Source organism: Methanoregula sp., from assembly GCF_041663825.1.
Lineage (GTDB): Archaea > Halobacteriota > Methanomicrobia > Methanomicrobiales > Methanospirillaceae > Methanoregula.
This window is the reverse complement of sequence record NZ_JBAYLY010000004.1, coordinates 57,672-113,906: the sequence shown is the minus strand read 5'-3', so window position 1 is coordinate 113,906 and position 56,235 is coordinate 57,672. Positions and strand designations below refer to the sequence as shown.

At 50.3% G+C, this 56,235-nt stretch carries 63 protein-coding genes (1 of these 63 cut by a window edge); 42 read left to right on the top strand and 21 right to left on the bottom strand.

The window, feature by feature from the left end; all coding sequences use genetic code 11:
* Nucleotides 1–14 precede the first annotated feature (14 nt).
* Nucleotides 15–299, bottom strand: coding sequence for a hypothetical protein (locus tag WCX19_RS03315; protein WP_373004952.1), 285 nt, complete (start codon nt 297–299; stop codon nt 15–17).
* Nucleotides 300–439: 140 nt separating this feature from the next.
* Between WCX19_RS03315 and WCX19_RS03310 the strand changes: the two genes are divergently transcribed.
* From WCX19_RS03310 to WCX19_RS03285, 6 genes are all read left to right on the top strand, one after another.
* Nucleotides 440–901 (top strand): DUF2178 domain-containing protein, encoded by a 462-nt coding sequence (locus WCX19_RS03310; protein ID WP_373004949.1) that lies wholly within the window; start codon nt 440–442, stop codon nt 899–901.
* Nucleotides 891–1,109: a helix-turn-helix transcriptional regulator gene (locus WCX19_RS03305; protein ID WP_373004946.1), complete on the top strand. Its 219-nt coding sequence runs from the start codon at nt 891–893 to the stop codon at nt 1,107–1,109. Before WCX19_RS03310 ends, WCX19_RS03305 begins: the two co-directional genes overlap by 11 nt.
* Nucleotides 1,110–1,889: 780 nt before the next feature.
* Nucleotides 1,890–3,245, top strand: coding sequence for a COG1361 S-layer family protein (locus WCX19_RS03300; RefSeq protein ID WP_373004943.1), 1,356 nt, complete (start codon nt 1,890–1,892; stop codon nt 3,243–3,245).
* A gap of 11 nt (nt 3,246–3,256) precedes the next feature.
* Nucleotides 3,257–3,937 carry an ABC transporter ATP-binding protein gene (locus WCX19_RS03295; protein ID WP_373004939.1) on the top strand — a complete coding sequence of 227 codons (681 nt, stop codon included), beginning with the start codon at nt 3,257–3,259 and terminating at the stop codon, nt 3,935–3,937.
* Nucleotides 3,934–5,133: an ABC transporter permease gene (locus tag WCX19_RS03290; protein WP_373004936.1), complete on the top strand. Its 1,200-nt coding sequence runs from the start codon at nt 3,934–3,936 to the stop codon at nt 5,131–5,133. Before WCX19_RS03295 ends, WCX19_RS03290 begins: the two co-directional genes overlap by 4 nt.
* A 119-nt stretch (nt 5,134–5,252) precedes the next feature.
* On the top strand, nt 5,253–5,879 hold the full coding sequence (locus WCX19_RS03285; protein WP_373004933.1) for an FkbM family methyltransferase: 627 nt from the start codon (nt 5,253–5,255) through the stop codon (nt 5,877–5,879).
* A gap of 60 nt (nt 5,880–5,939) precedes the next feature.
* On the opposite strand, the gene WCX19_RS03280 is transcribed toward WCX19_RS03285, so the two are convergent.
* The 4 genes from WCX19_RS03280 to WCX19_RS03265 form a co-directional block, all read right to left on the bottom strand.
* Complete coding sequence (locus tag WCX19_RS03280; protein ID WP_373004931.1) at nt 5,940–8,276, bottom strand: RND family transporter; 2,337 nt, start codon at nt 8,274–8,276, stop codon at nt 5,940–5,942.
* A gap of 214 nt (nt 8,277–8,490) precedes the next feature.
* Entirely contained in the window at nt 8,491–8,913 is a 423-nt protein-coding gene (gene nikR, locus WCX19_RS03275) for a nickel-responsive transcriptional regulator NikR (protein ID WP_373004983.1), read from the bottom strand.
* A 168-nt stretch (nt 8,914–9,081) separates the two neighbouring features.
* Nucleotides 9,082–9,627 carry a type IV pilin N-terminal domain-containing protein gene (locus WCX19_RS03270; protein ID WP_373004928.1) on the bottom strand — a complete coding sequence of 182 codons (546 nt, stop codon included), beginning with the start codon at nt 9,625–9,627 and terminating at the stop codon, nt 9,082–9,084.
* Nucleotides 9,627–10,283 (bottom strand): type IV pilin N-terminal domain-containing protein, encoded by a 657-nt coding sequence (locus WCX19_RS03265; protein WP_373004925.1) that lies wholly within the window; start codon nt 10,281–10,283, stop codon nt 9,627–9,629. The genes WCX19_RS03270 and WCX19_RS03265 overlap by 1 nt, the downstream gene beginning before the upstream one ends.
* Nucleotides 10,284–10,596: 313 nt before the next feature.
* On the opposite strand from WCX19_RS03265, the gene WCX19_RS03260 reads away from it, so the two are divergent.
* The 3 genes from WCX19_RS03260 (at nt 10,597) to WCX19_RS03250 (ending at nt 12,286) form a co-directional block, all read left to right on the top strand.
* Nucleotides 10,597–11,022, top strand: coding sequence for a type IV pilin N-terminal domain-containing protein (locus tag WCX19_RS03260; RefSeq protein ID WP_373004922.1), 426 nt, complete (start codon nt 10,597–10,599; stop codon nt 11,020–11,022).
* Nucleotides 11,019–11,933 (top strand): hypothetical protein, encoded by a 915-nt coding sequence (locus WCX19_RS03255; protein ID WP_373004919.1) that lies wholly within the window; start codon nt 11,019–11,021, stop codon nt 11,931–11,933. Before WCX19_RS03260 ends, WCX19_RS03255 begins: the two co-directional genes overlap by 4 nt.
* A 143-nt stretch (nt 11,934–12,076) precedes the next feature.
* Nucleotides 12,077–12,286 carry a molybdopterin-binding protein gene (locus WCX19_RS03250; protein ID WP_373004917.1) on the top strand — a complete coding sequence of 70 codons (210 nt, stop codon included), beginning with the start codon at nt 12,077–12,079 and terminating at the stop codon, nt 12,284–12,286.
* Between the two features lie 732 nt (nt 12,287–13,018).
* On the opposite strand, the gene WCX19_RS03245 is transcribed toward WCX19_RS03250, so the two are convergent.
* The 5 genes from WCX19_RS03245 to WCX19_RS03225 form a co-directional block, all read right to left on the bottom strand.
* The gene (locus WCX19_RS03245; RefSeq protein ID WP_373004914.1) at nt 13,019–13,891 is read right to left on the bottom strand and encodes a class I SAM-dependent methyltransferase; all 873 of its coding nucleotides are present in this window, start codon (nt 13,889–13,891) and stop codon (nt 13,019–13,021) included.
* A 124-nt stretch (nt 13,892–14,015) separates the two neighbouring features.
* A complete protein-coding gene (locus WCX19_RS03240) occupies nt 14,016–14,282 on the bottom strand; it encodes a hypothetical protein (protein WP_373004911.1) in 267 nt (88 codons plus the stop codon).
* A gap of 380 nt (nt 14,283–14,662) precedes the next feature.
* On the bottom strand, nt 14,663–15,238 hold the full coding sequence (locus WCX19_RS03235; protein WP_373004908.1) for an FmdE family protein: 576 nt from the start codon (nt 15,236–15,238) through the stop codon (nt 14,663–14,665).
* Between the two features lie 62 nt (nt 15,239–15,300).
* Nucleotides 15,301–16,203 carry a class I SAM-dependent methyltransferase gene (locus WCX19_RS03230; protein WP_373004905.1) on the bottom strand — a complete coding sequence of 301 codons (903 nt, stop codon included), beginning with the start codon at nt 16,201–16,203 and terminating at the stop codon, nt 15,301–15,303.
* A 178-nt stretch (nt 16,204–16,381) separates the two neighbouring features.
* A complete protein-coding gene (locus WCX19_RS03225; RefSeq protein ID WP_373004902.1) occupies nt 16,382–16,711 on the bottom strand; it encodes a hypothetical protein in 330 nt (109 codons plus the stop codon).
* Between the two features lie 1,132 nt (nt 16,712–17,843).
* On the opposite strand from WCX19_RS03225, the gene WCX19_RS03220 reads away from it, so the two are divergent.
* Nucleotides 17,844–18,182, top strand: a complete 339-nt coding sequence (locus WCX19_RS03220; protein WP_373004899.1) for a hypothetical protein — start codon at nt 17,844–17,846, stop codon at nt 18,180–18,182.
* Nucleotides 18,183–18,186: 4 nt separating this feature from the next.
* On the opposite strand, the gene WCX19_RS03215 is transcribed toward WCX19_RS03220, so the two are convergent.
* Nucleotides 18,187–18,768: a carbonic anhydrase gene (locus WCX19_RS03215; RefSeq protein WP_373004896.1), complete on the bottom strand. Its 582-nt coding sequence runs from the start codon at nt 18,766–18,768 to the stop codon at nt 18,187–18,189.
* Nucleotides 18,769–19,152: 384 nt separating this feature from the next.
* On the opposite strand from WCX19_RS03215, the gene WCX19_RS03210 reads away from it, so the two are divergent.
* From WCX19_RS03210 to WCX19_RS03175, 8 genes are all read left to right on the top strand, one after another.
* Nucleotides 19,153–19,851, top strand: a complete 699-nt coding sequence (locus WCX19_RS03210) for a GNAT family N-acetyltransferase (protein ID WP_373004892.1) — start codon at nt 19,153–19,155, stop codon at nt 19,849–19,851.
* A gap of 113 nt (nt 19,852–19,964) precedes the next feature.
* On the top strand, nt 19,965–21,914 hold the full coding sequence (locus WCX19_RS03205; RefSeq protein WP_373004889.1) for a proton-conducting transporter membrane subunit: 1,950 nt from the start codon (nt 19,965–19,967) through the stop codon (nt 21,912–21,914).
* Entirely contained in the window at nt 21,911–22,852 is a 942-nt protein-coding gene (locus tag WCX19_RS03200) for a respiratory chain complex I subunit 1 family protein (RefSeq protein WP_373004886.1), read from the top strand. The genes WCX19_RS03205 and WCX19_RS03200 overlap by 4 nt, the downstream gene beginning before the upstream one ends.
* Nucleotides 22,849–23,550 (top strand): hydrogenase subunit, encoded by a 702-nt coding sequence (locus tag WCX19_RS03195; protein WP_373004883.1) that lies wholly within the window; start codon nt 22,849–22,851, stop codon nt 23,548–23,550. The genes WCX19_RS03200 and WCX19_RS03195 overlap by 4 nt, the downstream gene beginning before the upstream one ends.
* Nucleotides 23,547–25,028, top strand: coding sequence for a proton-conducting transporter membrane subunit (locus WCX19_RS03190; RefSeq protein WP_373004881.1), 1,482 nt, complete (start codon nt 23,547–23,549; stop codon nt 25,026–25,028). Before WCX19_RS03195 ends, WCX19_RS03190 begins: the two co-directional genes overlap by 4 nt.
* Nucleotides 25,029–26,624, top strand: coding sequence for an NADH-quinone oxidoreductase subunit C (locus tag WCX19_RS03185; protein WP_373004878.1), 1,596 nt, complete (start codon nt 25,029–25,031; stop codon nt 26,622–26,624).
* Nucleotides 26,625–26,635: 11 nt separating this feature from the next.
* Nucleotides 26,636–27,154 (top strand): NADH-quinone oxidoreductase subunit B family protein, encoded by a 519-nt coding sequence (locus WCX19_RS03180; RefSeq protein ID WP_373004875.1) that lies wholly within the window; start codon nt 26,636–26,638, stop codon nt 27,152–27,154.
* Between the two features lie 75 nt (nt 27,155–27,229).
* Nucleotides 27,230–28,018, top strand: a complete 789-nt coding sequence (locus WCX19_RS03175; protein ID WP_373004872.1) for an alpha/beta fold hydrolase — start codon at nt 27,230–27,232, stop codon at nt 28,016–28,018.
* Between the two features lie 96 nt (nt 28,019–28,114).
* On the opposite strand, the gene WCX19_RS03170 is transcribed toward WCX19_RS03175, so the two are convergent.
* The 4 genes from WCX19_RS03170 to WCX19_RS03155 form a co-directional block, all read right to left on the bottom strand.
* Nucleotides 28,115–29,440, bottom strand: a complete 1,326-nt coding sequence (locus WCX19_RS03170) for an AIR synthase-related protein (RefSeq protein WP_373004869.1) — start codon at nt 29,438–29,440, stop codon at nt 28,115–28,117.
* A 63-nt stretch (nt 29,441–29,503) separates the two neighbouring features.
* A complete protein-coding gene (locus tag WCX19_RS03165) occupies nt 29,504–30,466 on the bottom strand; it encodes a tetratricopeptide repeat protein (RefSeq protein ID WP_373004866.1) in 963 nt (320 codons plus the stop codon).
* 337 nt (nt 30,467–30,803) lie between these two features.
* Complete coding sequence (locus WCX19_RS03160) at nt 30,804–31,238, bottom strand: hypothetical protein (RefSeq protein ID WP_373004863.1); 435 nt, start codon at nt 31,236–31,238, stop codon at nt 30,804–30,806.
* A 123-nt stretch (nt 31,239–31,361) separates the two neighbouring features.
* Nucleotides 31,362–31,994 (bottom strand): hypothetical protein, encoded by a 633-nt coding sequence (locus tag WCX19_RS03155; protein ID WP_373004860.1) that lies wholly within the window; start codon nt 31,992–31,994, stop codon nt 31,362–31,364.
* 150 nt (nt 31,995–32,144) lie between these two features.
* Between WCX19_RS03155 and WCX19_RS03150 the strand changes: the two genes are divergently transcribed.
* The 6 genes from WCX19_RS03150 to WCX19_RS03125 all read left to right on the top strand — a co-directional run bounded on the left by WCX19_RS03150 (nt 32,145) and on the right by WCX19_RS03125 (nt 37,082).
* Nucleotides 32,145–32,396 (top strand): hypothetical protein, encoded by a 252-nt coding sequence (locus WCX19_RS03150; RefSeq protein WP_373004857.1) that lies wholly within the window; start codon nt 32,145–32,147, stop codon nt 32,394–32,396.
* Between the two features lie 11 nt (nt 32,397–32,407).
* Nucleotides 32,408–32,857 (top strand): hypothetical protein, encoded by a 450-nt coding sequence (locus tag WCX19_RS03145; RefSeq protein ID WP_373004854.1) that lies wholly within the window; start codon nt 32,408–32,410, stop codon nt 32,855–32,857.
* Between the two features lie 104 nt (nt 32,858–32,961).
* Entirely contained in the window at nt 32,962–34,545 is a 1,584-nt protein-coding gene (locus WCX19_RS03140; RefSeq protein WP_373004852.1) for a zinc-ribbon domain-containing protein, read from the top strand.
* Nucleotides 34,546–34,773: 228 nt separating this feature from the next.
* Nucleotides 34,774–35,328, top strand: coding sequence for an NAD-dependent epimerase/dehydratase family protein (locus tag WCX19_RS03135; RefSeq protein ID WP_373004979.1), 555 nt, complete (start codon nt 34,774–34,776; stop codon nt 35,326–35,328).
* Nucleotides 35,288–35,824, top strand: a complete 537-nt coding sequence (locus WCX19_RS03130; protein WP_373004850.1) for an NAD-dependent epimerase/dehydratase family protein — start codon at nt 35,288–35,290, stop codon at nt 35,822–35,824. The genes WCX19_RS03135 and WCX19_RS03130 overlap by 41 nt, the downstream gene beginning before the upstream one ends.
* A 409-nt stretch (nt 35,825–36,233) precedes the next feature.
* Complete coding sequence (locus tag WCX19_RS03125) at nt 36,234–37,082, top strand: ABC transporter permease (RefSeq protein ID WP_373004847.1); 849 nt, start codon at nt 36,234–36,236, stop codon at nt 37,080–37,082.
* Nucleotides 37,083–37,138: 56 nt separating this feature from the next.
* On the opposite strand, the gene WCX19_RS03120 is transcribed toward WCX19_RS03125, so the two are convergent.
* The 5 genes from WCX19_RS03120 to WCX19_RS03100 all read right to left on the bottom strand — a co-directional run bounded on the left by WCX19_RS03120 (nt 37,139) and on the right by WCX19_RS03100 (nt 39,840).
* On the bottom strand, nt 37,139–37,528 hold the full coding sequence (locus tag WCX19_RS03120) for a putative toxin-antitoxin system toxin component, PIN family (protein ID WP_373004977.1): 390 nt from the start codon (nt 37,526–37,528) through the stop codon (nt 37,139–37,141).
* A 16-nt stretch (nt 37,529–37,544) separates the two neighbouring features.
* On the bottom strand, nt 37,545–37,820 hold the full coding sequence (locus WCX19_RS03115; protein ID WP_373004844.1) for a hypothetical protein: 276 nt from the start codon (nt 37,818–37,820) through the stop codon (nt 37,545–37,547).
* 248 nt (nt 37,821–38,068) lie between these two features.
* Nucleotides 38,069–38,224, bottom strand: coding sequence for a hypothetical protein (locus tag WCX19_RS03110; RefSeq protein ID WP_373004842.1), 156 nt, complete (start codon nt 38,222–38,224; stop codon nt 38,069–38,071).
* 54 nt (nt 38,225–38,278) lie between these two features.
* A complete protein-coding gene (locus WCX19_RS03105) occupies nt 38,279–38,779 on the bottom strand; it encodes an ATP-binding protein (protein WP_373004839.1) in 501 nt (166 codons plus the stop codon).
* A 587-nt stretch (nt 38,780–39,366) separates the two neighbouring features.
* Entirely contained in the window at nt 39,367–39,840 is a 474-nt protein-coding gene (locus tag WCX19_RS03100) for a hypothetical protein (RefSeq protein ID WP_373004836.1), read from the bottom strand.
* An 840-nt stretch (nt 39,841–40,680) separates the two neighbouring features.
* Here WCX19_RS03100 and WCX19_RS03095 point away from each other — a divergent pair.
* The 4 genes from WCX19_RS03095 (at nt 40,681) to WCX19_RS03080 (ending at nt 44,152) form a co-directional block, all read left to right on the top strand.
* Nucleotides 40,681–40,938, top strand: a complete 258-nt coding sequence (locus WCX19_RS03095) for a hypothetical protein (RefSeq protein ID WP_373004833.1) — start codon at nt 40,681–40,683, stop codon at nt 40,936–40,938.
* A gap of 6 nt (nt 40,939–40,944) precedes the next feature.
* Entirely contained in the window at nt 40,945–42,216 is a 1,272-nt protein-coding gene (locus WCX19_RS03090; protein ID WP_373004830.1) for a UDP-glucose/GDP-mannose dehydrogenase family protein, read from the top strand.
* A gap of 40 nt (nt 42,217–42,256) precedes the next feature.
* Nucleotides 42,257–43,135, top strand: a complete 879-nt coding sequence (galU, locus tag WCX19_RS03085) for a UTP--glucose-1-phosphate uridylyltransferase GalU (RefSeq protein WP_373004827.1) — start codon at nt 42,257–42,259, stop codon at nt 43,133–43,135.
* Nucleotides 43,136–43,255: 120 nt separating this feature from the next.
* The gene (locus tag WCX19_RS03080) at nt 43,256–44,152 is read left to right on the top strand and encodes an NAD-dependent epimerase/dehydratase family protein (RefSeq protein WP_373004825.1); all 897 of its coding nucleotides are present in this window, start codon (nt 43,256–43,258) and stop codon (nt 44,150–44,152) included.
* 627 nt (nt 44,153–44,779) lie between these two features.
* On the opposite strand, the gene WCX19_RS03075 is transcribed toward WCX19_RS03080, so the two are convergent.
* Nucleotides 44,780–44,998, bottom strand: a complete 219-nt coding sequence (locus WCX19_RS03075) for a hypothetical protein (protein ID WP_373004822.1) — start codon at nt 44,996–44,998, stop codon at nt 44,780–44,782.
* A gap of 157 nt (nt 44,999–45,155) precedes the next feature.
* Between WCX19_RS03075 and WCX19_RS03070 the strand changes: the two genes are divergently transcribed.
* The 14 genes from WCX19_RS03070 to WCX19_RS03005 form a co-directional block, all read left to right on the top strand.
* On the top strand, nt 45,156–46,412 hold the full coding sequence (locus tag WCX19_RS03070; RefSeq protein WP_373004818.1) for a polysaccharide ABC transporter ATP-binding protein: 1,257 nt from the start codon (nt 45,156–45,158) through the stop codon (nt 46,410–46,412).
* A 131-nt stretch (nt 46,413–46,543) separates the two neighbouring features.
* Entirely contained in the window at nt 46,544–47,281 is a 738-nt protein-coding gene (locus tag WCX19_RS03065; RefSeq protein ID WP_373004815.1) for a class I SAM-dependent methyltransferase, read from the top strand.
* Between the two features lie 12 nt (nt 47,282–47,293).
* A complete protein-coding gene (locus WCX19_RS03060) occupies nt 47,294–48,112 on the top strand; it encodes a transketolase (RefSeq protein WP_373004812.1) in 819 nt (272 codons plus the stop codon).
* 11 nt (nt 48,113–48,123) lie between these two features.
* Nucleotides 48,124–49,074 (top strand): transketolase family protein, encoded by a 951-nt coding sequence (locus WCX19_RS03055; RefSeq protein ID WP_373004809.1) that lies wholly within the window; start codon nt 48,124–48,126, stop codon nt 49,072–49,074.
* A gap of 3 nt (nt 49,075–49,077) precedes the next feature.
* Nucleotides 49,078–49,740: a fructose-6-phosphate aldolase gene (gene fsa, locus WCX19_RS03050; protein WP_373004806.1), complete on the top strand. Its 663-nt coding sequence runs from the start codon at nt 49,078–49,080 to the stop codon at nt 49,738–49,740.
* Nucleotides 49,740–50,324, top strand: a complete 585-nt coding sequence (locus WCX19_RS03045) for an SIS domain-containing protein (RefSeq protein ID WP_373004803.1) — start codon at nt 49,740–49,742, stop codon at nt 50,322–50,324. The genes fsa and WCX19_RS03045 overlap by 1 nt, the downstream gene beginning before the upstream one ends.
* A complete protein-coding gene (locus WCX19_RS03040) occupies nt 50,317–50,811 on the top strand; it encodes a KdsC family phosphatase (RefSeq protein ID WP_373004800.1) in 495 nt (164 codons plus the stop codon). Before WCX19_RS03045 ends, WCX19_RS03040 begins: the two co-directional genes overlap by 8 nt.
* Nucleotides 50,812–50,826: 15 nt before the next feature.
* A complete protein-coding gene (locus WCX19_RS03035) occupies nt 50,827–51,657 on the top strand; it encodes an N-acetylneuraminate synthase family protein (protein ID WP_373004798.1) in 831 nt (276 codons plus the stop codon).
* 32 nt (nt 51,658–51,689) lie between these two features.
* A complete protein-coding gene (locus WCX19_RS03030; RefSeq protein WP_373004795.1) occupies nt 51,690–52,673 on the top strand; it encodes an aminotransferase class IV in 984 nt (327 codons plus the stop codon).
* Nucleotides 52,670–53,548, top strand: a complete 879-nt coding sequence (locus tag WCX19_RS03025; protein ID WP_373004792.1) for a sugar phosphate isomerase/epimerase family protein — start codon at nt 52,670–52,672, stop codon at nt 53,546–53,548. The genes WCX19_RS03030 and WCX19_RS03025 overlap by 4 nt, the downstream gene beginning before the upstream one ends.
* Before the next feature lie 15 nt (nt 53,549–53,563).
* Nucleotides 53,564–54,337: a methyltransferase domain-containing protein gene (locus WCX19_RS03020; RefSeq protein ID WP_373004789.1), complete on the top strand. Its 774-nt coding sequence runs from the start codon at nt 53,564–53,566 to the stop codon at nt 54,335–54,337.
* Nucleotides 54,338–54,448: 111 nt separating this feature from the next.
* Nucleotides 54,449–55,213, top strand: a complete 765-nt coding sequence (locus WCX19_RS03015) for an SDR family NAD(P)-dependent oxidoreductase (RefSeq protein ID WP_373004786.1) — start codon at nt 54,449–54,451, stop codon at nt 55,211–55,213.
* A gap of 23 nt (nt 55,214–55,236) precedes the next feature.
* Nucleotides 55,237–56,073 carry an SDR family oxidoreductase gene (locus WCX19_RS03010; RefSeq protein WP_373004783.1) on the top strand — a complete coding sequence of 279 codons (837 nt, stop codon included), beginning with the start codon at nt 55,237–55,239 and terminating at the stop codon, nt 56,071–56,073.
* 33 nt (nt 56,074–56,106) lie between these two features.
* A protein-coding gene (locus WCX19_RS03005) for a cytidylyltransferase domain-containing protein (protein WP_373004780.1) crosses the window boundary here: on the top strand, nt 56,107–56,235 show its 5' portion. 606 nt of this gene lie beyond the right edge of the window; only the first 129 of its 735 coding nucleotides appear in the window; the start codon lies at nt 56,107–56,109; its stop codon lies off the right edge, out of view.

Below are 56,235 nucleotides of genomic sequence, written 5' to 3'. Positions count from 1 at the left end.
ACTGACGTTTTGTTTTATTCTTCAGGGACTGATGATTTGTCTTCCTCTTCCGTGGCAGGGGTTGTCCAGACCTTCCAGCAGAATCCTGCGATACATCCCACGACAAATACAACCAGCAGGATAGCGCTGATAAGATTCTCTGCAATATCCATCCTGACAGGAATATTCATTCCCATCAGTTGGTTAATACTCCCGATGACCATTGCCGCGATAAAGAACAGGATGAATCCTACAATAAGGCCCAGGAATACTGCCGCTGCAAGCCTCAAAAGACTGGGTGTATTGGTTTTTTCATTCATAAAATGCATGGTAAATCTGCCGATATAAATCCTTGTAATACCTCTTTAAGTGGCAGAAATATACCCACACCGGGCCGCCCGACGCGGGAAGGCTCATATTTATATCACGGCATGTTTAAAATTCTTTACAAAGGGACGCCATGAAAAAAAATATTTTTTATCTGATTATCGGGTTTGTCGCACTTGCCCTTCTTGCGATCTTCTGGTACTCGGTTGAAACATTCACCCCGGTTCTCTCAATGATTGCGTTTGTGATCGGAGTTGTGGTTATTTACGTAGCATACCGCAGAGTGGATGATTTTATCGAGGATGAACGGAGTGCACGGATCACCGAGAAGGCGGCCCTGAGAACATTCCAGGTGTTCTGGGTGTGCTTCTGTGCATTTTCGATCATGGCAGTTATGAATCTGCTCTATATGCCCCATCTTTCCCGTGAACTCAGGTTTGACCGCCAGTCCATGCCGTTATCCGTGGAGATAATGTCGCCAAGAATGATTGGATACGTACAACTGGGGCTCCTCTGCCTGATGATCTTCCTGTATGTTGGGTTCAGGTTCTACTATGCCAGAAAGTACGGGGAATGGGAGACAGATGAAGAATAAGATCAAGGTATACCGGGCGATGTATGATCTCACGCAGGAGGATCTTGCAAAGGCGATCGGTGTGACCCGGCAGACCATCCTTGCCATTGAGAAGGGAAAATATGTTCCCTCCCTGGATCTTGCGTTTCGAATTTCACGCCACTTCAAAGTGAACATCGAAGAGGTATTCACGTATGAAGATGAAGTGCGGACCGTAGATAAAGACTGATTTTGTAAAAAACTGACGGATTTCAGTACTTCTCTGTTTTTCACGTTGAAAGAACAATCACCAAAAATTCGTATAAGCCAGCACGGGAAGCAGGAGTTTTTTTGGCAGCCTCCACCCTCCCTTTATGGCAGGAGGGGGATCCCTATTTGTACAAAGGTGGTACCCTGTGGCAAGTGAGATACCCCCTCATGGGGTATGGCGTGGAAGAGAGTACACCCCCGGTCGGGGTACCTCCTCATTTTGCGGAAGCATCGATCTGTAAATCACGACGAAGTTCCCGGAGAAACCGGGCCAAGCGTTTTTAAAAACGGGGAGGTACCTTCCCCAAGGGTACCTGGCTGTACAGGGGATACCCCCACGGGGGGTGGGTGGCACTGATGGATAGGTGGGACCGGGTGACCTTCGCAAGGTAACACACTCCCTTCAGAGGTATTCGTCATGAAAAACCCGGTAACCTACTACGTTGTGCTTGCCGCGTTCTGTATCCTGACGTTATTAATTGGTACCGTTGATTACCTGGTATAATTATATGCAGTCTGGTGTGCCAGCCCGGAGCCATCGGTTATTTGACTCGACTTTAACACGTTTTACCCAAAACGAAGTACTTGTCGGATAGATTGCTTTTTAGAAAATTATTTATAGTGTACAGTATTAAATAGATTACAATAAGTAAACTATAAGTTACAAAAATACCATTAAACGTCCGGGAATGACACAATCTCAAGTGTGCCATTTCCCGGTCACGTATGTTCCTGACTCTCGTAAACGAAAGGAGTGATTATGAAGATATTTACCGCCCTCATGGGAATACTGATGATTTGTCTGATGATGACCGCTGCGAGTGCAGCCGGGGTCTCGGCAAGTACCACCAGCAGTTCTTCTAGTACGAGTTCTGTAAGTGCATCAACGACGTTATCTGCCGAACAGGCCCTGTCTCAGGTCTATGTGAGTTCCGTCACAGTCGATCCGCAGGAATTCTACCCCTATGAAGAAGGAACAATTTCGGTACAGGTAACAAACTCCGGATCCCAGTCGGTTGCCTTTTCGGATGCAGATATCCTCGACAGCAATATTTACATGGAGGATGAAGCCCATAACCCGTACCGGAGTATGATCTATCTTGGGCCGGGGAACACAATGACGTATACATTCAAGGTGGTTGCAAAACCCCCTGAGGGAATGTATTTTCCGCTTTTTACCCTTGCGTCACAAGATGCCGGAAGCCTCCGCTATCCCATTATGGTTAAGATCGATTCAAAACCCATTGAAGCATCGTTTTCCCTGGTACCTGACAATTTTGCCCTTCACAGTACAGATAACGTCAACCTGACGATCTACAATCCCCGGGAAGGTGCCATAACGAACGTTGTAATTACCCCCGGGGGATCCGGCTTTGGCATAACCCCGGACAGGGTCTTTCTGGCATCTGTTCCCGCCCAAAGCTCGGTGAACGTTCCCTTTGCCATCACTCCCGATAAGGCGACTACGGTTAACTTCAGTATCCAGTACGACAATGGTCCCATGAACCAGCATTCGGACAGTGTATCCCTGCCACTGAACATCGGCCCGAGCAAGACCGCAGCAAACCCGGTCATCAATAATCTTGCACTCACCACTCCCGGCACGTACTACCAGCTGACGGGTGACGTGACCAATACGGGTATCACCGATGCAAACGGGATGACGTTATCCACCGGCGCTCCGGTGCAGCCTGTTGATCCCTATGCACAGTATGCGGTCGGTTCCCTTACGTCCAATGATTTTGCCAGTTTCACACTCACCTTTACCGGTCAGGACCTGTCCGCTGTACCCATCACGGTGCAGTGGAAGGACGCAAGTGGCAACAGCCTGAGCACGGTGCAAACTTTCAATCTCCGCTCTCTTGCATACTCTTCAGGTACAGGTAATACCCGTTCGGGAAGTTCCGTATCAGGATCTACGGGTAGTAGTGCCTCAACCGCAGCGTCCGGTGGAGCAGCTAACCGTGGGGGCGGCGGCATGTTTGGGATCGGCGGCAGCAAGGCCGGGGGCCTGAGTGCATTTTATCCGGTTATTGCCGGAGGAATTATTGTCATTGCCGCTATTGTCCTGTACATAAAACGGAAATGGATACTTGCCAGGTTCAGGAAACAGTAGGAGCAGATGTCATGGATGACATTCCGCTTATCCGGCTTGTGGACGTGACAAAAACATATCATCTGGAGAGCGGAGACTTTACCGCGCTCGATCACGTCTCCCTTGATATCATGGAAAACGATTTTGTCGCCATTATGGGACCTTCCGGTTCCGGTAAATCGACCATGATGAACCAGCTGGGGATTCTTGATGTTCCCACATCAGGTAAACTGTATATCGCGGGACGGGATGTGGCTGAAATGTCAAACCTTGAGCGGACGCATATGCGCAGGGACACGATTGGGTATATCTTCCAGAAATTCTACCTGATCCCTCTTCTCACGGCATACGAGAACGTGGAGTACCCGCTCATCCTGAAATACAAGAAACGGGACACGACGGGCAAGGCCCATATCCTGCTCGATGAGGTAGGAATTGACAGGGAAATGGCAGCCCACCGGCCCAACCAACTCTCTGGTGGACAACAGCAGAGAGTGGCCATTGCCCGGGCACTGGTCAACGATCCAAAGATCCTTCTCTGCGATGAACCGACCGGAAACCTCGACCGTAAGACCGGGTTCCAGATCATGGATATCATCTGTGGCCTGCATAGTGAGGGAAAGACGGTCATTCTCGTGACCCATGACCCGAAGATTGCAGAGTATGCACGCCGCATAATCCGGCTGGAAGACGGGAGGGTTGCAGAATCATGATTAAAGGAGATATCTTCTTTGATCTCTCTGTCAGGAGCGTCCGCCTGAATTTCCTGCGTTCGCTTCTTGCATCGATCGGGATCGTGATCGGTGTCGTTGCTATCTCGTCCATGGGGATGCTGGGAACCAACATGCAGCTCTCGGTCAAAGACCAGCTCTCATCCAATGTCAACACGATCATTATTACATCCGATACCGTCAAGGTAACCAGTGTGTCAGGGGCTACGACCACGCAGAGCGGGATCGATAAAAGCGAACTCAACGATATCAAATCAGCCGCAGGACAAAACGAGGTCGTCCCGATCCATCGTACCAGTACCCAGTTTACTATTGGCAACACGAACGGCAGGGGTTCGATCTATGGGCTGGATCCCAATGATGTCTCCAAGTTCCTGACCGTGGATCAGGGGACCAACCTTAAAGGGGGTAACGATGCGCTTGTCGGTGCGACGATAGCCCAGAATTTTAACATCGTCCCGGGCAGCAGTATCAAGATCGGGCAGAATTGCGCCACGGTAACCCGGCCTGTGGTCCGGATCTCCGGCATCCTCGTGGCCCGGGGCATCTCCTCAGATAATGTCAATGCCGATAATGCGATTATCGTTTCTGACGATTGGTATACCACTCACTACGGGGGCAAGGATCTGTACGATCAGGTTAACGTGATCGTAAATGATGTCGATACCATCAATCAAATAGAGGCAGCGATCGACAGGAAAGTGAACCGGAATTCACAGGTTGTCCGGATCAGCGATGCCAGTTCCCGCTTGTCCTCAATCTCAAGCACCCTTGGTACGATTACGACATTTATCATGGCGATTGGCGGCATCTCGCTCGTTGTCGCTGCGGTGAGTATCTTCAACGTGATGATGATGTCGGTGAAAGAACGAGTGCAGGAGATCGGGATCCTGCTCTCTATCGGGACTGAAAAAGGTGAAGTGCGCCGGATGTTCCTGTACGAGGCACTCATCCTCGGTATCATTGGTGCGGTGGTGGGCGGTATCATGAGTTTTATTATCGGCTACTCGGTCGTGAACGCCATGATCGGCAGCACCGCGTATTTCTTCCGCCCGGAAAGCCTGATCTACATCCCGTACGGCATGATCATTGGTGTCGTTGTCTGCGTGGTGTCGGGGCTGTACCCTGCGTGGGCGGCCTCGAACATGGACCCGATAGATGCGTTGAGAAGTGAATAAGACCACCGCATTTTTATTCGGCTTCAGGGGGAAGGGATCAGTTTTATCGCATGATCTGATCTACCGGGAAGAATACTCACGGTCCCCACTCCTGCGCAGGATACCCGGGGTTTTCCCTTATGAATACGCCACCACCCGATCTCTCCCGAAAAACTTCCTCGCAGCAGATTGTTACCTGTGACCTGGTACAGTTCCGGGTGACCGATGCACCTTACCGGCAGATCACAAAAGTTCCCGAGTACCAGATTTCGGATATCCTGCCGGATGACCGCGTACTCGATATCGGGGCAAATGTCGGTGCGTTCTGCCTGCGGGCGGCAAGGCTTTCGCCGCATGTGACCGCCGTTGAACCGGTGACTGCCGATCTCCTGGAAGAGAATGTCCGGCTCAACCATGCGGACGTGCGGATCATCCGGGGGGCGCTTGGCACCGGCATGCCGGCAGAGATAACATGGGACGAGTGCCGGCGTATGTCCCCCACGTACACGCTGGGAACCCTCATTCAGATGGCCGGGGGCTGCGATTTCCTGAAATGCGACTGCGAGGGAGCGGAGTGGCTGATAGAGCCCCGGGATCTCGACGGGATAAGGAGAATCGAGATGGAACTGCACATTCCGCCCATCAGCCCGGTTCCCAATCCGGCGCTGCTGGATTATATCGGGGATCGTTACACGTTCTCGATCGACCGTTCGCCGGTTTATTCCACTCTTGGCGTGATGGGGATCCTGCACGCAACACGGAAATGAAGCGTCAGGGCTGGCAGCGGGAGTATTGTCTAAAAAAGGTGTGCGGAGATCGGGGTCTGTTTATGACGGGGATTGCAAATCTTCCGGTTCCTGTGTTCCGCCGGCCATACTTCTGTTTTTCCTGCGGTCGGTCAGGGTTCCCATCAGCGAGAGCACTGCCGGCATAATGAAGATTGCACCGGCAAGCGAGAACCCGACCGCAATCAGTGTCGTGATCCCGAAATTGCTGATAATGGGGAAACTTGCGAGGAGCAGTGCAGAGAATCCAAAGAACGTGGCAAGTCCTGATACTGTGATGGCGGTCCCAATCTTTTTGACACTCTCCTGTATGGCACGATGCGTGTCCCCCACCCGCTCATACTCTTCGGTATAGCGTTCCATCACGAGAATCGTATACTCAGCGGCAATGCCGATCGTCATGGAGCCCAGCGTCACGGTCAGCGGGGTATACTGGAGGTCGAGCAGGTACATGGCCACTGCATTCCACCCGATGACGATGATGATCGGGACAAGCGGGGTGACTGCATGGAGGTGCCGGTAGACAAGGGCGAGGAACGCGAAGATGAGTACAAACCCTAACAGGGTCATGTTCTCCTTTGACGAAGAGAGATCGGTCATAAGCGATGTATAGAGATCGAAGTCCCCGGTGGGTTTTGCGGTGATGCCGGGCGGCGGCTGGATAAATTCTGCATCCTTTATCATCGCCTCTTTTAACGTTGCCCGCTGCTGCATCTCCATCTGCCGTGTCCCGAACTGGATTACGGTCACCATCGAGCCGTCGAGATACTGTTCTTTTATATCGTTGGGGATGAGGCCCAGCGCGTGGTTTGCCTGGCTCTGGGTTTTCGGCATGATGCCACCGTTGTAGGCAACAATGTAATCAGCGATACTTGTCGCGCTGGTGATCTGGTCGTGGTGGGCGAGCTCATAGGCTTCGTACTGCCGTATCCATGTGAGGGTATCCAGATCGGTGACACGTTCCCCTTCGACAATAATGGGCCGGGTATCCGTCGATCCGATGACCCGGGTCACGAGATCGCGCTGTACTTTTGCCGGCATATCCGGGGGGACAAACGTGTTCTCGTTTGTCTGGACCGGGATATAGGCATCGACCTGGAACCCGATCACCGCGATGAGTACGGCGATGAGAAGTACCGGCACCGGGTTCTTTGCAATCTTCACGGACACGTCGGTCAGGAACCGGCCATACGACCACGGTTCTTTTGCCGGCCGGGCGGAACCTGTTGAATGGGCCTTTGAAAGTGAACTGCAGGCATCGGTACCTACGGCATAACAGGTGGTTGTTTGTGCCGGTTTGGGTTTGTATTTGAGCAGGAGCCCTGCCGTCGGGATCCCAAAAAGCGAGATACAGTAACAACTCATGACGCCGATGATGGAAACAAGACCGAACGACCGGATCATCGGAACCGGGGAGATGAACATGGCAAAAAAGCCCATGCAGGTCGCAAGCATGGCGTAGAGAACCGCCGGCCCGGTGCGGGTGACGGTCATGAAGACGGCATCTTCGAGAGAACCTTTCCGGGCCTCCTCGTCAAACCGGGCGTGGAACTGGATCGCATAGTCGATCCCGAGGCCGATGAGTACCGGGAAGGCGCCGACCACGGCAAGGTTTAAGGATATCCCGGCAAGTCCCATCAGGCCCATGGAGATAATAAGCCCGATACCAACGATCAGGACCGGCAGGAACCGGTGGCTGACGTAGGAGAAGAGAAGGCCCATCATCAGCACCATCAGGATCATCGCAGCGGCGATAAGCACGACCATGGACTGGGTCAGTTCATCGGACATCTGATCGACAAACGGGGTCGTCCCGGTAATATCGACCGTGATGTCCGGGGGCGGACCGGATGCCTTCAGGGTTGCTTCGATCGTGTTGAGTGTTGCAGTCTTATCCGCATCTGAAAGACCTTCGCTTACCTGGATCTGGACAAGCGAGAAGATATTTGAGGGTACCGCTTTGGCTTTAAGGGAGGCCGGGATCTGATCCATGATCCGGTCGATCTCTGCCTGTGACTGCGGGAGGGTACCCTTGTTGTAGGCCTTGAGAATATCAACAATCCCGGTCACGGACTGGATGTTTCTCTGCTGGCGGATGTCTCCTTCGAGCCGGTCGACATAGGAGAGCACTTCGGGCGAGACCGGGTTTCCGGATTTGACGATCAGCACAAGAGCATCTGACTGGAACGTGGTGCTGTACTTGTTGTAGAGGATGCCCTTTGCCGAGTCCTTGTCAAGGTAGGTTTTCCAGCCGGTCTGCATGGTCAGGTGGGTCATCCCGTACAGACCGACACAGACAATGAATGCAATAAGTACTGCGATGAGCACCGGGCGGCGGGTGATCACATGTGCGATTTTTTCAAAGAGCCGATCGATCATCTGGTTTCCTCACGGTACCTCCGGTCACCGGAGACCCTTGCAGATATTTCAGATATATTCTTGAAGATTTTTTACTTCAGAACCGGCACTGACCTGTCGGATTCTGCCGTACTGACAGAAGGTTAGTAAAAATCCTCCCTAAAGGTTGCGGTTTATGCGGATGATTGGATATCCCTGGAACAAAAGTAAAAAAACGAAGAATGACCGATCCGGTTTAGTCTTCAATCTGGATCGTGGTAAGTTTCACCGATTCGACCCCTTTCTGCGACATCAGCCGCTCTGCAAGGGTTTTTAACTGCGAGCCGTCTCCGTGGACAAGGATCACTTCAAGACACCGGTTATGGGTCACATGGGAGTGGAGGGAGGCCTTGATAATCTCGTGGTACTCGTGCTGGATATCAGTGATGGTGGTGAGAAGACCGCGCTGGTCATGATCGTAGACCATCGTGATAACTCCTTCGCGTTCTCCCTTGACGTCGGCCATCCATTTGTAGTAGGTGATGTAGGTGCGGATGGCGTCGCGGATGCCTTCAGACCGGGAGGAATATCCCCGTGCATTGATAATTTCGTCAAACCGGTCGAGCAGGTTTTTCGGGAGGGATATCCCGATACGGGAGAGATCGTTTTCGAGGGTCATATCATCAATCATGTGAATATCATTGCTGCTTGTTTTTTAAGGTTTGGAAAAAATGGGGGATTGGGTAATACTTAGTGTGAGGATCATGACAAACGTGTGCTCACTATCAAACACTTTACAAAAGAAGTTTCGGGAAATGCCTGCCACAGGTAAGGACTGTCACTTCACTTATTGCGGGAACAGCGATCCCATCGCAATGGTTTTACTTGTCCGGGTATCGATCACCATCCAGGTGAGTTCTTTGTTTTTCCAGAACACAACATTCCCGAATTGAATTCCCGTATCCCCGTCAGTGTTAACCTGCCCGTCAATGAAGAACCGGTCCCCGGCCCGGACCGTGGTGTCATTATACGCAGGACCCGTCGAACCCATAAGGGTAAAATTTTGACAGAGGGTACCCCTATCCTGTCGGGTCAGTTGGGTCTTGTTCTCTGTCTCATCGGATCTGAACACCACCTTTACCGAACTAAGCGAGAATGGATCACCACCGGTATGATCGAAATAGATTCGGTAATAATCACCGTTACTATTGGTATGGATTTTATCATGAAAATTTGCCGTTACACTCAGGGAACTCTGGGGGGATTTTTCCGTTGTATCGCTAAAACCCCCGGCAAATGCACTGGCAATCGCCGCGAGCATGACCGTTATGGCCAGCATGAGCATGACTCCGACAACCGGTGATACAGCCTGATCGCGCCCCGGATATACCATCAGCTGATCACCACATCCTTGTCAAAGATGATCTGACCGCTAGGGGTATGAATAATTTTTACTGTCACCACTCCGCCAGCACTGAACTCATTCGCATCAGTTGCGGAACTCCTGATAAACTGTACATTGGGGAACAGCTGTTCCATGCCAGGATTACGGTGCAGTTCCGCGTTTACGGCATCAGTCTTCTCTTTCACGCAGTACTGGGCCGGTGTTACCAGAATATCACCAGGTCCGAATGTGGCCGAGGCGTTCCCGAACCATCTATCAGGGCTACCGTGCCTCTCATCGCTGATGAACAGGGCCCCGTACTGCTCTGTCCCGGAAGACCCCTCTACATCAACAGTTTTCTCACCGATAAGAGAACCCCGGCTGATATTGCCGGATCCAGGAACGGTATAGTATGTCACGATCTGAAGATCCTTTGTCTGGAGGACATTTCCTGACACATGCCTGATGGTCATTGTAGGGGCAGAAAAATTGCCATAGACCTTTGCCGCATAGATGCTGACATCAAGGATCGCGCTGGGTGCTTTTTTTTCCGTGTTGGAAAAACTTCCTGCCGTGGCGCTGACAATCGCGGCGATCATAATGGTCACTGCCAGCATGAGCATGACACCGACTACCGGGGAAACCGCAGCATCCTTCCGGGTCACCAGTTCACGCTCCTGTTTTTTTTCATAAATTTGTTCCTGAAATCGTTTCAATTATTAAATCAGCCTTCAAAAGTTATATCTTTTGTTTAACTCTCGTTAATAATTTAAAAATAAAGGTTAATAAGATGGTGTATCGCAGTTATCCTGTCACTGGATTACAAAAGCAGGATGCCGGGATTGCTGGTGAGTATAGGGATTGCAGAGAGACAAAGTGAGATTGTACGCTGCAGGGACACGACCCTGTAATTTCTGTCCTGACAGGAAGCGACCGGTCTCTTTTGTATCCGGACAACGTAACGGGAAGGCAGGATTGATGACCGGTAGGGCAGACAGTGAACGCGGAGTATCAGAGGTTGTCGGCGAAATGCTGATGATCGGCCTTGTCATTCTCCTTATAGGGGTATTTGCTGCAGCGCTGGGTAATTTTCTCCCCACGACCCGTGACCCAAGCGTTACGATCCTGCTGAGTAACGACACGTCCGGGAACATCACGCTGTGGCACAAAGGTGGCGACTGGGTGAAGAAGGCAGACCTGACCGTTGTAATCACTTATCCCAATGACACACAGCAAAAGATTAACAGTGCGGATTCTATCCGTTTTGTCATGGTCCCCAACAAAACGGTTTTCGATCTGGGGAGTAATATCACGGTGAAGACCGGTGGCATCCTTATGGGGAATGAAACGATCTCCCTTGTCACACCTCACGCACGGATCTTTACCGGGAGGATACCCTTATGAGGCGGGATGCAGCAGTTGCCCCGGTCATCGCAGCGATGCTTGTCCTTGCAGTTATTGTGACGTTTTTTGCCGTCTGGAATGCAACTGCCATTCCTGCCATGAAGGAACAGGCAGAAGTCTCGCATCTGCACGAGGTCGAATCCGGCATCCTCCGATTTTCTTCGGATATTGAGTCTGCCGCATCCACCCCGAACAATATGAAACTGTCAGAACGCATACCTCTGGGAGGGGGAGATGTTCTCTTTAGTTCAACCAGGTCCGGGGGGACGCTTGCAATTCAGGATGAGGATAAAAATCGTCCCTATATGGTGATGGAAATTAGTAGTACGGAATCAGGTTCAGATCATCTCAACGGGGCAAATTTTAGACTGGTTAATTATTCATATCGACCGTTTGGTAATTTTTGGCAGGATCAGGGATACATCTGGTCACATGGCAATGTAAATGTGACAAAAGGAACACTTATGACACCCTTTAAACGTGCTGTGGAGTATAATTTAACAGACGCACTTTTCAGTGCCGGTTCATATCCTAATCCCGCAGATCCTTACAACTGCTCGGTAGTTGACATAAAAGGGGTAAACATTATACGAGCAAATTCCGATGGATCCGTGAGTGGAAATGGGATGGGTACTCTCGCCCTTGAAAGTACCCGGAGAACAAAAAATATTCCTAACGTTACCCATATTAATATAACTGTCAGCTCTCCGCTGCCTGATTTTAAGAAAGCCCTGCGTGAATCCATAAACACCAGTCTCAATAATAGTGTCGTGGAATCACCGCACTGTGGGAACATTCATTTTAACCGCATGCTGTCAAATGACAATTCCATTTGGCTGACTATTGATCCGGGTCCGACCAACGTGACCGTGAGCAGACAGATTACGGACATTTCCCTTAGTGCATATTGATAGCAGGGAAACTAAACCTGAATATTTCAACTGTGAATTATCGAAGGTAGTGCCTTAATTATCAGCGAGATGCTCCGGCGCTTTGTTTGGGCGCATAGTAAACTACTTATACTTACCACCACCAGTTCCCATTGGTGAGAACAATGAAGATCAGTGCACGAAACATTCTGAAAGGCAAGGTAAAAGCGATCACCCCCGGCAGCGTCAACTCCGAAGTTGTTATCGAGCTGCCGAATGGACAGGAGATTACGTCCATTATCACCAAGAAATCGGTTGCAACGCTTGGCCTTGCAGTCGGCAAGGCGGCATATGCCGTGATCAAGTCCAGCGAAGTCATGATCGCTGTCGACTAACCTTCTTTTATTTTTGCCATTCATCAGGGTCTCGTGGCATGCGAGTCTGTTTTGCCAGGGGTCAGTCTCCAAACACCGGGTATACCCTGAAAGACCGCCGTTTTTTTATCCAGTATGCCTGATTCGGGACTCACGTGGGTTTCCAAAAACAGATATAAAATCGCCCTGCCCCATCGTGCCTCTAAAGATACCTCATGAAGGGGAGCCTTCCCATAAGGTTCTATTAATGATTTTCATAGTTTCGGAGTGTCCTCGATCGGTTTATGTCATTTTCTCATAAGGGGATCCATCTGCTATGCAGTCCAGGATTATTTTCGCGGGTTTGGTTAATTATTAAGTATTAACTTAATTTCAAAGTTAAAAGAAAAATATTATAATGTTGTAAGGGAAATATGTGTATTGTCCCTTTGGGATAGCACGCACCAAGTGGACAACATGCACGCAAACACAGATCATTAGGAAGAAACATCAGTGCCTCGCTTGAAACGGCAGGTTTGTTTACCAGAAATAATCCTCGACACCCTCCATCGGCCGCGATTACGACCCTAATCCCAGGAGTACGGTCTCATCAACCTCCATTGCGGCCCGGTGTCAGTATCTGCCAGGTAAAGCCAAAGGCAGATAACCTTTTTTGGGATATATTTACGATTTTTGTAAGAATACCTGCATACCCCGCCGGAATTTTCTCTTAAGAAAGTGTTGGGAGAAATCTCTCACGCGGGAGGATTCGCGCTAGATCTCCCATCGGATATGTGCGCCCAGTGAATCCCCGGGAAGCCGGTAACCCCCTGCCGAATGCAGCATATTACTGCGGAAATAATCGTACAGGATCGTCTCTTGGGTCGGGGTTGAGCAGTTCAGCCGCTGGTAGTATTCACTGACAGCGTCTTCAATTTTCGGATAGATCGTCGGCTGCTTTCTTTGTTCAACGCCGATGTCTGCATAGATCCCCATCTCACAGAGCACCTGCCAGAGACAGTCTGCCAGCGGTTCACCGGTATATTCAGTACCGTGGAGTTGCGGCCAGAGGTCATGACTGACCCGTACCCACGACGGTGGTGTTAAAAACCAGAAGAGGTGAATCGTTCCGGTACAGCAGGCCTGCATCTTAAGAAGTGCCGCACCAATGTCAGTCATCGTAAGAGAGTACGATGCGATCACTACGTCAAACGGTACATCCAATTCTTCCAGGGGGATATCTTCCCATCGCCGGGGAATAACCGTAATATCCGGTACACCTGCGAGCCGCTGGTTCTGTGCGAGTCCTTCCCGCATCAAATCAGATGGTTCGATTACCGTAACCCGGCAGCCTTTGGCGGCGAGGGGAACGGCAAGGGTGCCCGTTCCTGCGCCGATGTCGAGCACCCGTGATCCCGTAGGGATATTCATATCCGCTAGCTGGGTCTCAACTTTGCGGTTCCATGATACAGATTGCCGGCTTTTCCCGTAAATTTCCTGCACGTTTTTCGAACAGCTCCAGTAACCCCGGGAACCGGGGGAATTCCCTGTGGCAGCGGAACGGGCACATTTCTGCTGCTGCCAGCGGTCCCGCCAGTAACGGGGATTTTTCTTCGGGAGTAATCTCTGTGGATTATACGGAGTCATACTTTAATCGTTCCTTGTCTGCGGGGAATATACCGTCCTGACCCGCCATCCGGGAAACCTTGTAACCTGATCGCATTTCATAAACAAACCCTGCATGAAACGCTCCCTTGTACTCCACTCCCCATCAGATATCCCGTTTCCGGCTGTGCAGGTACATCATCTGTCTGAACTGGAGCGAACAGGGATTAATCGCGGCCTTCCGGAGTTGTGCAGACTCAATAAATGTATTGGCATCGAATTCATCGACCAGCCGGAAATCGGTTTCGGTTTCAAGAAGGACGCTGACAAATTCATTATCCACTTCCCACTCATCAAGGATCGGTACATACCTTTCATATGTCCCGTCACAGGTAACCCGAAAAAGGCACTCCACCGGCCGGTCTGCTGTCATGAAATATGCGGGATATGTAACCAGTTTCCCGAACTGTATGCCACGATCCCCGGAACAGGGAATAACATGACGTATGTTCCCGGAAAGAATATCCCCGGGAATACCGTCAGGGTATGCAGCGCATGACGGTGTCGTTCCGGAATGGTAATGTCTGCAGGCTTGACAGAGTGGCGGGGGGTGAAGCATCACGGGCGTTCCTTCGTTATGTATCCTGTGATGTGCGTGCCAGAGAAAAATGTTGGCATCCGTAACAATGCGACCCTCACTGTCGTGAGAATGATACGGCAACCGCAAATCTTCTGACAATCCCTCATACACAAACCAGCCGTCCATTTTTTTATTTCCTGACCTTCTGCAGATTCCCGGAGGTCATATCTTACTCACTCAATAACCGAATAGTAGGATTCTCCGGCACAGTTCCTGCACAGCACCCTCCCGTTTACTACCATATGCCGGTTATCCGAGATCTGCTCGCCGCATTTGCTGCAATTGGCTTTTTCTACCGGAAATCCCGGGAGGTCTTCTTTTTTGATCGTAATCCTGACGTGCTCAATTTTCAGGATCTCATCTTCCGGGACTTCGGAAAGTAATTTGAGGAGGTCTTTTGGACCGAGCTTGTCATGTTCAGCACGGTTCTTCTCATTAACCGCTACCCGGATGGCGTTTCCGTTCCGGGTATCGACAAATGTGGCGGCAAACTTCCCGAAGTCCTTGTGCTTGAGAGTGCGGTGACCAAGCGAGCAGCCGGTGATTGCCTGTACCGCATCGGTACCGCATCGGTCGATTTCCATATACACGATCAGGTTGCGAGCCGGTTCTGTGGGGGTCATCCCCAGCTCGCGCAGACCGGCAATGGTCAGCCGTGTCCCAAGAACAATACCCGGACAGACATGCCCGTGAAATTCTTTTGCTTTATTAAACAGTATATCGTAATCGCTCATTTCAGTCATCTTCATCGAATCCTGTAGTGTGGTGCATCGGGGCTGCAAGGATTTTTGCAAAGGGAGAATCTCTCCGGTTATTCCTTACGGCCGCTGTTTGTCCACCAGATATGTGCTCCAAGGGTTTCCTCTCCGAGGACCAGTCCCTGCGCATCCTGCCGCAGGACCGACTGGAAATAATTCCTGACCGTTTCCTCATGGGCAGCGGTGGTGCAGTTCAGCCGTCGGGTGAATTCTTTAACTGCATCATCTACGTTCGCATAAACCGGCGCCGGGAACTTTACCTCAACCTGCACGTTCGCATAGATACCCATCTCGCACAGAACCTGCCAGAGCCAGTCGGCCGTGGGTTCCCCGGGGAATTTACCGCCGTGAAGCAGCGGCCATAGATCTTTGTTCACCTGAACCCATGCGGGAGAAGTCATGAACCAGAAAAGGTGAACTGTCCCGGTACAGCAGGTCTGCATTTTTGCCAAAGCCTTGCCGATGTCCATCATTGTAAGAGAATACGATGCAATAATCACATCAAACGGCCCGCCGAGTTCCTTTACTGTAACATCCTCCCAGCGGTTGGGGAAAATCCTGATGGTATCAACCCCGTTCCCGCGCATGTTTTCTGATAGTGCTTCCCGCATGACCGGTGAGGGTTCGACAACCGTGACCTTGCAGCCCCGGACTGCAAGCGGTACCGCGTAGGTCCCCGGGCCGGCGCCGATATCAAGGACGCGTGAACCGTCAGGAATGTCCATTGCGATTAACCGTGCATCCTCGGTTTTCCTGTGCGTTTTTCTGCCTTTCATGTAGACAGTATGGATCATTTTTTTGTTCGCCCAGAACTCCCGTGGATTGCCATAGTTTGGCACGGCGCAGTGGGCAAGTTTCAGCTGTCGCCACTGTTCCCTCCAGAAGAATGGATCGTTGATGGGGGCCGTAAGGGATACACCTTCGGATGGTTTAGGGGATAGGGATCGCGGTTTCATGTATACTCTATATCTTGAACTTCATCTGTTTAATAACTACAAGTTTTAATTCCGGGACCAGAACCCGCCCAAAATGTCAGTGCAAGTACCAATCTTGTCTTTGAAGATATGCGGCGATACAAAAAAGAAAATTCGCTTTTCATTTTGTGTACTGCTTGCGAGATATGAGCAGGATTCATTATTCCCAATCCTCCTCGTACGCATCCTGCGTGGATGCGGTTCCTGCAGCATTTTCCGGGCTCTTCAGTAGATCCTGTGAGGTGCCGGTAATTATTTCCACGGTAACGTCGAGATAATTCCCTTCAATTGTTATCTGGAACTGGCCTTCTTTGTATACCGGGATATACCGGGGTCCTGGTTCTGAAGTGTATGGCTCGGTGACTGAGCTGTCATCATGGGTGGTTGTGCCGGTAAATGTATACTTGCCGGTATCAGAACTGTACTCGCGGCCATACCCGTCCTGTACAACAATCTGCTGGGTCTGGTTGTCCCTTACGGTAATAGTCATATACACGGAAAGAATCGCTAAAGAAAGCAGTTGACCGGGTCTGAAAGGATCCAAAAAGGTCTGTACAAGATCTGAAGATTCCGGAATAAGCTCGCCAAAGTTCCCGGACTTTTTAAAAATTGTCCGGCAACGTTATCGAACTTTTCTAAAAATCTCACCAAAGTTATCGGACTTTTTGAAAATAGTCCCACAAGGTTACCGGACTTTTCAAAAAAAGTTTGCGAGAGTTAGGGAACTTTCCGAAAAAAGGCCGGCAAGGTTATCCAACTTTCCGAAAAAAACTCACCAGAGTTATCGGACATTCCAAAAAAAGTTCGTTGAAGTTCGCGGACTTTTTAGAGAATATGAGGGGTCAAAACACACCTCCCCACGTCAGATCATTCAGGAGCCTTTGCCGGACTTTCTAAAAGAAGGCCGGCAAAGTCACCGGACTTTTTAAAAATAGTTCGCCAAAGTCATCCAACTTTTCAAAAATTGTCTGGCAAAGTTACCGGACTTTTTAAAAATAGTTCGCCAAAGTCATCCAACTTTTCAAAAATTGTCTGGCAAAGTTACCGGACTTTTAAAAATAGTTCGTCAAAGTCATCCAACTTTTCAAAAATTGTCTGGCAAAGTTACCGGACTTTTTAAAAATAGTTCGCCAAGGTCATCCAACTTAAAAAAAAAGTCCGGCAACGTTATCGAACTTTCCGGGAAAAAAACCGGGAGGCGACCCCGACCTCCAAAAAAATCGGTAACCCCCCTCCCCCCTGCCACCCGCACCGCAGAAAAACAGATCGGACCGATCAATTTCAAAATCGGTCGGGGTGGCCTCCATCGTTCCAGTTTCGTGACCTGTATTTCCACTGAAATTTCAGACGAGAAGGGGTGGTCGCCCCGACCGTACTCACGGATCGGTCGGTCCGACCGATCGTACACATTGGTCGGGGCGACCTGTGATCCACGCGTATCTGAGGTCGCCCCCCTCCCCCCTACCTCCCGCACCGCAAAAAAACCGGTCGGTCCGGCCGATCCTTAAAAGAGGTCGCCTCCACCCCCCATACACCATTTTTAGAACCCGGCAAAAGACCGGGCCGTATCGCTCTGCCCCAATCCCAATACTAAAAATACCGTTCGCGCCAACCTATCGTACATGAGTGACACCATTCTTGTCGAGATCGTCGGGCTGAAATATTCTGAGTGTTCACCGTTTCCCTGTGACGAGAACCGGACCTGCGGCCTTTCTGAATGCCACCCGTCAGGAAAACTCACAAAAGCGTTTGAGGCGTTAGAAAAAGTTCTAAAAGAGACCTATGGCGATCGGGTGAACGTCAGACTCACCCTCATTGATGACCAGGTTCCCGATCATATCCGCACAATACTCGAAAAAGAGTATCCCCCTGTCCCGATGGTTCTCGTGAACGGAAAACTCATCCGGATCGGGAGGATCGCCCTTGACCGGATAAAAAATGAAATTACTGCATACCTGTAATTTTTCAGGTAACCCGTGTCAGGGCACCGGTGCCGAGATCATAATAAAGCCCGTGAACCTGCACCTTCTTCTCATCCACCGCCTTTTTTAAGAGAGGATAGGTATGCAGGTGTTCAATCTGGAGCCGGACATTTTCCTGTTCGATGAGCTTGTAACGCTCTTCCTGTTCGAGCGGTGTCTTCGGCGGGGAGATCGTTTTATCGACCCGGACTTTTGCATCACGGGCATTGTTCAGCCAGAGAGGAATATAAGAATCCGTGCTCTCATGATCCAGTGCCCGGATCGCCCCGCAGTTTGAATGTCCGCAGATCACTACATCGTTCACGTGAAGATGGGATACCGCATATTCAAGCACCGTTGCGAAGTTCCAGTCGTGGATCGGCACAATGTTCCCGATATTACGCTGGATAAAAAGTTCTCCTGCCTTGGCCTGCGTGATATGCCCGGTCTGTAACCGCGAATCCGAACAGCCAATCCAGAGCACAGTCGGGTGCTGCGCGTTTACCAGTTTGCGGTAGTGATCGATATTCGGCGTAAAATCAGATTCCCGGAATTTGTAATTCCCCAGTAACAGATTATCAATCATACATATGTCCTCTATGGTAAACCTGCACGCATTGCACATCCATAGTAATTTTTACTCCAATGGGAAGGGTCTTAAATATTGTTATTTTCTCCAACTGTGAAATCTGCAGCAAAATTTCAGTTTTTTCTGCGTTTAGACCAGCAAAATCGCTTTTTTTATGCATTACTACCTATTCTGTTCCCGGACGCGCATAATTGCAATTTGGTAATTAACAAGCCCGAATTCAGAAAAAATCGTAAATTCTGGCATCATTATCGATTTCAGGATACTGTTGCCGGAACCGGATATCCTTCCGATAAGGTTATTTTCTCACAAAACGGCACAACCTATAAATTAAAACAAATGTAATAATAGAAGACTTTCATCCTCGTGATGCCGGGGCAGATGCATCCTCGCTCATCACGACATTTAAACGCAAATAATCGGGAGAACCGCAGTACGCCAGCACTGTCGACAGGAATTAAAACGGAGCCCTCCGGAGAAGATACGACACTGCTCGTACTTTATGCGCTTGCAGGAGAGGAGGCAGGGAGTTTTGTCACATTCCGCCCTCATCTTATTCACCGGATCCAGCGGCACTTCTTCACACCGGGAAGCGCCGCGGCAGCTCACCAGGTTCCCGGTACCGTAAATGTTCGGGAACTCTCCCCTCACGAAATGGTCCGTGCTGAAGAAGAACTCTGGATCCACTACCACCAGCAGAAAGCAAACACCGCAACAGACCGGCTTTTTGCGGCGTTTGCCGGAACGCAGCTTGTCGGGGTCGCACGCTGCTCCCGGCACCCGGACGGTTTCGAAGTGGACGGGGTGTACGTGCTCGATGAATACCGGCGCCGGGGTTTTGCCCGGTCAGTCATGAAACAGTTGATCGAAGAGTGCGGCCGGCACGATACCCTGTACATGCATGCAAAGACGGAACTCATGGACTTTTACGGGGACATGGGGTTTTACCCGATTCCTGAGCCAGACCTCCCAAAGACGATCCGGGACCGGTTCGGGTTCTGCATGGGCAACCTTGCGGGAATCGATGTGTGTCCCATGAAACGCGATCCGTCTGCCGGGAACGGAGAACAGAATACCTAGGAATGTATGATGACACCCCGAACAAGGTCCCGGAATATATGCGCGGTTGACAAGCTGCCGCGTCCGTTGCGTATGCGGAGATTCCCGAGACGAAGGACCATCCGGAGGATCTGATGCTGAACCTGCTTTTTTACGTCGTCATCGTCCTCTTCCTTGCCGGCACGCTCGTCTCCCTGCTGGGCGCCGCACGCGATCTCCGGATCGTCCGTATCCTCTCGCTTGCCTGCACCACCCTGGCCTCGATACTCCTTGCCGCACTTTCGCTCCTTATCCTTGTCACCGGTGTGCCCTTCACACCTGCGGCATGGCAGTTGTTCCCCGGCTTTTCCGTTGAGTTTTTCATCGACCGGCTCGCCGCGTTCTTCCTCTTCCTGATCGGAATGGTCTCCTCCTGCGTGGCGGTCTATACTGCGGGGTACGTCGAGCACATGGAAGGCGGAAACCGCCGGAACCTGCTCTGCGGCTGCATCAGCCTTTTTGTTCTCTCCATGGCGCTAATCGTCGCCTCTGAAAACACGATCTCGTTTCTGCTCTTCTGGGAACTGATGGCAGCGGTCTCCTTCTTCCTTGTCATGTATGAGTATTCACAAGAAGAGACGAGAAAAGCCGGGATCTTCTATTTCGTCATGACCCACCTCTCCACGCTCTTTGTGATGCTGGGGTTCATCGCACTCTACTATGCATCCGGGTCGTTTGCAATCGCCCCGCTGCACACCACTCCCGCGTCGCTGCCCCTCGTTACCGCCGCGTTCCTCTCGCTCTTTGTGGGTTTTTCCATCAAGGCAGGGATCATCCCGTTCCACAAGTGGCTCCCCTATGCCCACCCGGCAAGCCCGTCACCGGTGTCGGCACTGATGTCGGGCGTGATGCTCAAGGTCGCCGTCTACGGCCTTATCAGGATCATCATCACGGTCTTCTCACCGGATCTCTGGTGGGGTGTGCTGATCCTCATCGCTGGCATTGCGTCCGCGGTGCTCGGCGTGATTTACGCGCTCAAGGAACACGACATAAAAGGGATGCTGGCGTACTCAAGTATCGAGAATATCGGCATCATCTTTGTCGGCATCGGCCTCTTTGTGATCTTCTCCTGCTCGGGACTCGCGATGCTCGCCACCCTCAGCCTGATTGCGGCACTCTTCCACTCCCTCAACCATGCGCTCTTCAAAAGCCTCCTCTTCCTCACGGCGGGATCGGTGGTGCATGCCACGCACACCCGGGACATCGAGAAGATGGGAGGTCTCTCCGGCAAAATGCCCTGTACCTCGGTACTTTTCTTTACCGGCGCGATCGCAATTGCCGCTCTGCCCCCCCTGAACGGTTTTGCAAGCGAACTTTTGATGTACATCGCGTTCTTCCAGTCCGTAACCGTGGTCGATCCCCTCATCAAAGTGCTCCTTTTCATCTGCCTTGCCCTCTTTGCCCTCACGAGCGCACTATCGGCGGCCTGTTTTGTGAAAGCGTTTGGCTCCATCTTCCTTGCACAGCCGCGTTCAAAGGAGAGCGAAGCTGCCCGTGAGGTAAGCCTCCCGATGCTTGTCGGCCCTGCCATTCTTGCCACCGCATGTGTCATCCTCGGCGTCTTTGCGTTCCAGATCCTCACCGCTTTTGGCTATGCGCTTCCCATCCCCGACCTGTTCCTCGTGAGCATGCTCCTCCTCATCATGGCAGCACTCACGTATGTTGTCCTGTATTTCACGGCTTCCCGCGAGGTCCGGATCAGCGAGACCTGGGGATGCGGTGCGAAATCGCAGCCCTCGTCAACAGAGTATACCGGGCACGGGTTTTCGGAGCCGATTGTCACCATTTTCTCCTCGATTTACCGGACAAAAAAGGCCGGTACAAAGAAGTACTACGACCAGCACGACTGCATCTTTGCAGAAGGGACCGCGGAGATCCGGCTCCTGAAGTTCTTCGAGGAATACCTGTATCTCCCCATTGCACGGGGGGCGACCCGGGCCACCCGGGGGATCGCCCGGATACAGAATGGCTGCCTTGACACCTATCTCCTGTACGTGTTCATCGCCGTGGTTGCGATTATCCTCTTTCTGGGGTGGTCGGCATGACCCCGGATTTCCTCGTGTACGGCGTTATAAACACGCTCTGCGTCGTGCTGCTCTCTCCCCTCTTTGTGAGCCTTATAAAAAAGGTCAAAGCATGGTCGCAGGGACGGGAGGGCCCGTCGATCTTCCAGACCTATTACACGCTTGCAAAACTGCTCAGAAAAGAGGTGATCTATTCCCCGAAATCTTCGTGGATCATGAGGATCACACCGTGGGCATGCATCTCCGCCATCCTTGTGGCCTCCCTCTTTGTCCCGCTCGTTTATGTCACGGAACCTGTCGGGGGTATCGGGAACATTATTCTCTTCCTGTACCTGCTGGTGCTCGCCCGGTTCTTCATGGCCTTAAGCGGCCTTGACGCGGGCAGCTCGTTTGGCGGCATGGGCAGCTCCCGGGAGATGAGCATATCGGCGGTCATTGAACCTACGACTATCATCGTCTTTGCCGCACTCGCGTTTGTCTTTAAATCCCTCAACATCATCGACATGGTCACGGTCGCCTCCGTTGCAGGAATCCCCGTGAGCCCGACACTGATCCTGATCGGGATATCGCTTTTTATCATCCTGATCGTCGAGACCTCGCGCCTTCCGGTCGACAACCCGGAGACCCATCTTGAACTGACCATGATCCACGAGGGGATGATCCTCGAACAGTCAGGCAGGAACCTCGCGCTCATGGAACTTTCGGCAGCCATCAAACAGACCCTCCTCATGGCACTTCTCATCAACCTCCTCGTACCCTGGGGCCTTGCAACCACGCTCTCCGTCGCCGCCATAGCGGTTGCAGTCTGCCTCTTTGCGGTAAAATGTGCGATCCTCGCCCTCATCATCGGGCTCTTTGAGGCTTCCACGGCAAAGATGCGGTTCTTCCGGTTGCCCGGCCTCTTTATGATGGCTTTCTTCTTCTCGACCCTCACCATCATCATCGAGGTGTTTGCATGACTGACCCTGCGTTTTTTGAAGGCATTATCAAGATCCTGTTTGTCGGCGTCATCATCACGGCCGCGTATATCATCACGACTAAAAACCTCATCACTCTCGTTCGGGTCTACGCGCTCCAGTCGCTCATGCTCGTCGCCATCGCGCTTGCACTCTACTGGTATGAGGGGACAACCATCCTCCTTGAAATTGCGCTCATCACGCTGATCTTCAAGGTCATTATCATCCCGTATTTCATTACGACCATCCAGGAAAAGATCCGGATAAAACGGGATATCGAATTCCATTTCCTCAGCCCGACAAGCTCGCTTTTGATCTCGCTTGCGCTGATGCTCCTTACGTACATCACGCTCTCCCGGATCTTCCAGGATACTCTTGCAAAAGGGAGCACCGGGGGCCACTTTTTCTTTGGCGCAGTGATCGGGATCTCCCTTGTCCTTATGGGCATGATGGTGACGTTCTCCCGGAAAAAGGCGATCACAAAAGTGCTCGGGTACCTCTCGATGGAGAACGGGGTACTGCTCTTTGGCCTCTTTGCGACCGAACTCCCGTTTATCATCGAGTTCCTGATCATCATCGATCTGGTCATCCTCATCCTCCTGACCACCATCCTCACGGTGGGCATCGATTCGACGCTTGAGGAGTACCACAACCGGCTCCACCGGTTCTACCTCTGGGAAGAGCAGGAGGAATCGCCATGATTGTTCTCGCCTACGTGCTCTCTGCATTAGCAGCACTGGTCCTTGTCGCCGTCAGCCGCACCCACCGGCAGATGAACCTGGCCGCCATCGGCCTTGGCTTGTTCTATGGGGCAATCACCGGGTACATCCTCCTGTGCGTCCAGATTCCGGTCGACACCTTCACCGTCGGCAGCGGGTACTTCTTCATCGACCATCTCGGGCTCTTCGAGGTGATCGTCGCCACCGTCATCTTCACGCTTGCTGCCGTGTATGCCCGGGGGTATGTCGAGAACCTGCTGGCGAGTAAAGAGCTGGAAACAGGGAGCCTGAAGCTCTTTTATGTCGCGTGGTGCTTGCTCGAACTGGTCATTGTCCTTGCATTTTACTCGGACAATCTCGCGCTCTTCTGGATATTTGCCGAGATGACGACGATCATCTCCGCACTGCTTGTTGCCATTCTCTCGGCAAAAGAGAACATCGATGCGGCGCTCAAGTATATTTTCGTCGCGTCGGTCGCGATGCTCCTTGCCTTTGTCGGGCTCATCTTCCTTTTTGAAATTGCACGCTCTACACTCGGGACCGGCACCCTGAACTGGACGGTCCTGATCCAGAATGCCTCGGCATTTCCCCCGGGGATGACGATCGCCGCGTTCACGCTCATCTTTGTCGGGTTTGCCGCAAAGTCCGGCATCTTCCCCTTCCACACATGGCTTCCCGAAGCCCACGCAAAGGCGCCGTCTGCGGTGAGTGCCGTTCTCTCCGGCGTACTCCTGAACGTGGGCATCTACGGGATCATCCGGGTCTATGCCATCGTACATCAGACATCGGCATTTACCACCATCACTCCCTTGGTACTGCTCTTTGGCGTCCTCTCGATCGCCATCGCTGCACTCTCCATGCTGCCGGAGAAGAACCTCAAGAAACTGATCGCATTTTCAAGCATCGAAAACATGGGTATCCTGCTGGTCGGCCTTGCGGTTGCCACCCCTCTCGCACTCTTCTGGGTGATCTTCCACGTGATGGCACATGCGTTTACAAAGGCCTCGCTCTTCTTCTCGGCCGGCATCCTGCACCGGCAGTACAGGAGCCATCTCTCGGCAGACGCACCCGATGACATTCACGATGTATTCCGGTTCCAGCCGCTCGCCGCGTGGGGGATCATCCTCGGGGGACTTGCGATCATCGGCATGCCGCCGTTTATGGTCTTCTTCTCAAAATTATTCATCCTGCTCTCGCTCGGATCCATCTCTCTTGGGGCACTCGCGCTTGTCCTTGTCCTCATCTTTATTGCCACGGCTGCGATCGGGTACTTTGTGATCACCGCGTTTACCCGGGTAACCCCGCCGGGTGAACCTGTGGATCTCGTGCCCTACCGGACACCACTGAGCATGAAAGCACCCATTGTGATCCTGCTCGCACTCATCCTCATTCTCGGGATCCTGTTTCCGTCGCAGGGATGCACGTTTATCAGCCAGATCGTAACGGAGCTGAGGTTCTAAATGACCCCACCTGAAATTCCCACAGATGATGCCGCAACCGGGGCGATTCGCGAGTTGTTCGGTGCGGCTGCGGTGCCTGCCCGCATTACATACGGGTACAACCGGGAATGTTCCATTGATGTGAGCGAACCGGAGTTTACTCTTGCCATCCCGTATCTTGCCTCCCGCAAATTTGTTTTGATCAGCCTGTTCTGTGTCGAAGGTTTCAGAGAGGAGGCGCGACATTCAGTCCTGTATGTGTTCGAGCGAAAAGGGAGCATCCTTATCCTTGTCCGGAATATCACGAATGGCCGGGCAACGTCCATTGCCACCATCTTTCCCTCTGCCACCTGGCCGGAGAGGGAATGCAGGGACGGGTTTGGGATAGAATTCGATGGCGCGTTTGACACCCGGCGGCTTTTCCTGCACGAGATCTACCCGGCAGGGTTCCACCCGCTCGAAAAATCATTTCCCGATACACCCATCACAACAAACGACAACGTGAGCGCGAATGATGAGTACCCCTTCCGTAAGGTGACGGGTGAGGGCGTCTACCAGGTACCGGTCGGGCCGGTACATGCCGGCATCATCGAACCCGGCCATTTCCGGTTCAGCGTGATCGGGGAGACGGTCTTCAACCTTGAGATCCGTTTGTTCTACACGCACCGTGGTATCGAGAAACTCGCCGAGGGAAAAGACCCGGAGGACTGCACAAAGATCGCAGAAGCGGTAAGCGGCGACGAATCGGTGGCAAACGCGACCGGGTTCTGTATGGCAGTCGAACGGCTCTCGGGGATTACAGTGCCCGACCGTGCATGGCACCTGCGGACGATCCTCTGCGAATCCGAACGAATCTGCTCGCATCTCGGCGACCTGTCAGGAATGCTCACCGATGTTGCGTTTCCCCTGGGGGCCAGCCAGTTTGCGGTGCTGCGCGAGGAGATGTTCCGTGAGAACGGGAAACTTGCCGGCTCCCGGTTCCTGCGGGGAATGCTCTGCATTGGCGGCGTCAAACGGGATATTCCCGCAGGTGCACTTGCCGCATTCAGGGATTTCCTCGTACAGTTCAGGAAACAGTACAAGGTCGGGCTTTCCATCGTGCTCTCGACACCCTCGGTGATCGACCGGTTCTCCCAGACCGGGATCATTAAAAAGCAGTTGCTGCGCCCGCTCAATATCACGGGGCCTGTCGCACGTGCATCGGGAGGCGTGGTTGACGTCCGGGTGAATCACCCGTACGGGATATATGACCGTTTTACTCCGGTGCCCCATCCCCTCCGGGACGGGGATGTCCTTGCCCGGTTCACGGTAAAGGCAGCGGAGATCATGGACTCGCTTGACCTGATCCTAAAGGTGATCGACGCGATACCGGACGGAGCGATCACGAGCGACGAGCCGATCCGGGACGGCTATGCACTGGCACTCGTTGAATCAGCACGGGGACAGACCCTCTGCTGGGTAAGGGTACAGGACGGGAAGATTGACAGGTACAAGGTCAGGACTGCCTCCTACTGCAACTGGCTTGCAATAGAGCACGCGGTACCGGGTAATATCATCGCCGACTTCCCGGTTATCAACAAGAGCCTGAACCTGTCTTATGCGGGGACAGACCTTTGAGGTGAGACGAGATGGTAAACGCATTTTCCTGCCTCTTTAAAAAGAAAGTGACCGAAACAATTCCATTGCCTGACGAAGAGATCGAAAGGATCGGCCGGGAGATCAAACGGGAGATTGACGCACGGTTCGGGCGCAGTCTTGTAATCCGGGAACTGGATGCTGGCAGCGACAATGCAGCCGAGATCGAGTTAAACAACCTCTCGAATGCATTCTATGATGTGGAACGGTTTGGCATCACGTTTGCAGCCTCACCCCGTCACGCAGATGTCCTGATTGTAACAGGCGCGGTCACTCACAATATGGAGATAGCGGTCAAGAAAACCTACGACGCGATGCCATCACCGAAATTTGTTGTGGCTGTCGGGGACGACGCCTGCGATGGCGGAATCTATAAAGAGACGTATGCGGTACTTTGCGGGGCGGACAAAATTTTACCGGTCGATCTGAAGATCCCCGGTAATCCACCTACACCCAAACAGATTCTTACCGGGCTGCTTGCCCTTATGCGAGCGGCCGGAAAAAAACCATAATAACCCGTGCCCACGTCTGCCCCCTTTTTTGAATCGGGAATACTTTATACAGGAAAACGATAACCAGATACCTGTATGAGCGTTCGGAAATGGGGGACAGGACCCTACCCGGTAGCTGTTATCCATGGTGGCCCGGGCGCCCCGGGCGAGATGGTAGCGGTGGCCCGGGAACTTTCGGAAGTTAAAGGAATTCTTGAACCATTCCAGACAGAAACCACTCTTGAAGGACAGGTAAGGGAACTACGGTCTGTCCTTGAGAGGGACGGCAGGGTACCGGTCACCCTTGTGGGATTCTCATGGGGAGCATTTTTATCATGGATGGTTGCCGCCCGGTACCCGGCGCTCGTTGGCAAGTTGATCCTTGTGGGCAGCCCGCCTTTTGAAGAGCAGGATGCGCTCTCTATAACAAAAACACGGCTCGACAGGCTTACACCGGAGAACCGCATGAAAGCGAAGGCACTGCTGGAGCAGCTGGAAAAACCTGAAGATGATGGAAAGGAGGGAGACAAGAATGCACTCCTTGCCCGGTTGGGAGACCTCCTTGCCTTGGCGGATGCCTGTGACCCCCAGACCACAGAAGACAAATCATTTTATTGCCAGTACGACGTTTTCAAAGGCGTCTGGAATGAAGCGTGTGAACTCCGTCGCAAAAAGACACTCCTGTATATGGCAAGGGAGATCACCTGTCCGGTGATCGCAATTCACGGGGATTATGATCCCCACCCGGCCGCAGGAGTAAATATCCCCCTCGCGCGGGAACTTAAAAACTTCCGGTTTATTCTCCTGAAAAAATGTGGCCACCGACCCTGGATCGAACGGAATGCCGCTGAAGAATTTTATCGTATTCTGGTGCAGGAAATCTAAAAACAAGAACCGTTATCGGGACCCAAAAGATCCTCGGTTATTGAATTCCACCTGAATCTCGTTTAACATTTCAGGGACCAGAAACAAATCGGCCATTCATCTCTTTTTCTTCAGCAGTTCAAGCACCCGTTTCTTCTTTGCAATGGCGGCTTCCGACGCCCGCAGTACTTCTTTTTTCATCGTCTCGAAATCCTGGATGTCGGTATCGACTACTTTTTTTACCGGGGTATACGCCGACTCCCGGAACCGGGGCTGGAAATCATGTTCTTTCCCGTCAGTCATCAGCACCGATGCCGGTTTTCCCGCTTCCACATACCCGATTTCATGGCAGTTTACACCGGTCGACCGGATTACCTGTTTAATCGCGTCAGCAGCGGACTGAGGGGCAACGATCAACAGTGCATCGAGCGAGACACCGAGGAAATCGATCTCAAGTGCCTCAAGCATCTCCCGCACCCGGGGATTGACAAGGGATCGCGTATCTTCCTCCCGTACTACCATCCGGCACCGGGCGGTTTCTGTCATCTCAAAAATATCGCCCCGGAGCCCCCCGTTCGTGACATCGGTCATCGCATGGATCTGATCAAAAACCGGGCTTTTGATCAGCGCCTCGCAGGTCACGAGGAAATTGAGGTTGATGGTCTCTTCCACAACTTCGGGGAACCCGGAGTAAATGGCGGCAGTCGCAATCGTCCCGCCGCCTGCACCTTCGGTCATCAGGAGCACGTCGCCGGGCATGGTTGATTTTCTGGCGGTCAGATGACGGGCCACACCGACACAACCTACACAGCCAGTCAGCCGGCTTCCAAGGACCATGTCTCCCCCGATCCGGAGCGTTGAACCGGTCACAAGGGGCACATCCATTGCCTCACCGACCGTCGTGATCCCTGCGGTGTAATCGAATATTTTTGCTACATCCCCGTCATCGGCCACATGGATGTCAGAAAAGAGCATAATTGGTTTTGCCCCCATGACGTAGAGATCCCGTAGTGTCGCACGGGTCACATGGAACCCGGCAAGATAGGGATAATCCGAAAGCCGCGAGTGCATCCCGTCAACAGTACAGACGATATACTCCCCGCCGGCTTTAACCGCCCCGGCATCGTCCATCTCATCCACGCCGACAGATGCATTGGTCTTACCGATAATACGGGCAATTTCCCGGTGTGCAAAAAAATCCCCTTTTCCCCGGGAGCCGACCCCGAACTCCCCCATTTTAACCCGGGCCGGCTCAAACTCAAAAAAGTCTCCGGACAGCCCCAGAGTGTTTTTAACCTCTTCAACAACCGCACGCGCAAAGGCTTCTGTGTATGCAGGTCGGGTATTCTTTATTTCCGTTATACGCCCGGTGAGGTTTTTTACAAGAGTATTTTCATCCTCACCGGCCGCGAGATGCATGCGGACATATTCCTCAACATCCATATCTCCGTATTCGTGCCGGTGCCATAAATAACTCAAGGGTATTTTTTGACCGGTGCCGGGCACTTACCGGCGCAGGATACCCAACACGTCCGAGAAACAGCGAAGGGCGTCGTCAAACTTTTTTGCTTTTAAGAGGGAAAGGCCTTTGACAATCCCTTCCCTGACATCACGAACATCAATATAATAGGCCTGATCAAATGCCCGGGCCGATTCCTCCAGCCTCCCCAGCATAAAGCAGGAGTTACTTAACACCACCCATGCATCGGCAATCGTGGCATCGTACGCAAGCGCACGCTGCAGGCACTGAACTGCTTCCTCATGCAAGCTGAGCATGGAGAGCGCAAGACCTTTCCGGTAAAGTGCTCGTGAGTGATCAGGATGAATGGCAAGCGCACGATCAAGTGTCTCTACAGCCTCACGGTACTTTTTCTGATTGATAAGGGCAATGCCCCGGTTGAGGATCGCAGAAAAGTAAAACGGGTATATTTTAAGAGCCCTGTCGTAGCAGGATATCTCTTCGTTATATTTCTTCAGTTTCCCGAGTGCATAGCCTTTGTTTACCCACGCCGAGAGGTACCGGCCCCGCAGGTCGAGCGCCCGGTCGCAGCACTGGATCTCTGCTTCGTACCGTCCCAGCATGCCAAGGGCAACCCCCTTGTTGTTCCATGCGGCTGCATTTTGGGGATCGAGTGCAAGCGCCCGGTCGCAACAAGTCACTTTCTCTTCGAACAGGTCAAGTTTTCCCAGGGCAAATCCCTTGTAATTCAATGCTTCAATACAGGCCGGATCAATATTCAGGGCCTGATCGCAGCACTCGATCTCCTCCTGGAAACGTCCCAGTTTTCCCAGAGCAAATCCGCGTCCCGCCCACGCAGAAGCCAGTGCCGGATTAATCGTAAGTGCAAGAGTAAATGCCGTAAGCGCTTCGTCATGCCTGCCATCCCGGCCCAGTGCAAGACCTTCCCGGTAATATTCCATAGCTGACAGCGAACTGCTGTTTTTTTCATCGGTTGATGTCAGGACCATTTTCCTCGGGTGCAGTCTACAGTAATCCGGTTCATGCACAAAATTGCGCAAGGGGACTCTTGTGCAGCAGTATTGACGATCATTATCTCCCGGGTTTTTTTAATTTTTGCACTGGAATTAAACCAGATGTACTATAATCAAATGTCGTTTAAATAGGCAGGGCAATCAGATCCGCTCACTGCCCGACATTATACTCTTAAAAAAAATTGCAATACCACCCTGGCTGTTATACGGGTATCACCACGACCGGCCCGGAGTCGGCCCGGCGGGTCAACAGGTTTGTCCCGGGTACCCGGAATCGCGGCAAGAAATTCAAAGCCTCTTTTTTAGCTCTGATTCATTCCACCCGGTACCCGCGCTCTATAAGATATGTCCTGCGGCGCTCCTCTGCATCCAAAAAAGATTCCGGGATAATTTTTTCTGCCTGTTCCCAGTTAGCACGCAAAGCGGGATCCTCTGAATGCAGGTTGTGGGTCCCGGTGACCGTCCCAAGAGGATTTCCTGCAGGATCAAAGATTCGCATGATCACGCACCTGTAGAACTTGCATTGTGCCGGGCTGTCGCCATGGATAGTGCATCGCAGAAGATTCCCCTCCGGACGGAGGAACCGGCAGGCATGAGGATGTTCATCCGGAAAGGTGTGATCGCAGAAGAGCATCCGTTTGTCCTCATCAATGCGGGCTACAAACGGCGTACCGGTCGAAACAGATTCACAGGCAAACTCAAACTGGCCAATCTGGTGATCGATGACAATATAGTCACCAAGATACATGCAGCACGTTCCGCATTGCCGGCAGGTAAAAACCATGTACAACCTCCATCGGGACTTCGGATACTCTGTTGTAAGATACTACCGGAAAATCATCAGTGTTCATCTGCTAATAAATACGATAGACTACCGGATCTTGTCTGCCGCAGTCTGTGCCAGTGCCTTTAAGGTTTCAAAATCCGTCGTTGTGCCACCCATGGTCAGTTCTTCGTAGACATCTTTTTTGGTAAAGATAATCGAGTACGTAGATAACGACGGGGAACGGGAGTTATCAGTCATCCGGTACGCAAACGTCCGGTCACCTGTTTTAGGGCAGGGAAGTTCGTAGATTGTTGTCGTTTCGGGATTATAAGAGTCAATGGAGTCCTTTTTGAGATCATATACCTTTTTCATGTTTGCCAGTGGGTAGAGGTAAATAACCTGTCGGAGTCCGGTCATGTCATATTTTTCTTCGTTTATTCGGTAATACGTAACCGTATATCCGGCTCTCCAACCTAAATCGTGAGATATCGGGCTCATTTCCATGTACGTGAGGTCAGACCGTGATTTGAGGATGTAATCAGACGGGATATCGGATGGCTGAAGGGCCATCTGAGATACTGATACCGTCGAAACCGGGCTCTCTGTCGTTGGTATCGGGACCGGTGTCGGAGTCGGGATCGGTGCCGGTACGGGATCCGGGAAAATTGATGATAGACAGCCTGCACTGACAAGTACTGCGGCAAGAACTGCACAGAGAATTGCAGATCCAGTATACATAAGGTACGATTGATAATATCAGATTAAATCCTTGTCGGGGAGAGTGCCAGTTCGCAACCACGGGAATCATGAGTGGGGTACCTCTTTTTTATACGAAGGAGGCACCCTCCAGCCTGAACCAAAAGAGGGGGGTCAGGGTACCTCTCCATTTTGGGAGAGGGGGTACCCCCCTTTGCAGAAATATCCAGTACAATATTAATGCCGTCGGAAATTTACAGGAAAGGATTGCTTGTTTTTGATGGAGCCGGGGAGGGCTACCCCCTCATCTTTGCCGAGGGTGGGGGTGGCTCTCTTTTTTTAAAAGGGGGACAATTCCCCACAGGGCGGATCAAAAAAATTCAGGATCTCCCAACAACAAGATTACACAAACACTTTATTCCTGACAGAAGAACCATCCCATAAGGTGAAAAATAATGCCAGCAGGTAGTATTGCGATGCTTGATGTGGATCACCACATCCATCTGATTCCTTCAGGAAGGGTGCTGATGCTCAGTATCGAACATTCCGCTATTAAAAAAGTGGAAACCGAGCGGTTTGAGATCTCCTGCATCATCCGGCTTAATGCGGAAGGAGAATCTCACCAGTTCGAAGATGTCATCCGGTTTTCCTTTGCTGCGGCACGGATGCCCGATCAGAAGATGATGACGGAACTGACCTTTGTCCAGAATCACATTATTAAAGACATATTTGACCAGGAATTGTCCGGGGAACTGTGCGACTGTGCTCCCGATGACCCTCTCGCAAAGGAATGCGGGGTTTCATTATCCTCCCTTATAAAGATGCGAATGCTTGCATCTATAACGCTTAAAGAAGTACTTTCCGACAACGGTGCCTTTCCGGATTCGATGGTATTTACCCGGTAAATATAATGTATACCTCTGACCACAAGTCTGGAAGAGAATACCGACAAATATCTTTTTCTCGGCAGACATCCCACTGTTGAAAGTATAGTGGGAGGGGGAGTAGTATGGATGATCCAGAATTACAAGGTGACGAACAGTTTCTCATACGGACACAGGGTGTCCATGTAAAATCAGGTTCGTTTGAGGCAATACTCACCAACAAACGAATTATCCTCGTTGACAGGGAAAAAAATATCCTGACCCCAAAAGAGATCCCGCTTGCTACGATCCAGTCCGTGGCTTCAGGAGAGAACGCAATCCGGGATCTGGTAATCACTCTGGGGCTCATCACAAAGACCGGGGGAACACGACAGATGGTGCTGACCTTCTTCCGTGAAGGCGGTGGAAACCGGATTAAGGAACGTGATGAATGGGTCCGGCAGATCCGGGCACATCTCACCCCATCGTTTGAGCAGGGGATCCGAAAGGTTATCCCGGGATCAGAGATGCCGCCAACTGAGCAGAATCCGGTTCTGCCTCCTGTATCAGAGACCCCCGGGTCATCTCCAACAGCAAAAAAAATCGTGGACTATTCACCGGAACCCGGGCGGGCCCCACCGGCCACCTCACCAGCGTCCGAATGCGCATTTGGCATCTATTGTACCCGATGCGGTACGAAGGTACCGGAGGGTTCCGGTTTCTGCAACAAGTGCGGTACACGGATTATACTTCCGGGTGAGAGTCCAGAAGCACCGGTTTTGACTCTAGCACCCTCCATCCCCGTATCCCCGGCACCAAAAGAGCGCCCGCTCGATCGGGATATCCAGTCTATCGAACCCCTCATAGAGAAATCCCCCCTAATCGTTCCCCGCGATCCCCTCCGCTCCGTTCCCCCCGTACCTGAAGTTAGACAACCCGAACCTCCTGCACAGGCTGCGACCGAAACACCTGTTGTCACGGAACAACCTTCCGTCACAGCAGTACCCCCGGCTGCCCCCCAAACACCTCTCGTTACGGAACAACCTTCCGCCACAGCAGTACCCCCGGCTGCATCCCAGGAAAAGAAACAGTTTATACCCCGGCTCTTCTCACCAAAAGACCTGCCCCCCACCCCGCTTGTTCCCTCATCTATGCCCACCGCAGTTTCACCCCCACCAAAAAAACCCGCAAACAAGAAGAAGATCTTACTTGCGGCCGGTATTATCGTGATTATTCTTATCGCTGTGGTTGCAGTGGTCGTTGTCCTGCCGAAAATGGGATCACTTGGGAATATACTCCCCGGTTCAAACGGATCTGCTTCATCCACAACACCTATTGCACCCACGGTTACCACCAAATCCTCAAGCAGTGCCAGTACCACGGTTGTGGCAGCGACACATACGCCGGTTGCCATTCCACAAACCGGGGTCTATGTGTACGTAAATTACATCGGCGGATGGAAAGGTACATACGGGATATCGGATAGCCAGCTGACGGAAACAAATTCCGGGGAGAGGATCCGGCCAGTGATGGATGCAACAGGTGCTGTAGCAACAGGTACAGTGACGGCCTCCTTCTGGAAACTGGACGGCTCCAGTCATGCGATTACCGTATCGATTTATAAGGATGGCAAGGTACTTACCAGCAGCAACAGTATCGCCCCTTACGGCAAAGTGACGCTCTCCGTTGACACGACTACGGGGGTCGCACAGCAACCGGTGGTTAGTTGAAACAGCGATACAACAGCAAAAATCACAACCGTGAGCACCACGACGGGTGCCATGAAATAATTTTTGCCTGTCGCTGATTCCTTCGTCTCCTATAACGGAAGATACAATCAGGAGGGGTTACATTTTTTTGTTCCATCAACTCTTTTCAACAATATTTTAAAGGTCAATTTACACAAATGTAGAATTGCAAAGGTCTATGCAACGACCTCTTAAGCAAGCAATACAAACCTGGCGGACCGCGAGGAACCGTATCATACGCTCTGCGATGCGATTTTCAATTCCCTTAAGGCGGCCGATGAGAGTATTCTACAAGGCCCCGACAAAAAAATCTTCATTACTGGCGAGGCAGGGTTCTTTGGCTCTCGGGTAGTTAAGGAGCTTCTGCAGAAAGGAGTTGGAAAAGAAAATGTTGCTATCCCCCAAAGCCATGAGATTGATCTGCGGGTCTGGGAGAACTGCGCCGGTGTGGTAAAGGATTCGGATATCGTTATCCACCTTGCCGCACGGGTCGGCGGAATCGGATACAACCAGGCTTGTCCCGCCCAGCTTTTCTACGAGAATGCAATCATGGGTATCCAGTTGATCGAAGCCTCCCGACAGGAGGATGTTGGGAAGTGTGTGATCGTCGGGACCATATGTGCGTACCCCTGGTTCACCCCGGTGCCATTTAAGGAAAACAACCTCTGGAACGGGTATCCGGAAGAGATATATGCCCCTTATGGGCTTGTAAAAAAGATGCTGCTTGTCCAAGTCCCAGGCATACCGGCAGCAGTACGGTTTTAACTCCATCTATCTTTTGCCGGTCAACCTGTACGGGCCCGGGGACAATTTTGATCCGACAAGTTCACATGTCATTCCGGCACTCATAAAAAGGTTTATCGATGCAAAACACAACAACGAGCAATCGGTTGATGTCTGGGGTACGGGCGCTGCATCACGGGAATTTTTGTATGACGATGCTGCCGCTCATGGGCTTGTCCTTGCGGCAGAGCGGTATAATAAATCAGAGCCGGTGAACCTTGGATCCGGGATGGAGATCAGGATCCGGGATCTGGTCTCCCTTATTCAGGAGTTACCCGGGTTTTCCGGAGAGATCCGGTGGGATACTTCAAAACCCGACGGCCAGCCCAAGCGGTCTCTTGATGTGAGCCGGGCCAGAGCTGAGTTCGGGTTTGAAGCCCAGATGCCGTTTAAGGAAGGTCTGAAGCGGACGATCTCGTGGTACGAAGCACATCGTACTGAACACGGCAGGTTCCATGAGGCCGGGGATCATTGCTGAGAAATTGCCGATATGCAGGAACCCCCCGGTCAAACTCATGACTATGACACATCTGCTTTTTGTGTGCTGAATGATGGCTCCTTTACACACGACATTTATACGGAATTTTTTCTGGCTAATCTGGTAAACACGGGATGGCGGGATATTTTGGGAATTAGGGACTCTTTGTCGGTATAAACCCGACCCTAAAAATTTACATTCAAACCATGAAATCCGGTAAAACCTGGGGTGAGTTCCCCCCCTTCATGTGCACTGCAGGAAAGAGTTTTTGTGGGATGATTTTATTGTATCTCCGAGATATGATCAACCGCCGCTGAGCTCATAGTACATGAATGCTTGCGGATTCTGCATCCCTCTTCAAATCACCAGACTATAAGTAATGCAAAAACAAATTTGATGGTAACTTCTTATGGTCTCGACACCTCCCACTCAGGAATCCACCGTGCCGACCCTCATCATCCGCCCGCCGCGGAAGTGGGTGCCGGTCGACCTGCATGAGCTCTGGGCATACCGGGAACTGGTCACCTCGTTTACGCTCCGCGACATAAAACTCCGGTACAAGCAGACCGGTCTCGGGATTGCATGGGCGGTCCTCCAGCCGCTCTTAACGATGGTGATCTTCACGGTCTTTTTCGGAGGGCTTGCAAAGATCCCGTCCGATGGGGTGCCGTATCCGCTCTTTGTGCTGGCGGCGCTTCTCCCCTGGACGCTCTTTGCCGAAGGGTTGACGCGGTCCACGACAAGCATGGTAACGAATGCAAACATTATGACCAAAGTGTACTTCCCGCGCCTGATAATGCCGCTTTCGAGTATTATTTCGCCTCTCGTGGATTTCGCGGTCTCCTTTATCATCCTGATTGCGATGATGGTCTACTACGGCTATGCACCGACGCTTAACATCATCTTTCTTCCGCTCTTCCTCCTGCTTGCATTGGCAACATCGCTTGGGGTCGGGCTCTGGCTATCAGCGCTCAACGTCAAGTACCGGGATTTCCAGTACACGGTTCCATTCCTCATCCAGATTGGAATGTTTGCCTCGCCGGTTGTATATGCATCAAGCCTTGTGCCGGAATCGCTGCGGGTCTGGTACGGCCTCAATCCTATGGCGGGCGTGATCGAAGGGTTCCGCTGGGCGCTTCTGGGTTCCGGTACGCCAAGCGCGATGGTGCTCGTCTCGGTGGGTATGGTCATCGTGCTGCTTGTCTCCGGGATGTTTTACTTCCGGAGGATGGAGCAGTACTACGCGGATATTGTGTGATTAAAAAATCCCAACTAAATCCCAACTAAATCCCAACTAAAACAGCGACAATCTTTTTATAGATTATTCATTTCTGACAGGAACTGGGCCGGTGTCATGACCATCACGCCCGATTCTCTGAAATGCCGGATGTTTCCTGTTACGACGGGCACGTTTGCATGGTGCGATACTTCAATAAACGGAAGATCTCCGGGATCCGGAACCGTTACGTTCAATGGTACTGGCGAGATAAAGAGACCTTCTTTTTTTATAAATGAGATAATTTCGTGTATCGCATCTTTCGGGAACGAGAACGTTTCTCTTCCCATCACATCAGCATATTCAGAATATATCCGTACATCGAGGATAATTATAACATTACCATTAATTACGAGGTCAAGAATCCGGGCCGGGGCGCCGAGTGGTGAGAGCAGCCCGGATACAAGCACATTGGTATCAAGGACGATATGCGGTACTCCCGTGTTACCGCCCCTTACGTGACTGGCGGATCTCGGCTGCTATGTCCTCATCCGAAAGTTCATTAAGTCCTTTCTTTTGGGCGTATAAACGGAGCTTTTCCAGTGCAGCACCCGCACGGCCCCTCCGGATTGCAGACAGTGTCTCTTCAACATCCGCTCCGGCAGCAATGACAATGGCCCGGGGTTTTCCGTTTACAGTGATCACGGATTCGTCACTACCCGGTCCTTCCCAGAGGCGTGCAGGATTTGAGCGTATCTCGCGACTTGTAATAAATTTCATATGAGATCTCCTTTTATGACATCTGATGTGTCCTGCATTATATCATACATATCTCCCAAATAAAAGTTTGTATCGGTATAAGAACTAATATGAGGATTTCACCAGAACTGGAGAATGAGTAACTGGTGTCGGGTACAGGTTTTTTTTAGAATTTTGATGATAAACGAGGAATTCGGGAATCCCGGATCAGTCATGATGGGGAATTAAAAAAAGATCTCTTCTGGTCTCCCTTGAAAAAAAAGCAGGAATCAGGTGCCGGGAATGTCCGGCCGCTGCAACCATTTCCAGAGGGGGATGTACTGGATGTCACCCTTAATGCCGAACCATTCTTCAGTCTTTGTCTGGTCATCGTCCATGGTCAGGATAATACGTTTTTTGCAGGCGCAATCCCGGCCTGCGATCAAAAGCGCGTTCTCCTCACGGTGTCGTGTCTTTTCGTCCGTCAGATCGGTACAGACCTAGATCAGTGCGACCACCTTCCCGCTCTTATGGAGAACAAAATCAACTTCCTGCTGGTTTGCATTCTTCCAGTAATAGAGATTCATTGTGCCTGCCAGTTCGAGTTTGTGGAGTGCAATTGCTACCAGGTTTTCCATAAGGTGCCCGTCATTATGGGAAAACCGGAAGCCCTTGGCCATGACAAATCCGTCATCGATACAATAGCATTTCCGGTTTGTAATCACCTGTTCCTTTACTTTGTACGAGAATCTCGAGACGGAAAAAAAGAGAAATGCCTCTTCGAGATAATCAAGATATTTTCGTACAGTCTGGTCGCTTTTGCATTCGGTTACCTGTGTAAGGCAGTGCACAGAATATTCTCCCGCAACGTTGGAACAGAGGTACTGGGCAAGATCACCCAACCCTTGAGGAGACCTGACTTGGTAGCGCCGGATAATATCCTTGTACACCACTGCTTCGAAGAGCCGAAGGAGGGTTCCCCACCCCGAAGGCCCCTCCACGTCACGGCAGTTTATTTCAGGAGGGTGTCCCTTTCTGGTGCGGCAGCACATTTTGGGACTGATCCCCCGGATCTGGGATCCCAGGCCGAATCATCATATTCGCGTTCTGTCAGACCCACGTCTGGTCCCGCCTTCCGGGAAAATCCGGTTGCTGGAACAGTGCTATTAGGTGCACAGCCACTCCGACGTGAAAATGCCTTTTATAACCTGAATTCCTGCCTGTTTTGAGCACATGAGTGCCTCCCGGTTGAAAAAATGAGGTAATCGGGCCTCAAAACGGGCACGGAATACCCGGTCTGATCATGGATCCAGAGCAGATGCCCGCCAGTACACCATAAAAATCTCCGAGGTAAAATCTCTCCTATGCTCACCGGAGCCTCATATCAGCGTTCTGTTGGATCCACGTCCGCCAGCACCTTTCCGAAAAACCCGGGTGCTGGAACAGTGCTATTGGGTGCTCAGCCGCTTCGTCGTGAAAATGTCTTTTATAACCTGAATTCGTGCGTATTTTGGGCTCATGAATGCTTCCCGGTTGAAAAAGTAAGGTGATCTGGCCTTAAAACGGGCCCGGAATACCCGGTCTCAGATCATGATAACGCAGGGTGATCCCCCTCGTGCTCTCCGACCGGTACCTTCCCGGGTGGTGAGATCGAAGGTGTCACTATCCCGGCTCCCTCCCCATCTGGTTTTACGGCATTCTTGGGATCGGGTGTATGGGGTGTGCCGTCTGCTGACAGTTCCACAATATCAGTCTCATCGATGCGGAAGAATCGCCATCGCCCGTTCCGGTTGTACCACCAGATCTCCCGCGAGACCTGTCCCCCGCATGGCAGCTGTCGGACCAGGCAGACCAGGTCGCCGGATTCCGCTACAAGGTCCGGCAACGGCGCGCAGAGCCGCTGTGCTCTCCGTATTATTACCGCAGCAAATGTTCCCGGGCTTGTGATAATAAGGTCGAACAGGGTATCCGGTCCCGGCTCGATCATGTGGACCGTGCCCCGGCGTCGTGCAACCGGTTCTGCAATTCCCCTCCCTAAATCCGGGTGCCGGCCCCGGCTCATGGGAATCTCCTCCTTCTTTTACCGGTAACGATCCGTATGTTTGGGTGAAGCCGGAACGGGCGGAGATCTCCTCCGGAACCGGCAGGGTTTTTGGTTCCCGGATTTCCGGTGTACACTCTCTCTGGATTTCCGCGATCCTATAGTGCGGATATTTCAGTCTCCTACTCCGGATAAGGCTGATGCAGCCCTGGGCATCGATCGCGAAATCGACCGGGATTTTTTCTCTCGTTTCTATAGTGACGAGATCAAATCCCCATGCCGCCGATTTTTGCTTTACCCCGCCGATCACAACGACCGACCGGTATCCCCGGGTCATCCGGCATCACCTGCCGCAAGATCCGGTGCCGGTTTTTCCCAAGGGGAATTTGCCGATCCCGGTCTGTGATCTTGTCGCTGTACTACCGTCTGCCGGTATTTCGCTGTACATTCTAACCGATGGTCATTTGTAATATTCTGGACCTGCATAGCACTCAGGTTTGATCGTCCACCTGTGTCCCTGTCCGAGTCCCGGCTGATTTGTGTCTTTTTTTCTGGTGTCACGGTTTTTTCCTGCCATATGCCGGGCGTTTCCCGGGGGAGCGAAAGCATCCGCTATCCGCTGGTACGATCAGAGGAAGAGTTTTTGCGCTTGGTCATCCCCCGGGCAGTTCCCGGTCGTCAGGCACATATCGCGTTGATCCTTTTGATATATCTGCGTGACTGAAGCAAAGGGGGAATCTTTTATAAATCGGTATGAGTCTTGTACCACCTGCAATTATTTACTATGCCCCCTTTAGGAGATGAAACTTTAATTCATGATTATCGCATACCATTAATAGAATCACAGGAACTCTCATCCTTATGTCCTCCAACCCTCCCGCCATCCGCGTCAGCCACTTAAGCAAGCAATACAAATTTGGCAGACCTCAGGAACTGTATCATACGCTCCGCGATGGTATTGTAAATTCTCTAAAGGCACCGATGAAGGTATTCCATAAGGAGCCACCGGTGGAAGAATTCTGGGCGCTGAAGAATGTGTTTTTTAATGTGGAGCAGGGCAAGGTTGTCAGGTTCATCGGGAATAATGGTGCTGGATCACAAGGGAATCAGGGGAACTGAATTTCTATGAAAATCTCTATTGTCGGCGGGGGCTATGTCGGTCTCGTAACCGGAACGTGTTTTGCGAAACTCGGGCACGATGTAACCCTCATTGAGATAGACCCGGAGAAAGTCCGGGCGATCAACAAAGGGATGCCCCCGATCTTTGAAAACGGTCTGGAGAACCTGCTCAAACAGAATGCCGGCAAAAGAATCCACGCGAGTACCGGGTATGAATCTGTTACATCAGCGGAAATTGTCTTTATCAGTGTAGGCACTCCGCCAAAACCGGATGGCAGCGCGAACCTTTCGTATATAGAATCCGCGAGCACGTCCATCGGCGAATCATTAAAAAACACCTCTGCTTATTGCGTTGTCGTTGTAAAAAGTACGGTTCCCCCGGGCACCACGGAAAAAATTGTACGGCCTGCGGTTCTTCGGGCAGCCGGTAAAACCGAAGAAGAGATCGGTTTTGCAATGAATCCCGAGTTTCTCCGTGAGGGCCGGGCCGTTGAGGATTTCCTGCACCCGGATCGCATCGTGATTGGCAGCAGTGATCCACGTGCAGGCAACCGGGTAGCTGAAGTGTATCAGGATATCGAGGCACCGGTCCTTAGAACGGGTCTCACTGCGGCAGAGATGATCAAGTATACCTCAAATGCATTTCTTGCCACCAAGATTTCGTTCTCCAATGAAATCGGGAATATCTGTAAAAACCTGGGTATCGATGTATATGAAGTGATGAAAGGAGTGGGACTCGATCCCCGTATCGGGCCGCTCTTCCTCAATGCTGGAGCCGGTTTTGGTGGGAGCTGTTTTCCAAAGGATGTTTCGGCCCTTGTTTCCCTTGCAAAAGATGCTGGTGAAGATCTGATTCTGCTACGATCCGTTCTAGATGTCAACGAGCGGCAGCCGCATCGGATGGTTGTATATCTTGAAAACCGGTTGGGTAGTGTATTTGGCAAGCGCATTGCCGTTCTCGGGCTTGCGTTCAAGGATAATACCGATGATATCCGGGATTCCCGTGCGATCCCGGTGATCCAGGATCTCCTCGATAAAGGCGCGCATGTTGCAGCCTATGATCCCATGGCTGGTCCCGTGATGCAGAATGTGTTTCCCTCTATTGAGTATGCATCATCTGCTGCTGATGCGCTCCGGGGGGCCGATGGGTGCCTGGTGATGACCGAGTGGCCGGAGTTTTCCCGGCTCGATAAGGAATTTGACCTGATGGCGCATCCGATCATTATTGAGGGGCGAAGAATTCTATCCCGTAACGGGGTTGAGGGCATATGCTGGTAACACAACAAGATAGTCTGGTAATTACGCGCGGGAGATTGAGATGAAAAGTAGCCAGAGCGTACGCAAAGTAGTCATTCCCGCAGCTGGTATGGGCACACGATTTTTACCCATAACAAAAGCCCAGCCAAAGGAGATGCTTCCGGTTGTGGATAAACCGGTAATCCAGTACGTTGTTGAGGAGGCGATCCAGTCCGGGGTTGAGGATATCCTCATCATCACGGGTAGGAACAAGCGTGCCATTGAGGATCACTTCGACCGGTGCTTTGAGCTCGAATCCAAGTTCAACAACTATGAAAAAAACCAATTTTCTGAAGCCCTCAAATCGCTCTCGGATTTCCCGGATATCCATTTCATTCGCCAGCGGGAGCAGAGGGGTCTTGGTGATGCCGTGCTTCATGCCGAGAAGCACTGCGATAACGAACCGTTTGCCGTACTGCTTGGTGACACGATCTGTCTCTCGCCAAAAAATGTGAGTCCCTGCACCCGCCAGATGATAGATGCCTATGATCACTATCAACGATCGATTATTGCGGTGGAACCGGTACTGAAGAACAAGATTAAGGATTACGGGATTATCGATGGCCGGGAGATCGCGAAAGGCATCTATGAGATTAATGACATCATAGAAAAGCCGGCGCCGGAAAATGCCCCCTCAAATCTCGGCGCGATTGGGAGATATATCCTGACACCGGATATCTTCCCGCTGCTGCATGAGGGAACTCCGGGTGTTGGGGGGGAGATCCAGCTCACTGATGCACTCCGAAAACTGGATAAACCCCTGGGTCTTGTCACCAACTGCCGGCGCTACGATATCGGTGACAAACTTGGCTGGATGAAATCCAGCATCGAACTCACGCTCGAACGCGAGGAGTTTGCTGCGGAACTCCGACCGTTCTTATCCCAACTTTTAAAAAAGTGATTCACCATGACCTTTGACCCACAGGAAGAACTCAGTGTGATACAGAAAAACCTTGGCGACATCTCGTTTGAAGACAAACGGGTGCTTGTCACCGGGGGTGCGGGTTTTCTCGGCTCCTAGATGTGCGAGACCCTGATAAACTCCGGTGCATATGTCACCTGCATCGACAATTTTGCGAGCGGACAGAAAGCAAACATACAATCCCTCATGGATAACGAGCGGTTCCGGTTTATCGAGCACAATATTTCAACACCGCTTCCAATTGACACTCCCTTGGACTATGTCTTCCACATGGCAAGCCGTGCGTCGCCGTTTGAGTTTGAGCACTACCCGATTCAGATCCTCAAGGCGAATACGATGGGGGTGCTTGTCGCACTTGGCATCGCAAAAAAGCACCATGCGCGGTTCGTCTACACTTCAACAAGCGAGGTGTACGGGAACCCCGATATTGTGCCGACACCGGAAACTTATCACGGGAATGTAAATCCAATTGGCCCACGTGGATGTTATGATGAAGCCAAGCGATGCGGTGAAGCATACGTGATCGCATTCCGAAGGCAGCACCATCTCAATACCCGCATTGCCCGGATCTTCAATACCTACGGTCCCCGCATCCGTACCGATGGTATTTACGGCAGGGTCATTCCCCGGTTTATCGATCAGGCACTGACCGGCAAAACGCTTACGGTTTTTGGCGATGGTTCGCAGACCCGGAGTTTTACCTACGTGACCGACCAGATCGAAGGGCTTCTCCGGCTTGCGGCACTCGATGCGGCGGAAGGTCAGGTAATTAATATCGGGAATGTGAATGAGATCACCGTGCTCGAACTGGCAAAAAAAGTGATTGCTCTTACCGGATCACACTCATCGCTTTCGTTTCATCCGCTGCCTGAAGATGATCCCCTTAGGCGCAGGCCGGATGTTACCCGCGCAAAGAAAATCCTTGGGTGGCAGCCAAAGGCTTCGCTGGATACCGGGCTTGCGCGAACTATTGAATGGATCCGGTCCGTTTCCTGAATCTTTTTATTTAGTGGAGTATCGTGCGTGTTCCGGGAAATTTCGCGGTATCATAAAAAAAATACCGGACAAAAAAAAGTTGAACGATCATTCGTTCTGGCCGGGACATCCGCCACACCCGGATCGTTTCTCTTTTTTTCCTTGGGGGTCTCTCTTGATACTCCCCAAATCCAGCCTTGTTTTGAACCCATACGGGGATGTCATCACTGGAAAAACAAGCCCGTTTTGGGCTCCGATTGTCCGATTCACTCCCCGGAAAACCCCGTAAAACGCCCGGATTTGGGTATGATTTGAAAGTCCCCAATATGAGGTTTTTTTGAGAAAATACCCTGATATCGCGCCTCGATTTTGACCCTATGATCTGGGTGAGTTTTGGTTTGGGGCATACATTGGGTCGGTTGGCATGAGATCTGCCAAGAAAAGGGCCTTGGCGGCCCGCCAATGAGGGGGTCGGAAACGGGCGATTTTTCAGGCCCGGTTTTGTTGGAAAACGAGAATTCGGGGACGGATTTCTACGACGGGGGGTTGTGAGTCCGGGTCGGGGGTCCCGGTGACTCGCCAGCGCTGAAATAGCACGCAACGCAAAAGCAGCGGAAATGAGTGCGCGACAAACGAACTCACAGCATGTCAGCCGGACATAATGACTGGCATGAAGATGTATTCAGCGGACTTGAGGATCGGTACGGTTCTGGGGGACTCTTTACGAAAGATCCAGGCAATCGATGAATTTGCTACCATCCCCACGGAAAATACATAACCGTTGTCGAACGAGCAATTCAGAAATATGGATCGATATGTCTGCTTCGTGAACAGATTATGGATCATGGCAGTGAGTTGTGCTCTCACAGGCGCGATGAAACTGGAAATTGGAGTGATAAATGCAAACAGTATCCCGATACTCATAAAATTCCTCCGATTCCTGCACAGCGTTTAAAAATCACTAGATGAAACTTTAATTCGTCATTATCGCATACCATTATAGAATACCAGGAACACTCATCTCATGTCTTCCAACCATCCCGCCATCCGTGTCAGCCACTTAAGCAAGCAATACAAACTCGGCGGACCGCAGGAACCGTATCATACGCTCCGCGATGCGATTGTCAATTCCCTCAAGGCACCACTGAAGGTATTCCACAAGACACCGCCGGTGGAAGGGTTCTGGGCTTTGAAGGATGTATCATTTGACGTGGAGCAGGGCGAGGTTGTCGGGATCATCGGGCGGAACGGAGCCGGGAAATCGACGCTGCTGAAAATCCTGTCAAGGATTACTTCGCCCACTGAAGGTACCGTTGAACTTCACGGGCGGGTTGGTTCGTTGCTGGAAGTAGGGACTGGATTCCATCCGGAGCTTACCGGCCGGGAGAATATCTATTTATCCGGTTCGATCCTTGGGATGAAGCGGCGGGAGATCGATGCCAAGCTCGATGATATAGTAAAATTTTCTGAAATTGAAAAATTCCTTGACACCCCGGTGAAGCGGTATTCAAGCGGTATGTATGTCCGGCTTGCGTTTGCGGTGGCGGCTCATTTAGAGCCGGAGATCCTGCTTGTTGATGAGGTACTTGCCGTTGGAGATGCGGCATTCCAGAAGAAATGTTTAGGGAAAATGGGGGAAGTGGCAAAAGAGGGGAGAACCGTGCTCTTCGTGAGCCATAACATGGGTGCTATAGGAGAATTGTGTTCACGAGGGATCGTTTTAACGTCTGGTATAAAAACATTTGAAGGGCAAGCTAAATTTGCTGTTGATACGTATTTAAAAGGGATAAATGATACAAAAAAATTACAAAGGACTTTTCGGTATGATGAAAACAAACCATTACAAATTTTAGCTTTGTCTGTTATCAATAATGAGGGAGAGCCTACGGAATTCTTTGATATTTCTGACACTGTTACAATAAAAATAGTATATCAAGTTAATACTCCGACGATTGGCACAAATATTATGCTCTCATTAAGTCGGAATGGTATCGAATTGGCATGTTCTTTTGATACGGACTATATTCTCCAAAATTTAGATAAAAGATCACCGGGAATTCATACTATTATTGCGAAAATACCTCGGAAGATTCTAAAGGCCGGCTATTACACGGTATCCGTGGGAACGGGAAAAATTAATGTTAGTGCATTTGAGGAATTTTCGGATATAGCACAATTTGAAATTCAGGAGTTATCTGAAGATACCTCTTTCAAGGGCTATTCTCAAAACAGGAATGGCATGATTATTTGTCCGATTTTTTGGGAGGAGTGTGTTAATTAATTATGCGAGAAATTACGTGTTATCTTTGTGGCAATACGAAATGCAGTCAGATACATAATACCGTTAGATATAATCTTTCCCCTCGACCATATCGATGCGAAAACTGCGGATTTGTTTTTTTATATCCAAAAATGACGCCCGAGGAAGAAAAAAAATTTTATGAAATTACATATCGATCTAGTTACGATAACCAGAAAGCAGATGCACTTTGGCAAAACAGTTTGCCTGAAGCAAAAAAGCGTGTTTTAAGGTTCAAGGAATTATATTCGAAAAACTCCCGTCTTTTGGAGATTGGTTGTGCATCCGGGTATTTCCTTTTCGAAGTCAAGAGTCATGTTAAAAGCGTGACCGGTCTGGAGTTAACTACCGAATATGTTGAGTACGCAAGGAGTCAAGGATTAGATGTAAAGGAGTCTTTAGATAAAATCCCGGACAATTCTTATGATCTCATTTTTATGTTTCATGTTCTCGAACATATTGATGATCCTGTTAATTTTCTCATAGAAGTTAAGAAAAAACTATCTCAAAGAGGAAAACTTATCATTGAAGTTCCAAATGTTGATGACATCTTGGTTTCGGTTTATAAAATCGAGAGTCACCTTGATTTTTATTTTGAAATTGCTCATAACTATTACTTCTCGAAATCTACCTTGAAGATTGTATTAGAAAGAGCAGGATATCAGTGCGATATTTACCCCTTACAAAGGTATGATTTATCAAATCATATGTACTGGATGCTCACTGGTAAACCTGGGGGCCAGGGGCATTTTAACTCGATCTTTTCACAATCTCTTATTGATGAGTATGAAAAAAATTTAAAAGAAAAATTCCTTTGTGATACGATATATGCGATTGCAGGAAAAACCTGAAGGTGCACTATCTTGAAACCCGATGACATTGAAAAATTAAATAACATTGCAAAGAAACTTCGAAAGGAGATTCTTCTTATGACCGCTGAAGCTGGCGGTGGGCACTACATGAGCTCGTTATCTACGGTTGAAATATTGGTGTCGCTTTATTTTTCCGAGATCCGCATTAATGTAACTAACCCGGAAGACCCTAACCGCGACCGGTTTGTTTTATCCAAAGGCCATGCAGCACCCGCATTGTATGCGATAATGGCAGAAACCGGATATTTCCCTGTTGATGAACTCAAAACATTACGAAGATGCGGGTCACGACTTCAGGGACATCCGGTAATGCATCGGTTACCTGGACTTGATACTTCATCCGGTTCGTTGGGTCAAGGGATATCTACGGCAGTTGGCATCGCACTGGCAGGAAAAATGGACAAGCGGAAATACCGGGTTTTCGTCTTGTTGGGAGATGGCGAGTGTCAGGAAGGCATTGTCTGGGAAGCTGCAATGTCGGCTGCACATTTCAAGTTGGACAATCTTATTGCGATTATCGATAAGAACAACCTCCAGATCAGCGGCCCTACGGAAAAAGTCATGTCCCTTGGCGACCTGAAAGCAAAATGGGAGGCATTCGGCTGGTCTGTTTTTAATGTAAACGGTCATGACATCCCGGATCTGCTTGCAACCTTCAAAAAGATAAAAACGGTAAAGAACAAACCTATTGCCATCATCGCTGATACAATTAAAGGATGCGGCGTTCCTTTCATCGAAAATAACCTGAAGTACCATACTGTACCGCTAAATGAAGAAGAACTCAAAAAAGCTCTTGACTGTGTGATGTGAGGACCCGGAACATGTACAACTTTTCAAAATGCAGTCACACCAGGGACGCGTACGGCAATGCTCTCGTCGCGCTTGGAGAGAAGGAGCCCCGGCTCGTTGTGCTAGACTCGGATCTCTCTGGCTCCACCAAAACAGATAAATTCGCAAAAAAATTTCCTGAACGTTTTATTGACATAGGTATTGCAGAACAGAATCTTATCGACATCGCAGCCGGGCTGTCTCTTTCAGGGAAGATCCCCTTCGTCAGCACATTTGCAATCTTTGGTTGCGGGCGGGCATGGGAACAGATAAGAAACACACTCGCTCTGGATAACCTTACCGTAAACCTTGTCATGACCCATGCGGGACTCAGTCTTGGGGGTGATGGTGCAACACACCAGAGCCTTGAAGATATCGCGATTATGCGTGTCATTCCTAATATGCAGGTAATCGTACCTGCTGACTCTGTGGAGACCGAGGAAGTCATCCGGTATGCAGCCGAAAATAAAGGCCCGAAATACATCAGGTTATCCCGACAAAGTACACTGGATGTTTTCCGACGGGGGGAATACCAGTTTGATCCATCGCAGTACCCGGTGATTGAAGAAGGATCCGATGTCACGATTTTCACCAATGGATGCATGATCCGGGAATCCCTCAAAGCCTGCTATGCATTGAAAAAAGAGGGCATCTCTATAAAAGTGATTAACCTCCACACGATAAAACCGATTTCAAAAAAGATTGTCATTGATGAAGCCAAAAAATCCGGTGGCATTGTTACCGTTGAGGAGCACAATGTTATCGGAGGTCTTGGGAGTGCGGTTGCAGAAATACTGAGCCAGTACAGACCCGTGCCTATGAGGATCATCGGCGTCAACGACCGGTTTGGCGGTTCGGGAAAGGTTGAGGAATTGTACCGTGAGCTGGATTTGACTCCCGAGCATATTATTAAGGCAGTTCATGAAGTGATGAAACTGAGGTAAAGTATGAAAATATTTCTGGATACGGCAAACATTAAGGAAATTTTACAGTATGCATTTGTCATAGATGGGGTTACTACAAACCCGACCCTGATGTCACAGGAAAAGACCGGTTACAATATTAGGGAACATATCGCAGAAATCGCAAGAATTGTTAACGGTCCCATCAGCGTTGAAACGATGAGCCAGACTGCACCAGAGATTGTCCGGGAGGCAGAAGAACTTGCGACGATCTCACCGAATGTGGTAATTAAGATCCCCATGAATGAAGCTGGACTCCAAGCAGCAAAAATACTTAGTGCCAAAAAAATAAAAACAAATGTGACCCTCATTTTTTCTGCAAATCAGGCATTTCTCGCGGCCAAAGCCGGGGCAACGTATGCTAGCATCTTTGTCGGACGACTTGACGACATTGGCCATGACGGGATAGATGTGGTCCGGGACACAATAGAGATCTACCGGCAGCATGATTTCAGTACCGAGTTAATCACAGCGAGCGTCCGTCACCCGCTGCATGTTATCAATGCGGCAAAAGCCGGATCCCATGTCATCACTATCCCACCCAAGGTTCTTTCCCTGATGTTCCGGCATAACCTGACCGATGCGGGACTGAAGAAATTCTGTGACGATTGGGCGCAACTTGCAAAGAACCAAGGACCAGGATTGTGATGAGGCACGATATTAACCAGTATATCCAGCAGCACCAAGAAATGATCCGGAAAGTTTCAGAGGATGAAGTCCTGAAAAACAAGATCTTAAAAGTTTCGGATCTCTTGGTGCATGCATATAAAAACAACAAACGTCTGTATATCTTCGGCTGTGGCGGATCTGCTGCGGACGCCCAACATATCGCTGCGGAATTCATTAACAAGATCAATTTTCCACGGCAGAGCCTCCCTGCGATTGCACTGACAACCGACACATCTATCTTGACTGCTGTCGGGAATGACGATGAGTTCTCCAACATTTTTAAGCGGCAGGTTGAAGGGCTTGTCGCAGAGCAGGATATCGTCCTTGGGATCAGTACGAGTGGGACATCGGAATCTGTCGTACGCGGACTCAAGGCTGCAAAGGAGAAAAAAGCCATTACGTTCTTTTTCACAGGTGAGTGTGTGAAAGAGATTCCCGGGGTGACCGATTACGTCATCAATGTCCCTTCAAAAAGCACACCCTCTATCCAAGAAGCACACATTATGATAGGCCATATGGTATGTACCTTCGTGGAGCGTGAGCTGTTCCATGAATATGATTGAGCGAAAAATCCACGAGGTCAAACTCTTTGCTCTGGACTTTGACGGTGTTTTTACCGATAACCGGGTATTCATCGACGAGACTGGGAGAGAGTCTGTCGTATGCGACCGGCGTGACAGTCTTGGCCTCAAGATGCTTAAGGAAAAGCGGCCCGATATAATGATTGTCGTACTCTCGAAAGAGACAAACAATGTTGTCAAGGCGAGGTGTGACAAACTGAAGATCACCTGCCGGACCGGGATTAATGATAAGCTTCCGACGTTGAAAGAGATTATTACAGAAGCGAACCTTGATCCCGAACGGGTCGCCTATATGGGCAACGATGTGAATGACCTTGAGTGTATCACATATGCAGGTATAGGAGTTGCTGTTGCTGACTCTGACCCACGGGTACTGTCAGCTGCGGATTATATCACAGGAAAAAACGGTGGCCGTGGTGCGATCCGAGAATTCATTGATATTATTTTAAACGAGATTACTACAATATAATGAGAAGGCGTTCTAATGAAACCATTTGTCATCGCTGAAATCGGGATTAACCATAACGGGGATATCGCAATCGCAAAAAAACTCATTGATATTGCCAAAAATGCGGGGTGCGATGCCGTCAAGTTCCAGAAGAGAACTCTAGATATTGTATACACCAAGGAATTTCTTGACTCCTCCCGAGACAGCCCTTGGGGTAAAACCCAACGCCACCAGAAGGACGGGCTCGAGTTCGGGAAACCTCAGTACGATATCATCGATGCGTACTGTAAGGAAAAAAAAATTGAGTGGTTTGCATCTGCTTGGGATGTGGAAAGCCAGAAATTCCTCAAGCAGTACCATTTGAAATTCAATAAGGTCGCGTCAGCGATGCTGACCTATCTTCCCATTCTCGAAGTCATCGCAAAGGAGGAAAAGCATACCTTCATCTCAACTGGAATGAGCTCGTTTGACGACATCGATCGCGCTGTGGAAGTGTTCAGGAAAAACAAGTGCCCCTTCACGCTGTTGCACTGCGTATCAACTTACCCAAGCGAGGACAATGAATGCAACCTTCTCGTCATGAAAGAAATCAGGGATCGGTATAAGTGCGATGTGGGATACAGCGGGCATGAAAAGGGCATCCTTCCTTCAGTGCTGGCAGTCGCACTGGGTGCAACGGTCATCGAACGGCATATAACTCTTGACAAGAAGATGTATGGGAGTGACCAGGCAGCCTCTATCGATGAGCCTGAACTCCAGCTGATGATGCAGCAGATCCGTGCCGCTCCCGGAATTCTCGGCAGTGGTATGAAAACCGTGTCAGAAAAAGAGAAAGGGATAGCAAAAAAACTGAGATATTTTGAATGATCTTTTATTTTTATTATGAGTGAGGTAAGAGAATGAAGGAACGTCAGGTATTCATCAATGGCAGGTTTGTGCCGGAACACGAAGCAAAGGTCTCTATTTACGATTCAGCGCTGATGTTCGGGGACATGGTCTTCGAGATGACACGGTCATTTAACAAGGAACAGTTCAAACTTCAGGATCATCTCGAACGGCTTTATGCTTCCATCAAATATGTTCACATTCCGATTGACATGTCGATGAAGGAGATGGAGGAGCATATCTATGAAACTATTGACAAAAATGATCCGCTCTTTAAAAAGGACGATGAGCACCGTGTCATGATCAATGTCTCCCGGGGGCTTCTTTCTCTCTACCAAGATGTCGTAGGCGTGGAAAAAGGACCTAACCTCATCATTGCGGATTTTCCCCTGCGCTGGACGGTAGCATCCATGGGACCACTGTACAACAGTGGCATAAATGCGGTGATTCCGTCCCAGAGAGCGATCCCGGCATCGCTTCTCGAACCCAAGGTAAAAAACCGGAGCCGGATGCATTACCTCATGGCAAACATAGAAGTATCCAACTATGCCGGAGAGAATAACTGGGCACTCCTTCTCGATCCCGATGGCTTCATTGCGGAGGGAACCGGGGACAATTTCTTTATGGTCAAAGACGGCAAGATCATTACGCCGGAACCGCGCAATATCCTCCGTGGAGTCAGCCGTAAATATGTGATCGAAGAGCTCGCCCCCCAGCTTGGCCTTCCTTGCATAGAAAAGAATATCGAAATATATGATGTGGTCACTGCGGATGAGGCGTTTTTCACCGGTACACCGTTTTGTATACTCCCGGTGACGAGCATCAACAATATGCAGATCGGTTCGGGGAAAATGGGACCGGTCACAAAAAAGCTTCTGGATACATGGGGCCAGAATGTTGGTGTTGATATCATTACCCAGATTAAAAAATTCGGTCTTTCGAAGAAACCCGGTGCGATGAATGCCGCTTCCCCCTATTCGTTCAAACAGAAGAAATGATACCCTCCACTAAGATCGGGATTATGCAGGGGCGTCTCTCGCCTCAGACGGGGAAAACCATCCAGTCATTTCCTGTCGATACGTGGCGGGACGAATTTCCCCGTGCCCAAGAGGCCGGCCTCTGTTGCATCGAATGGATTTATGAGACAGGGACGGATGGTGCCAACCCGCTACGGACTGACGAGGGTATCAAAAGGATACGTGAGCTGGAAATGGAATGGTCGGTTGTCGTACAGTCGGTTTGTGCAGACTACTACATGAACTCGCACCTTGTAAGTCCCTCGGGTGCAACGACAGACCCGACAAAAAAACATCTCGAATGGTTGATCGGACGTGCCTCCCTTCTTGATTGCCAATATATCGTCCTTCCCTTTATCGATTCGTCCTCCATGAGAAACCCGGAACAGATCCGTGGCCTCATCGAATTACTAGGTTCGATCATCCCGCCCATCGAGAAAAATAATGTTGAGATCCATCTCGAAACGGATTTGCAGCCCGCGGTACTGGTGGATATCATGAGGGAACTGGATCATGAACTTATACGTTTGAACTATGATATCGGGAACAGTGCTTCACTCGGTCACGATCCGCGGGAAGAGTTAACTATTCTGAGAGGGTGGATTGGCAGTGTTCATGTAAAAGACCGGTTGCCGGGCGGAGGTACGGTCCCGCTTGGATCAGGTGCGGCAGATTTTCCGTATTGCTTCAGCGCATTCAAATCCATGAATTTTGCACGGCCTTACATTCTTCAGGCAGCACGGGATATGGAAATATCAGAAATTGATCTTGCTGTCCGTAACAGAAAGTTTATCGAATCTTTTTATTGCGGGGCCCCATCATATCCTTTAAAGGGCAAGGGAAAGAAAAAAAGGTGAGATTACGTGAATTCTATGAGAAAACTAAATCTTGGTTGTGGTTCAAATTGGCGAAAAGAGGGATGGGATACGCTGGATCATAGTATTTTAACAAAACCATGGCAACTTCAACCTCAAGCGTGGAATTTACCATATGCAGATGGCGTTTTTGATCAGGTTTTTACATCACATATGTTTGAACATATCAGTTCTATGAAAATTGAACAGACAATATGTGAAATCAACCGTGTCATGAAAAATAACGGGATATTGCGTATATTAACTCCTGATTTAAAAAAACTCGCAACAGCATATGTAAATAATGATGCTCAAACAATGCAGAAATTTATTGATGAAGATCATTCCGGTATCTCTGCGAAAATGGGGTTGGGAGGGGCATTTATCAATTTTATTTCGAGTGCGGGATCTGATAACATATTGTTAAGTTCTGACTATTCTGAGATTATTGGATCATATGCGCATGTTTATTGTTACGATTTCGAAATGCTCGCATACATTCTTCAGCACTATGGTTTTATTATCGATCAGGAGAATTCTCAAATTGACCATTCAAATATCCAGGAACACAAAGAATTACGGAACGTCCCCTATAATATTGATTCAGGACACTCATTAGTCATTGAATGCAAAAAGGAAAGATATATCCCGTTTGATCAGGAATCCTCATTATTTTGTTATGGGCCTTATAAAAGAAAGGAGTTATTCCCCAAAAAATATCGTCTGACTTGGTTGTTATTTAAATTGATGGGGCATGTCAGAAGGTCGTTATCCAGGATAGGAATATCCTAATAAGCGATAAATGAAATAGCCTCTTAAATGGAATGAAGAAACGTATATCAAAATGGTTGTTGAAAATGTTCCCTCTCATTGGAATCAATAGACTTGGTATGAGATATGTGTTTGTTAAAAGGAAAAGTCGCAGTTGTTAGCGGATCTACACGAGGTATTGGTAAGGCAATTGCAGTCACCTTTCTTCGTGAAGGAGCAGTTGTATACCTAACCGGACGGGATCCTGATCAGCTTAATCGTGCATGTCAACAATTCAGGAAAGATTTCCCGGATACAATCCGATCCTATTGCGGCGATCTTACTCAAACTAAAATAATTCAGGATATGATGGGAGTTGTATGTAGTCAGGATGGGGGCCTTGACATTGCGGTTGCTAATATTGGGTCGGGAAGATCAAAACCCGGATGGAATGTTGACGATACATCTTGGCAGGCGTGTATGGAAAAAAATTTTTACTCTTCCGTAAAATTTTCACGGGAGTGCTTAAAAGTTATGGTTCCCCGCAGTTCGGGAAATATTATCTTCATCTCATCCATCGCAGGTTGCGAGGTTATTAATGCGCCCGTACCGTACGCAGTAGCGAAAGCCGCGTTGTTATCGTACGTGAAATATACAGCACAGCTGGTTGGCCGTGAAGGGATCCGGATGAACGCGATATCACCTGGCAATATTCTGTTCGATGGGGGAACCTGGAATAAAAAACTTAATGAAAACCATGAACTTGTCCGTGAATATATTCAGGATAATGTACCATTACAACGATTTGGTAAACCTGAAGACATTGCCCGTCTGGCCTGTTATCTCGCATCGGATGATGCCTCTTTTGTAACCGGAGCGAATTTCATCATTGATGGTGGACAGACAAGAGGGATGTAATGCGTAATTGCAGGGCTTAAACTATGACATCAGCGCTTGATCGGTTCAGGATTGACGGGAAAGTTGCGGTTATTACTGGAGGAGCGGGATTTTTGGGAGTGAAACATGCAGAGGCTATCCTTGATGCGGGAGGGATCCCCATTCTCGCGGATATCAACGAGCGCGCAGCACTGCAGCGGGCCTCTGATCTTTCAGACAAATACAACCGGGAGGTTTTGGGAATCTATGCTGATATCACGACATCCGAAAGTGTTCAGGACCTCTCCGATAGATGTGCCGATCACTTTGATAACGTGGATATCCTCATTAACAATGCTGCAAATGATCCAAAAGTAAAACAGGAAAAAACGGATTCTGTGCCTTGGTCGCGGTTTGAGGTTTTTCCCGATGAGATCTGGAATAAAGACCTTTCTGTCGGACTGACCGGGGCATTTCTCTGCAGCCAGGTTTTCGGAAGGGAGATGGCCAATAGAAAGCAGGGTGTGATCTTGAATATTGCATCGGATCTTGGCATTATTGGCCCGGATCAACGGATTTACCGGAATAATGGAATTTCTGATGACTTACAACCAGTCAAGCCGGTTACCTATTCCGTTGCAAAACACGGCCTCATCGGCCTGACGAAATATCTAGCAACATACTGGGCTGATAAAGGGGTACGAGTCAATGCTCTCTGTCCCGGCGGTGTATATAATGGTCAACCGGAGGCTTTTGTCCAGAAACTGACCAACCTCATTCCCCTGGGGCGGATGGCAGATATCGATGAATACAAACCCGCAATTATCTTCCTGATTTCAGATGCATCGTCATACATGACCGGCGCCTCACTCATCATCGATGGCGGAAGAACCTGCTGGTAACATTATATGGTTCGCGGTTTCATTTTTATATGAATGAAAGAGACGAATATCATTATTCAGGCCCGAATGGGATCGCACCGGCTCCCGGGAAAAAGCCTTATGCCCGTATGGAAAGATCTTTCGCTCCTTGAACTTGTTCTTAAAAGAATCACAAAATCAACG

What these genes read in the sequence shown, in the direction of transcription:
- WCX19_RS03250 (WP_373004917.1), top strand. Translation starts at nt 12,077, where the DNA reads ATGAAGATCAGTGCACGAAACATTCTGAAAGGCAAGGTAAAAGCGATC.
- WCX19_RS03095 (WP_373004833.1), top strand. Translation starts at nt 40,681, where the DNA reads ATGTCCTCCAACCCTCCCGCCATCCGCGTCAGCCACTTAAGCAAGCAA.
- WCX19_RS03230 (WP_373004905.1), bottom strand. Translation starts at nt 16,203, where the DNA reads ATGAAACCGCGATCCCTATCCCCTAAACCATCCGAAGGTGTATCCCTT.
- WCX19_RS03160 (WP_373004863.1), bottom strand. Translation starts at nt 31,238, where the DNA reads ATGTATCTTGGTGACTATATTGTCATCGATCACCAGATTGGCCAGTTT.
- WCX19_RS03280 (WP_373004931.1), bottom strand. Translation starts at nt 8,276, where the DNA reads ATGATCGATCGGCTCTTTGAAAAAATCGCACATGTGATCACCCGCCGC.
- WCX19_RS03290 (WP_373004936.1), top strand. Translation starts at nt 3,934, where the DNA reads ATGATTAAAGGAGATATCTTCTTTGATCTCTCTGTCAGGAGCGTCCGC.
- WCX19_RS03100 (WP_373004836.1), bottom strand. Translation starts at nt 39,840, where the DNA reads ATGAGCCGGGGCCGGCACCCGGATTTAGGGAGGGGAATTGCAGAACCG.
- WCX19_RS03155 (WP_373004860.1), bottom strand. Translation starts at nt 31,994, where the DNA reads ATGTATACTGGATCTGCAATTCTCTGTGCAGTTCTTGCCGCAGTACTT.
- WCX19_RS03235 (WP_373004908.1), bottom strand. Translation starts at nt 15,238, where the DNA reads ATGAAGATGACTGAAATGAGCGATTACGATATACTGTTTAATAAAGCA.
- WCX19_RS03175 (WP_373004872.1), top strand. Translation starts at nt 27,230, where the DNA reads ATGAGCGTTCGGAAATGGGGGACAGGACCCTACCCGGTAGCTGTTATC.
- WCX19_RS03065 (WP_373004815.1), top strand. Translation starts at nt 46,544, where the DNA reads ATGACGCCCGAGGAAGAAAAAAAATTTTATGAAATTACATATCGATCT.
- WCX19_RS03215 (WP_373004896.1), bottom strand. Translation starts at nt 18,768, where the DNA reads ATGATTGATAATCTGTTACTGGGGAATTACAAATTCCGGGAATCTGAT.
- WCX19_RS03185 (WP_373004878.1), top strand. Translation starts at nt 25,029, where the DNA reads ATGACCCCACCTGAAATTCCCACAGATGATGCCGCAACCGGGGCGATT.
- WCX19_RS03070 (WP_373004818.1), top strand. Translation starts at nt 45,156, where the DNA reads ATGTCTTCCAACCATCCCGCCATCCGTGTCAGCCACTTAAGCAAGCAA.
- WCX19_RS03300 (WP_373004943.1), top strand. Translation starts at nt 1,890, where the DNA reads ATGAAGATATTTACCGCCCTCATGGGAATACTGATGATTTGTCTGATG.
- WCX19_RS03190 (WP_373004881.1), top strand. Translation starts at nt 23,547, where the DNA reads ATGATTGTTCTCGCCTACGTGCTCTCTGCATTAGCAGCACTGGTCCTT.
- WCX19_RS03115 (WP_373004844.1), bottom strand. Translation starts at nt 37,820, where the DNA reads ATGAAATTTATTACAAGTCGCGAGATACGCTCAAATCCTGCACGCCTC.
- WCX19_RS03025 (WP_373004792.1), top strand. Translation starts at nt 52,670, where the DNA reads ATGATACCCTCCACTAAGATCGGGATTATGCAGGGGCGTCTCTCGCCT.
- WCX19_RS03020 (WP_373004789.1), top strand. Translation starts at nt 53,564, where the DNA reads ATGAGAAAACTAAATCTTGGTTGTGGTTCAAATTGGCGAAAAGAGGGA.
- WCX19_RS03055 (WP_373004809.1), top strand. Translation starts at nt 48,124, where the DNA reads ATGTACAACTTTTCAAAATGCAGTCACACCAGGGACGCGTACGGCAAT.
- fsa (WP_373004806.1), top strand. Translation starts at nt 49,078, where the DNA reads ATGAAAATATTTCTGGATACGGCAAACATTAAGGAAATTTTACAGTAT.
- WCX19_RS03200 (WP_373004886.1), top strand. Translation starts at nt 21,911, where the DNA reads ATGACCCCGGATTTCCTCGTGTACGGCGTTATAAACACGCTCTGCGTC.
- WCX19_RS03210 (WP_373004892.1), top strand. Translation starts at nt 19,153, where the DNA reads ATGCATCCTCGCTCATCACGACATTTAAACGCAAATAATCGGGAGAAC.
- WCX19_RS03170 (WP_373004869.1), bottom strand. Translation starts at nt 29,440, where the DNA reads ATGGATGTTGAGGAATATGTCCGCATGCATCTCGCGGCCGGTGAGGAT.
- WCX19_RS03035 (WP_373004798.1), top strand. Translation starts at nt 50,827, where the DNA reads ATGAAACCATTTGTCATCGCTGAAATCGGGATTAACCATAACGGGGAT.
- WCX19_RS03245 (WP_373004914.1), bottom strand. Translation starts at nt 13,891, where the DNA reads ATGACTCCGTATAATCCACAGAGATTACTCCCGAAGAAAAATCCCCGT.
- WCX19_RS03010 (WP_373004783.1), top strand. Translation starts at nt 55,237, where the DNA reads ATGACATCAGCGCTTGATCGGTTCAGGATTGACGGGAAAGTTGCGGTT.
- WCX19_RS03270 (WP_373004928.1), bottom strand. Translation starts at nt 9,627, where the DNA reads ATGGTATATCCGGGGCGCGATCAGGCTGTATCACCGGTTGTCGGAGTC.
- WCX19_RS03310 (WP_373004949.1), top strand. Translation starts at nt 440, where the DNA reads ATGAAAAAAAATATTTTTTATCTGATTATCGGGTTTGTCGCACTTGCC.
- WCX19_RS03140 (WP_373004852.1), top strand. Translation starts at nt 32,962, where the DNA reads ATGGATGATCCAGAATTACAAGGTGACGAACAGTTTCTCATACGGACA.
- WCX19_RS03040 (WP_373004800.1), top strand. Translation starts at nt 50,317, where the DNA reads ATGATTGAGCGAAAAATCCACGAGGTCAAACTCTTTGCTCTGGACTTT.
- galU (WP_373004827.1), top strand. Translation starts at nt 42,257, where the DNA reads ATGAAAAGTAGCCAGAGCGTACGCAAAGTAGTCATTCCCGCAGCTGGT.
- WCX19_RS03285 (WP_373004933.1), top strand. Translation starts at nt 5,253, where the DNA reads ATGAATACGCCACCACCCGATCTCTCCCGAAAAACTTCCTCGCAGCAG.
- WCX19_RS03045 (WP_373004803.1), top strand. Translation starts at nt 49,740, where the DNA reads ATGAGGCACGATATTAACCAGTATATCCAGCAGCACCAAGAAATGATC.
- WCX19_RS03080 (WP_373004825.1), top strand. Translation starts at nt 43,256, where the DNA reads ATGTGCGAGACCCTGATAAACTCCGGTGCATATGTCACCTGCATCGAC.
- WCX19_RS03205 (WP_373004889.1), top strand. Translation starts at nt 19,965, where the DNA reads ATGCTGAACCTGCTTTTTTACGTCGTCATCGTCCTCTTCCTTGCCGGC.
- WCX19_RS03305 (WP_373004946.1), top strand. Translation starts at nt 891, where the DNA reads ATGAAGAATAAGATCAAGGTATACCGGGCGATGTATGATCTCACGCAG.
- WCX19_RS03180 (WP_373004875.1), top strand. Translation starts at nt 26,636, where the DNA reads ATGGTAAACGCATTTTCCTGCCTCTTTAAAAAGAAAGTGACCGAAACA.
- WCX19_RS03125 (WP_373004847.1), top strand. Translation starts at nt 36,234, where the DNA reads ATGGTCTCGACACCTCCCACTCAGGAATCCACCGTGCCGACCCTCATC.
- nikR (WP_373004983.1), bottom strand. Translation starts at nt 8,913, where the DNA reads ATGACCCTCGAAAACGATCTCTCCCGTATCGGGATATCCCTCCCGAAA.
- WCX19_RS03260 (WP_373004922.1), top strand. Translation starts at nt 10,597, where the DNA reads ATGACCGGTAGGGCAGACAGTGAACGCGGAGTATCAGAGGTTGTCGGC.
- WCX19_RS03195 (WP_373004883.1), top strand. Translation starts at nt 22,849, where the DNA reads ATGACTGACCCTGCGTTTTTTGAAGGCATTATCAAGATCCTGTTTGTC.
- WCX19_RS03145 (WP_373004854.1), top strand. Translation starts at nt 32,408, where the DNA reads ATGCCAGCAGGTAGTATTGCGATGCTTGATGTGGATCACCACATCCAT.
- WCX19_RS03240 (WP_373004911.1), bottom strand. Translation starts at nt 14,282, where the DNA reads ATGACAGCAGACCGGCCGGTGGAGTGCCTTTTTCGGGTTACCTGTGAC.
- WCX19_RS03220 (WP_373004899.1), top strand. Translation starts at nt 17,844, where the DNA reads ATGAGTGACACCATTCTTGTCGAGATCGTCGGGCTGAAATATTCTGAG.
- WCX19_RS03030 (WP_373004795.1), top strand. Translation starts at nt 51,690, where the DNA reads ATGAAGGAACGTCAGGTATTCATCAATGGCAGGTTTGTGCCGGAACAC.
- WCX19_RS03255 (WP_373004919.1), top strand. Translation starts at nt 11,019, where the DNA reads ATGAGGCGGGATGCAGCAGTTGCCCCGGTCATCGCAGCGATGCTTGTC.
- WCX19_RS03295 (WP_373004939.1), top strand. Translation starts at nt 3,257, where the DNA reads ATGGATGACATTCCGCTTATCCGGCTTGTGGACGTGACAAAAACATAT.
- WCX19_RS03315 (WP_373004952.1), bottom strand. Translation starts at nt 299, where the DNA reads ATGAATGAAAAAACCAATACACCCAGTCTTTTGAGGCTTGCAGCGGCA.
- WCX19_RS03165 (WP_373004866.1), bottom strand. Translation starts at nt 30,466, where the DNA reads ATGGTCCTGACATCAACCGATGAAAAAAACAGCAGTTCGCTGTCAGCT.
- WCX19_RS03090 (WP_373004830.1), top strand. Translation starts at nt 40,945, where the DNA reads ATGAAAATCTCTATTGTCGGCGGGGGCTATGTCGGTCTCGTAACCGGA.
- WCX19_RS03225 (WP_373004902.1), bottom strand. Translation starts at nt 16,711, where the DNA reads ATGACTATTACCGTAAGGGACAACCAGACCCAGCAGATTGTTGTACAG.